52 protein-coding genes, 1 tRNA gene and 1 pseudogene (1 of these 54 only partly in view) are annotated in these 56,763 nt (G+C 63.7%); 33 read left to right on the top strand and 21 right to left on the bottom strand.

The genetic code is table 11. The annotated features are described in order from the left end of the window. The 11 genes from thrS to PCE31106_RS20725 all read left to right on the top strand — a co-directional run. Nucleotides 1-1,161, top strand: the 3' portion of a protein-coding gene (gene thrS, locus PCE31106_RS20775; protein ID WP_150564560.1) for a threonine--tRNA ligase. It extends 747 nt beyond the left edge of the window; only the last 1,161 of its 1,908 coding nucleotides appear in the window; its start codon lies off the left edge, out of view; its stop codon occupies nt 1,159-1,161. 28 nt (nt 1,162-1,189) lie between these two features. Next, nucleotides 1,190-1,732, top strand: coding sequence for a translation initiation factor IF-3 (infC, locus tag PCE31106_RS20770; RefSeq protein WP_017233321.1), 543 nt, complete (start codon nt 1,190-1,192; stop codon nt 1,730-1,732). A 176-nt stretch (nt 1,733-1,908) separates the two neighbouring features. Then, a complete protein-coding gene (gene rpmI / locus PCE31106_RS20765; protein ID WP_010806049.1) occupies nt 1,909-2,106 on the top strand; it encodes a 50S ribosomal protein L35 in 198 nt (65 codons plus the stop codon). A 25-nt stretch (nt 2,107-2,131) separates the two neighbouring features. Next, the gene (rplT, locus tag PCE31106_RS20760; protein WP_010806048.1) at nt 2,132-2,491 is read left to right on the top strand and encodes a 50S ribosomal protein L20; all 360 of its coding nucleotides are present in this window, start codon (nt 2,132-2,134) and stop codon (nt 2,489-2,491) included. Nucleotides 2,492-2,642: 151 nt separating this feature from the next. Continuing rightward, nucleotides 2,643-3,656, top strand: a complete 1,014-nt coding sequence (gene pheS / locus PCE31106_RS20755; RefSeq protein ID WP_017233323.1) for a phenylalanine--tRNA ligase subunit alpha — start codon at nt 2,643-2,645, stop codon at nt 3,654-3,656. An 86-nt stretch (nt 3,657-3,742) separates the two neighbouring features. Continuing rightward, nucleotides 3,743-6,181 carry a phenylalanine--tRNA ligase subunit beta gene (pheT, locus tag PCE31106_RS20750; RefSeq protein WP_150564559.1) on the top strand — a complete coding sequence of 813 codons (2,439 nt, stop codon included), beginning with the start codon at nt 3,743-3,745 and terminating at the stop codon, nt 6,179-6,181. A gap of 62 nt (nt 6,182-6,243) precedes the next feature. Further along, on the top strand, nt 6,244-6,636 hold the full coding sequence (locus PCE31106_RS20745) for an integration host factor subunit alpha (protein ID WP_150564558.1): 393 nt from the start codon (nt 6,244-6,246) through the stop codon (nt 6,634-6,636). 79 nt (nt 6,637-6,715) lie between these two features. Further along, on the top strand, nt 6,716-7,102 hold the full coding sequence (locus PCE31106_RS20740; protein ID WP_150564557.1) for a MerR family transcriptional regulator: 387 nt from the start codon (nt 6,716-6,718) through the stop codon (nt 7,100-7,102). A 453-nt stretch (nt 7,103-7,555) separates the two neighbouring features. Next, a complete protein-coding gene (locus tag PCE31106_RS20735; RefSeq protein ID WP_150564556.1) occupies nt 7,556-9,784 on the top strand; it encodes a bifunctional diguanylate cyclase/phosphodiesterase in 2,229 nt (742 codons plus the stop codon). Nucleotides 9,785-10,246: 462 nt separating this feature from the next. Next, on the top strand, nt 10,247-11,830 hold the full coding sequence (locus PCE31106_RS20730) for a sensor domain-containing diguanylate cyclase (RefSeq protein WP_150564555.1): 1,584 nt from the start codon (nt 10,247-10,249) through the stop codon (nt 11,828-11,830). Between the two features lie 178 nt (nt 11,831-12,008). Beyond that, the gene (locus PCE31106_RS20725; protein WP_017233329.1) at nt 12,009-12,251 is read left to right on the top strand and encodes a hypothetical protein; all 243 of its coding nucleotides are present in this window, start codon (nt 12,009-12,011) and stop codon (nt 12,249-12,251) included. Between the two features lie 31 nt (nt 12,252-12,282). Here the strand turns inward: PCE31106_RS20725 and PCE31106_RS20720 are convergent, their stop codons facing one another. From PCE31106_RS20720 to PCE31106_RS20705, 4 genes are all read right to left on the bottom strand, one after another. Then, nucleotides 12,283-12,477 carry a rubredoxin gene (locus PCE31106_RS20720; protein WP_017233330.1) on the bottom strand — a complete coding sequence of 65 codons (195 nt, stop codon included), beginning with the start codon at nt 12,475-12,477 and terminating at the stop codon, nt 12,283-12,285. A 190-nt stretch (nt 12,478-12,667) separates the two neighbouring features. Further along, nucleotides 12,668-12,979 carry a hypothetical protein gene (locus PCE31106_RS20715; RefSeq protein ID WP_017233331.1) on the bottom strand — a complete coding sequence of 104 codons (312 nt, stop codon included), beginning with the start codon at nt 12,977-12,979 and terminating at the stop codon, nt 12,668-12,670. Nucleotides 12,980-13,426: 447 nt separating this feature from the next. Then, complete coding sequence (locus PCE31106_RS20710; RefSeq protein ID WP_150564554.1) at nt 13,427-13,753, bottom strand: hypothetical protein; 327 nt, start codon at nt 13,751-13,753, stop codon at nt 13,427-13,429. Nucleotides 13,754-13,831: 78 nt separating this feature from the next. After that, entirely contained in the window at nt 13,832-14,296 is a 465-nt protein-coding gene (locus PCE31106_RS20705) for a hypothetical protein (RefSeq protein WP_150564553.1), read from the bottom strand. Nucleotides 14,297-14,623: 327 nt separating this feature from the next. Between PCE31106_RS20705 and PCE31106_RS20700 the strand changes: the two genes are divergently transcribed. Further along, on the top strand, nt 14,624-14,857 hold the full coding sequence (locus PCE31106_RS20700; RefSeq protein ID WP_017233334.1) for a DUF3717 domain-containing protein: 234 nt from the start codon (nt 14,624-14,626) through the stop codon (nt 14,855-14,857). Between the two features lie 11 nt (nt 14,858-14,868). Here the strand turns inward: PCE31106_RS20700 and PCE31106_RS20695 are convergent, their stop codons facing one another. The 4 genes from PCE31106_RS20695 to PCE31106_RS20680 form a co-directional block, all read right to left on the bottom strand. Next, nucleotides 14,869-17,499, bottom strand: a complete 2,631-nt coding sequence (locus PCE31106_RS20695) for a sensor domain-containing protein (RefSeq protein WP_150564552.1) — start codon at nt 17,497-17,499, stop codon at nt 14,869-14,871. A gap of 120 nt (nt 17,500-17,619) precedes the next feature. Beyond that, nucleotides 17,620-17,838 carry an RNA-binding S4 domain-containing protein gene (locus PCE31106_RS20690; protein WP_017233336.1) on the bottom strand — a complete coding sequence of 73 codons (219 nt, stop codon included), beginning with the start codon at nt 17,836-17,838 and terminating at the stop codon, nt 17,620-17,622. 67 nt (nt 17,839-17,905) lie between these two features. Continuing rightward, nucleotides 17,906-18,487 (bottom strand): TMEM175 family protein, encoded by a 582-nt coding sequence (locus PCE31106_RS20685; RefSeq protein WP_017233337.1) that lies wholly within the window; start codon nt 18,485-18,487, stop codon nt 17,906-17,908. A gap of 34 nt (nt 18,488-18,521) precedes the next feature. Next, the gene (locus PCE31106_RS20680) at nt 18,522-19,865 is read right to left on the bottom strand and encodes a GGDEF domain-containing protein (protein WP_254441227.1); all 1,344 of its coding nucleotides are present in this window, start codon (nt 19,863-19,865) and stop codon (nt 18,522-18,524) included. Nucleotides 19,866-20,167: 302 nt separating this feature from the next. On the opposite strand from PCE31106_RS20680, the gene PCE31106_RS20675 reads away from it, so the two are divergent. The 3 genes from PCE31106_RS20675 (at nt 20,168) to PCE31106_RS20665 (ending at nt 22,342) form a co-directional block, all read left to right on the top strand. Beyond that, nucleotides 20,168-21,175 (top strand): DUF72 domain-containing protein, encoded by a 1,008-nt coding sequence (locus PCE31106_RS20675; RefSeq protein ID WP_150564551.1) that lies wholly within the window; start codon nt 20,168-20,170, stop codon nt 21,173-21,175. Between the two features lie 130 nt (nt 21,176-21,305). Next, nucleotides 21,306-21,611: a panthothenate synthetase gene (locus tag PCE31106_RS20670; protein WP_150564550.1), complete on the top strand. Its 306-nt coding sequence runs from the start codon at nt 21,306-21,308 to the stop codon at nt 21,609-21,611. Between the two features lie 239 nt (nt 21,612-21,850). Continuing rightward, a complete protein-coding gene (locus PCE31106_RS20665) occupies nt 21,851-22,342 on the top strand; it encodes a cupin domain-containing protein (RefSeq protein WP_017233341.1) in 492 nt (163 codons plus the stop codon). 77 nt (nt 22,343-22,419) lie between these two features. On the opposite strand, the gene PCE31106_RS20660 is transcribed toward PCE31106_RS20665, so the two are convergent. Next, on the bottom strand, nt 22,420-23,547 hold the full coding sequence (locus PCE31106_RS20660; protein WP_150564549.1) for an aminotransferase class V-fold PLP-dependent enzyme: 1,128 nt from the start codon (nt 23,545-23,547) through the stop codon (nt 22,420-22,422). Between the two features lie 285 nt (nt 23,548-23,832). Between PCE31106_RS20660 and PCE31106_RS20655 the strand changes: the two genes are divergently transcribed. Further along, a complete protein-coding gene (locus tag PCE31106_RS20655) occupies nt 23,833-24,471 on the top strand; it encodes a glutathione S-transferase family protein (RefSeq protein ID WP_017233343.1) in 639 nt (212 codons plus the stop codon). Nucleotides 24,472-24,535: 64 nt separating this feature from the next. On the opposite strand, the gene PCE31106_RS20650 is transcribed toward PCE31106_RS20655, so the two are convergent. Both PCE31106_RS20650 and PCE31106_RS20645 read right to left on the bottom strand, forming a co-directional pair. After that, on the bottom strand, nt 24,536-25,012 hold the full coding sequence (locus tag PCE31106_RS20650; RefSeq protein ID WP_150564548.1) for an OsmC family protein: 477 nt from the start codon (nt 25,010-25,012) through the stop codon (nt 24,536-24,538). Nucleotides 25,013-25,041: 29 nt separating this feature from the next. Next, nucleotides 25,042-25,911, bottom strand: a complete 870-nt coding sequence (locus PCE31106_RS20645; protein ID WP_017233345.1) for an IclR family transcriptional regulator — start codon at nt 25,909-25,911, stop codon at nt 25,042-25,044. 297 nt (nt 25,912-26,208) lie between these two features. On the opposite strand from PCE31106_RS20645, the gene PCE31106_RS20640 reads away from it, so the two are divergent. The 7 genes from PCE31106_RS20640 to PCE31106_RS20610 all read left to right on the top strand — a co-directional run bounded on the left by PCE31106_RS20640 (nt 26,209) and on the right by PCE31106_RS20610 (nt 33,136). Continuing rightward, the gene (locus tag PCE31106_RS20640) at nt 26,209-27,309 is read left to right on the top strand and encodes an ABC transporter ATP-binding protein (protein WP_017233346.1); all 1,101 of its coding nucleotides are present in this window, start codon (nt 26,209-26,211) and stop codon (nt 27,307-27,309) included. Further along, a complete protein-coding gene (locus tag PCE31106_RS20635) occupies nt 27,302-28,207 on the top strand; it encodes an ABC transporter permease (protein ID WP_017233347.1) in 906 nt (301 codons plus the stop codon). The genes PCE31106_RS20640 and PCE31106_RS20635 overlap by 8 nt, the downstream gene beginning before the upstream one ends. Nucleotides 28,208-28,250: 43 nt before the next feature. Then, nucleotides 28,251-29,045 (top strand): ABC transporter permease, encoded by a 795-nt coding sequence (locus PCE31106_RS20630; RefSeq protein WP_017233348.1) that lies wholly within the window; start codon nt 28,251-28,253, stop codon nt 29,043-29,045. 23 nt (nt 29,046-29,068) lie between these two features. Further along, entirely contained in the window at nt 29,069-29,464 is a 396-nt protein-coding gene (locus PCE31106_RS20625) for a (2Fe-2S)-binding protein (RefSeq protein ID WP_017233349.1), read from the top strand. Continuing rightward, complete coding sequence (locus tag PCE31106_RS20620) at nt 29,457-30,881, top strand: FAD/NAD(P)-dependent oxidoreductase (protein ID WP_150564547.1); 1,425 nt, start codon at nt 29,457-29,459, stop codon at nt 30,879-30,881. The genes PCE31106_RS20625 and PCE31106_RS20620 overlap by 8 nt, the downstream gene beginning before the upstream one ends. Beyond that, nucleotides 30,874-32,010, top strand: a complete 1,137-nt coding sequence (locus PCE31106_RS20615; protein ID WP_150564546.1) for an NAD(P)/FAD-dependent oxidoreductase — start codon at nt 30,874-30,876, stop codon at nt 32,008-32,010. The genes PCE31106_RS20620 and PCE31106_RS20615 overlap by 8 nt, the downstream gene beginning before the upstream one ends. Before the next feature lie 79 nt (nt 32,011-32,089). Further along, complete coding sequence (locus PCE31106_RS20610; protein ID WP_026131833.1) at nt 32,090-33,136, top strand: ABC transporter substrate-binding protein; 1,047 nt, start codon at nt 32,090-32,092, stop codon at nt 33,134-33,136. A 156-nt stretch (nt 33,137-33,292) separates the two neighbouring features. Here PCE31106_RS20610 and PCE31106_RS20605 read toward each other — a convergent pair whose 3' ends face one another. Beyond that, the gene (locus PCE31106_RS20605; RefSeq protein ID WP_150564545.1) at nt 33,293-33,688 is read right to left on the bottom strand and encodes a BLUF domain-containing protein; all 396 of its coding nucleotides are present in this window, start codon (nt 33,686-33,688) and stop codon (nt 33,293-33,295) included. Between the two features lie 110 nt (nt 33,689-33,798). On the opposite strand from PCE31106_RS20605, the gene PCE31106_RS20600 reads away from it, so the two are divergent. Next, nucleotides 33,799-34,548: a YoaK family protein gene (locus PCE31106_RS20600; RefSeq protein ID WP_017233354.1), complete on the top strand. Its 750-nt coding sequence runs from the start codon at nt 33,799-33,801 to the stop codon at nt 34,546-34,548. 35 nt (nt 34,549-34,583) lie between these two features. Here the strand turns inward: PCE31106_RS20600 and PCE31106_RS20595 are convergent, their stop codons facing one another. Further along, nucleotides 34,584-34,829, bottom strand: a complete 246-nt coding sequence (locus tag PCE31106_RS20595) for a hypothetical protein (RefSeq protein ID WP_017233355.1) — start codon at nt 34,827-34,829, stop codon at nt 34,584-34,586. Between the two features lie 283 nt (nt 34,830-35,112). Between PCE31106_RS20595 and PCE31106_RS20590 the strand changes: the two genes are divergently transcribed. After that, entirely contained in the window at nt 35,113-37,119 is a 2,007-nt protein-coding gene (locus PCE31106_RS20590) for a DUF2849 domain-containing protein (RefSeq protein WP_150564544.1), read from the top strand. Then, nucleotides 37,109-37,585, top strand: coding sequence for a DUF934 domain-containing protein (locus PCE31106_RS20585; RefSeq protein ID WP_017233357.1), 477 nt, complete (start codon nt 37,109-37,111; stop codon nt 37,583-37,585). Before PCE31106_RS20590 ends, PCE31106_RS20585 begins: the two co-directional genes overlap by 11 nt. A gap of 222 nt (nt 37,586-37,807) precedes the next feature. Here the strand turns inward: PCE31106_RS20585 and PCE31106_RS20580 are convergent. Then, nucleotides 37,808-37,884: transfer RNA gene (locus PCE31106_RS20580), tRNA-Pro, on the bottom strand. Nucleotides 37,885-38,118: 234 nt separating this feature from the next. Here PCE31106_RS20580 and PCE31106_RS20575 point away from each other — a divergent pair. Next, nucleotides 38,119-39,807 (top strand): AMP-binding protein, encoded by a 1,689-nt coding sequence (locus PCE31106_RS20575; RefSeq protein WP_150564543.1) that lies wholly within the window; start codon nt 38,119-38,121, stop codon nt 39,805-39,807. 54 nt (nt 39,808-39,861) lie between these two features. Here PCE31106_RS20575 and PCE31106_RS20570 read toward each other — a convergent pair whose 3' ends face one another. Continuing rightward, nucleotides 39,862-40,635, bottom strand: a complete 774-nt coding sequence (locus tag PCE31106_RS20570) for a sulfite exporter TauE/SafE family protein (RefSeq protein ID WP_150564542.1) — start codon at nt 40,633-40,635, stop codon at nt 39,862-39,864. A gap of 260 nt (nt 40,636-40,895) precedes the next feature. Between PCE31106_RS20570 and gshA the strand changes: the two genes are divergently transcribed. Continuing rightward, a complete protein-coding gene (gene gshA / locus PCE31106_RS20565) occupies nt 40,896-42,470 on the top strand; it encodes a glutamate--cysteine ligase (protein ID WP_302476067.1) in 1,575 nt (524 codons plus the stop codon). Nucleotides 42,471-42,554: 84 nt separating this feature from the next. Here gshA and PCE31106_RS20560 read toward each other — a convergent pair whose 3' ends face one another. The 4 genes from PCE31106_RS20560 to PCE31106_RS20545 all read right to left on the bottom strand — a co-directional run bounded on the left by PCE31106_RS20560 (nt 42,555) and on the right by PCE31106_RS20545 (nt 46,876). Further along, entirely contained in the window at nt 42,555-42,878 is a 324-nt protein-coding gene (locus PCE31106_RS20560; protein WP_017233361.1) for an AzlD domain-containing protein, read from the bottom strand. Beyond that, nucleotides 42,875-43,588 carry an AzlC family ABC transporter permease gene (locus PCE31106_RS20555; protein WP_150564540.1) on the bottom strand — a complete coding sequence of 238 codons (714 nt, stop codon included), beginning with the start codon at nt 43,586-43,588 and terminating at the stop codon, nt 42,875-42,877. The genes PCE31106_RS20560 and PCE31106_RS20555 overlap by 4 nt, the downstream gene beginning before the upstream one ends. 209 nt (nt 43,589-43,797) lie before the next feature. After that, nucleotides 43,798-46,305: a penicillin-binding protein 1A gene (locus PCE31106_RS20550; protein ID WP_083902263.1), complete on the bottom strand. Its 2,508-nt coding sequence runs from the start codon at nt 46,303-46,305 to the stop codon at nt 43,798-43,800. Between the two features lie 268 nt (nt 46,306-46,573). Continuing rightward, a complete protein-coding gene (locus tag PCE31106_RS20545; RefSeq protein ID WP_017233364.1) occupies nt 46,574-46,876 on the bottom strand; it encodes a hypothetical protein in 303 nt (100 codons plus the stop codon). A 213-nt stretch (nt 46,877-47,089) separates the two neighbouring features. Here PCE31106_RS20545 and PCE31106_RS24650 point away from each other — a divergent pair. From PCE31106_RS24650 to PCE31106_RS20535, 3 genes and pseudogenes are all read left to right on the top strand, one after another. Then, nucleotides 47,090-47,623 (top strand): annotated as a pseudogene (locus PCE31106_RS24650) (Tar ligand binding domain-containing protein); the annotation flags it as partial. 9 nt (nt 47,624-47,632) lie between these two features. Then, nucleotides 47,633-48,712, top strand: a complete 1,080-nt coding sequence (locus PCE31106_RS20540; protein WP_437343838.1) for a methyl-accepting chemotaxis protein — start codon at nt 47,633-47,635, stop codon at nt 48,710-48,712. Nucleotides 48,713-48,843: 131 nt separating this feature from the next. After that, nucleotides 48,844-49,251, top strand: a complete 408-nt coding sequence (locus tag PCE31106_RS20535; RefSeq protein ID WP_130026236.1) for a hypothetical protein — start codon at nt 48,844-48,846, stop codon at nt 49,249-49,251. Between the two features lie 114 nt (nt 49,252-49,365). On the opposite strand, the gene PCE31106_RS20530 is transcribed toward PCE31106_RS20535, so the two are convergent. After that, nucleotides 49,366-51,090, bottom strand: a complete 1,725-nt coding sequence (locus PCE31106_RS20530) for an NADPH-dependent assimilatory sulfite reductase hemoprotein subunit (RefSeq protein WP_017233367.1) — start codon at nt 51,088-51,090, stop codon at nt 49,366-49,368. Nucleotides 51,091-51,179: 89 nt separating this feature from the next. Continuing rightward, nucleotides 51,180-53,021: an assimilatory sulfite reductase (NADPH) flavoprotein subunit gene (locus tag PCE31106_RS20525; protein WP_150564538.1), complete on the bottom strand. Its 1,842-nt coding sequence runs from the start codon at nt 53,019-53,021 to the stop codon at nt 51,180-51,182. A 403-nt stretch (nt 53,022-53,424) separates the two neighbouring features. Between PCE31106_RS20525 and PCE31106_RS20520 the strand changes: the two genes are divergently transcribed. Both PCE31106_RS20520 and PCE31106_RS20515 read left to right on the top strand, forming a co-directional pair. Beyond that, nucleotides 53,425-56,286, top strand: coding sequence for a 2-oxoglutarate dehydrogenase E1 component (locus PCE31106_RS20520; protein WP_150564537.1), 2,862 nt, complete (start codon nt 53,425-53,427; stop codon nt 56,284-56,286). 90 nt (nt 56,287-56,376) lie between these two features. Beyond that, nucleotides 56,377-56,763: biotin/lipoyl-containing protein (locus PCE31106_RS20515; protein ID WP_302476065.1), on the top strand; the 387-nt coding region annotated here is incomplete at its 3' end.

Raw genomic sequence — 56,763 nt, 5'->3', positions numbered from 1 at the left:
CTGGACTTCTTCCACATGCAGGAGGAGGCGCCTGGCCTCGTCTTCTGGCACCCGAAGGGCTGGACGCTCTGGCAGCAGGTCGAGCAATACATGCGCCGCGTCTATCGCAATCACGGCTATCAGGAAGTGAAGGGTCCGCAGATTCTCGATCGTGCGCTCTGGGTGAAGTCGGGCCACTGGGAGAACTACAAGGACAACATGTTCACGACGGAATCGGAAAATCGCGCGTATGCGCTCAAGCCGATGAACTGTCCGGGCCATGTGCTGATTTTCAACTCGGCGCTGCACAGCTATCGCGATTTGCCGCTGCGCTACGGCGAGTTCGGTCAATGTCACCGCAACGAGCCGTCGGGCGGCCTGCACGGGCTGATGCGCGTGCGCGGCTTCACGCAGGACGACGGTCACATTTTCTGTACGGAAGACCAGATTCTCGACGAGTGCGTGAATTACACGGCGCTGCTGCATGCCGTGTACAAGGATTTCGGCTTCACGGACATGATCTACAAGGTCGCTACGCGCCCTGAGCATCGTGTGGGTTCGGACGAGAACTGGGACAAGGCTGAATTTGCGCTGATGGAGTCGCTGCGTCGTTCGAACTGCGAATTCGTGATCGCGGAGGGCGACGGGGCGTTTTACGGCCCGAAGATCGAATACACGCTCAAGGACGCGCTTGGCCGTCAGTGGCAGTGCGGCACGATGCAGGTCGATTTCTCGATGCCGGAGCGCCTGGACGCCGAATATGTGGCGGAGGACAACAACCGCCGCCGTCCGGTCATGCTGCACCGGGCCATCCTGGGGTCGCTCGAGCGGTTTATCGGCATTTTGATCGAGCACCATGCTGGTGCAATGCCGGTCTGGCTCGCGCCGGAGCAGGTCATTGTGCTGAATGTGTCCGAAAAAACGGCCGATTATGCCCAGGCAGTGACGAAAAAGTTGAAAGAACAAGGGCTTAGGGCTCGCAGCGATTTGCGCAACGAGAAAATTAGCTATAAAATACGCGAGCATTCATTGCAGAAGGTTCCTTACCTTGTTGTCGTAGGGGACAAAGAGCAGGAAGCGAATACGGTAGCCGTGCGTGCCCGTGGCGGCGTGGATCTGGGTGTGATGCCCGTTGACGCGCTCATCGAACGTCTGGCGCAGGAATGCGCAACGTTCCAATAACGCCTGTCGGACCGCGCGGCTAAATTTTTTGTTTTTTTCGAGGATAAGCAACATCGCTACCGATAAAGCGCATCGCATCAATGGCGAAATCACTGCGCCTGAAGTGCGTCTAACCGGGGTCGACGGGGAACAGCTCGGCATCTTGAAACTCGCCGAGGCTTTCCGTCTGTCCGAAGAGGCCGACGTCGATCTGGTGGAAATCGCGCCGCAGGCGCAGCCGCCGGTGTGCCGCCTGATGGACTATGGCAAGTTCAAGTATCAGGAACAGAAGAAAGCGCACGAGAACAAGCTGAAGCAGAAGGTTGTTCAGATCAAGGAAGTCAAATTCCGGCCTGGCACCGACGACGGCGACTACAACGTCAAGTTGCGCAATTTGAAGCGGTTCCTCGAAGAAGGCGACAAGACCAAGATCACGCTGCGTTTCCGCGGCCGTGAGATGGCTCACCAGGAAATCGGCGCGCGTATGCTGGAACGTCTGAAGTCCGATCTCGAAGAGGTCGGCCAGCCGGAACAGATGCCGAAGATGGAAGGCCGTCAGATGATCATGGTCATCGCGCCGAAAAAGAAGTAACGCCGTGGCGGTATCGATCGATACCGCCGGGCTGCAAGGAATTGCCGCCGTGGCCCGCAAGGCCATGGCAGTGATGCAGGGTGCTGTCTGACCCTGAATACAAGTGGTCTCGGGTTCTACAAGGGGCGCGATTTTGGCGTCACACCTGTGATCATGTTAAAAACTCGGAGTTTTTCATGCCTAAGATGAAAACCAAGAGCGGTGCCAAGAAGCGCTTTCGCGTGCGTCCTGGCGGTACCGTTAAGCGTGGTCAGGCTTTCAAGCGTCACATTTTGACGAAGAAGACCACCAAGAATAAGCGTCACCTGCGCGGTGCCGTCGGCGTTCATGAGTCTGATCTGAACTCCGTACGCGCAATGCTGCCCTTCGCTTAAACCCCGACTTAGATAGGAGAGAAACATGCCTCGAGTCAAACGTGGGGTCACCGCACGGGCCCGCCATAAGAAAGTCATCGCTGCTGCCAAGGGTTTCCGCGGCCGCCGCAATAACGTCTTCCGCATCGCCAAGCAAGCGGTCATGCGCGCTGGGCAGTACGCCTATCGCGATCGCCGTAACAAGAAGCGCGTGTTCCGCGCCTTGTGGATTGCGCGTATCAATGCAGGTGTGCGTCAGCACGGTATGACCTACAGCGTGTTCATCGCTGGTCTGAAAAAGGCCTCGATCGAACTCGACCGCAAGGTGCTGTCCGACATGGCCATCAACGACAAGCCGGCGTTTGCCGCGATTGTCGCCCAGGTGAAAGCCGCCGTCGCAGCCTAAGCTGTAGTTAGCGTATCGCGCGCTTTACCGCGCGCCATTCGCCAGGAGGGGGCTCTCATCGGAGCCCCCTTTTGTTTTTCGCATGCCTTTTCGCTGGTTTTTTCGCTGGCATCTGCGGCCATTCCGACCGCCTAACTTGAGTCTGTAGCATATGGATCTGGAACTTATCGTCAGCGAAGCGCAGCGTGCGTTCGCCGCCGCTCCCGACGCCGCCGCGCTGGAAAACGAGAAAGCCCGCTTTCTCGGCAAGACTGGCCAACTGACCGAGTTGCTCAAGGGCCTCGGCAAGCTTGATCCCGACGCGCGCAAGCATGAAGGCGCACGGATCAACGCGGCCAAGCAACAGATCGAAGGCGCCCTGCAGGCGCGCCGCCAGGCCATGGCCGACGCGCTGCTCGACGCGCGCTTGTCGGCCGAGGCCGTCGACGTCACGCTGCCCGGCCGAGGCCTGGGCGCTGGCAGCCTGCACCCCGTGCTCACCACCTGGGAGCGCGTTGAACAGATTTTCCGTTCCATTGGTTTCGACGTGGCCGACGGCCCCGAAATCGAAACTGACTGGTTCAACTTCACGGCACTGAACAGCCCGGAGAACCACCCCGCCCGCTCGATGCAAGACACGTTCTACATCGAAGGGAACGACGACGCCGGCAAGCCGCTGCTGCTGCGCACGCACACGAGCCCGATGCAGGTGCGTTACGCGCGCATGAACAAGCCGCCGATCAAGGTGATCGCGCCGGGCCGCACGTATCGCGTGGATTCGGATGCCACGCACTCGCCGATGTTTCATCAGGTCGAGGGCCTGTGGATTGCCGAAGACATCAGCTTCGCCGACCTGAAGGGGGTGTACACCGATTTCCTGCGCAAGTTCTTCGAACGCGACGACATTCAGGTGCGTTTCCGCCCGTCGTATTTCCCGTTCACCGAGCCGTCCGCTGAAATCGACATGCAGTTCGAGACGGGCAAGAACGCCGGCAAGTGGCTGGAAATCTCGGGGTCCGGGCAAGTGCATCCGACGGTCGTGCGCAACATGGGACTCGACCCGGAGCGTTATATCGGCTTCGCGTTCGGTTCGGGTCTGGAGCGTCTGACGATGCTGCGCTACGGCGTGCAGGATCTGCGACTGTTCTACGAGAACGACCTGCGCTTCCTGCGCCAATTCATGTAATCGATGCCGACGGCCCCGGACGGGCGCGCGAAGCCGCTGCCGCCGGGCTCTCGGAAGTGAAGACTTAACTGCGAGCGAACTGATCCATGCAATTCTCTGAATCGTGGCTGCGTACCCTGGTCGACCCGGATTTGTCGACGGACGCGTTGGCGCATGCCCTGACGATGTCCGGGCTCGAAGTCGAGGAAACCGACCCGGTCGCCCCGCCGTTTACCGGTGTGGTCGTGGCCAAGGTGCTCGACGTCGCCCGGCATCCGGACGCTGACCGTCTGAACGTCTGCCAGGTCGACGCCGGTACCGGCGAGACGCTCACCATCGTGTGTGGCGCCCCCAACGTGGCGCCGGGCATCAAGGTGCCGTGCGCGACCGTGGGTGCGGCATTGCCCCCGGCCGAGGCCGGCGGCGCTCCGTTCCAGATCAAGATCGGCAAGCTGCGCGGCGTGCAGAGTTTCGGCATGCTGTGCTCGGCGCGCGAACTGAAGCTCTCGGAAGACCATGGCGGTCTGATGATCCTGCCGGACGATGCACCGGTCGGTATGAGCATTCGCGAGTATCTCGATCTCGACGACACCGTGTTCGTCGTCAAGCTCACGCCGAACAAAGCGGATTGCCTGTCGCTGCTGGGCATCGCCCGCGAAGTGGCCGCCATCACCGGCGCGCCGCTCAAGGACTTGCCGGGGCAGGGCGCTCAGCCTGCGACGATCGCCGACACGCTGCCGGTGCGTATCAGCTCGCCGGAAGGTTGCGGGCGCTTCGGCGGCCGAATCATCCGCAATGTGAACGCTGCCGCAGCGTCGCCGCGCTGGATGGTCGAGCGCCTTGAGCGCGCCGGTCAGCGCAGCATCTCCGCGCTGGTCGACATCACCAACTACGTGATGCTCGAATTGGGCCAGCCGCTGCACGTCTACGACCTGAACCGCCTGCAAGGGGGGATCGACGTGCGCTTCGGGCGGGCGGGCGAAACGCTCAAGCTGCTCAACGAACAGACCGTCACGCTCGACGAGAACGTGCTCGCCATCACCGACGCCAGCGGTCCGATCGGGCTCGCCGGCATCATGGGCGGCGACTCGACCAAGGCGGGTCTGGACACGCAAAACATCTTCCTCGAAGGCGCGTTCTTCTTTCCGCAGGCGATTCAGGGCCGGGCACGCAAGTACAACTTCACAAGCGATGCCTCGCACCGCTTCGAGCGCGGCGTCGACTTCGCCGGCAATGGGCGGGCCCTCGAGCGGGCCACGCAACTGGTGCTGGACATCTGCGGCGGCCAGGCCGGTCCGCTTGAAGACCAGATCGCACAGTTGCCCGAGCGTCGGCCCGTGACCCTGCGTGTCGCGCGTGCCATCAAGATTCTGGGCGTGCCGGTTTCCGAGGCGGAGATGAGCGCGATCTTCACGCGCCTGGGTCTGCCGTTTACCTTGCAGAATGGCGTGTTCAGCGTCACGCCGCCGTCGTATCGATTCGACATCGAAATCGAAGAAGATCTGATCGAAGAGATTGCACGTATCTACGGTTTCGATCGCATTCCGGCCAATCCGCCGGTCGCCGCAAGCGAAATGCGCCCGACGCAGGAAGGCCGCCGCTCGCAACACGCGTTGCGTCACGCCGTGGCGGCGCGCGATTATCACGAGACGGTTGGCTTCAGCTTCGTCGACGTGGAGTGGGAAGCCGATTTCGCCGGCAACGATCACCCGATCAAGCTGCTCAATCCGATCGCCAGCCACCTGGCGGTGATGCGCTCGACGCTTATCGGCAGCCTGATCGCGAGCACGCGCTACAACCTGAATCGCAAGGCGTCGCGTGTACGCGTATTCGAAATTGGCCGCACCTACCATCGCGACAATACGGTCGCCTCGGGCGAGCTGAGCGTTGGCGGTTACCGTCAGCCGCTCACGGTCGCGGCGCTGGCCTATGGCCCGGTGCTCGACGAGCAATGGGGCGCGGCAACGCGTCAGGTCGATTTCTTCGACGTGAAGGGCGATCTCGAAGCACTGTTGTCCCCGCGCACGGCACGCTTCGTGAAGGCCGAACACCCGGCGTTGCACCCGGGACGCAGCGCGGCGATCGAAGTCGATGGCAAGCGTGTCGGCATCATCGGCGAGCTGCATCCGCGCTGGCAACAGAAGTACGACCTGCCGCACGCGCCGGTGTTGTTCGAGATCGAGGCGGAAGCGCTGCTGGTGCGCGACGTCGCGAGCTACGAGGACATCTCGAAGTTCCCGCCGGTCACGCGCGACATCGCGCTGGTGGTGGATCAGGCGCAGCCGGTGCAAGGGCTGATCGACGCCATGCTGGCGGCGCGTCACGACGATCCGGCATGCAGCGTCGTGCAATCGGTTCGCCTGTTCGACGAGTTCCGTCCGAAGGCCGGTGCAGCCTCGGGCTCGCTGGGGGCTCAGGACAAAAGCGTGGCGTTTCGTGTTACTCTGCAGGACCCCTCGGGTACGTTGCAAGACGAGACGGTCCAGGGCGCCATCAACGCACTGGTACAACGGGTAGAAGGGTTCGGCGCACGTTTGCGCGCCTGAAACTCAGTCAACATCCGCTTGCGAGTTGGTTATCGCACTGTCATCGCCATCGCGTGGGACGTATGAACGAAATGAATCCTGGTGAATTTGAAGCCATGCTCGCGGCGCAGCGCATCGCGCTGGGTCGCAGCGACACGAACGACGTCTCGACCGAAGCGCCGACGCTGACCAAGGCCGAACTGGCCGAGTTGCTGTTCGAGCAAGTCGGTCTGAACAAGCGCGAAGCGAAGGATATGGTCGAGGCCTTCTTCGAATCGATCCGCGATGCGCTTGAGTCTGGCGACAGCGTCAAGCTCTCCGGCTTCGGCAATTTCCAGTTGCGCGACAAACCGCAACGACCCGGCCGCAATCCGAAAACCGGCCAGGCGATTCCGATTGCCGCGCGTCGGGTGGTGACCTTCCACGCCAGCCAGAAACTCAAGTCGATGGTGGAATCAGGCGTGCTGGGCAAGTGATTCCCGGCCGCCGCTTTCTGTGGCGGCCGTTGGTTTTTCCTCCGCTGTTTAACCGTCGTCCCATTCCGCTAACGCCGCGATGGATCACGTTGCCTTGCCGCCGATTCCCGCAAAGCGTTACTTCACCATCGGTGAGGTGAGTGAGCTGTGTGGCGTCAAGCCACATGTACTGCGCTATTGGGAGCAGGAGTTCACGCAACTGCGCCCCGTCAAGCGGCGCGGTAATCGACGGTACTACCAACACCATGAAGTCCTGTTGATCCGGCGTATCCGGGAGTTACTCTATGAGCAGGGCTTCACCATCAATGGTGCGCGTAACCGTCTCGATGCCGACACGCCACGTGGCGCCCGGGCGGCTGCGGGGCACGCGGGCGAGCCGGCAGCCTTGACCGAATCCGAGACGACCCTCGACGTGGCTGACTTGCGCCATCGCCTGGAGGCGGTCATCGATCTGCTCAAGTCCTGAACAAGGCGTACGCATCGGTGGTGGCGGTCCTAGTGCGCTTGCACTGTCTTCGCTTTTGCCGTCAATGCCTGAAGCCACGCGATTGCGAGTGCTTGTGACGCATCCCGTGGCATTCGGCTGCTGGGGCGCGCCTCGAACCGTGCCTCGAACTTCGGGATTCTCCTAGTGCGGCGGTCGCCGAAATATCCGTAATCCGACATATGGCACGCCGTGGGGTGGGGCGGTGTTCGCGCCCACCCCGTCCCCCTGCCGGAACGCGGAAACGCCAAACGACTTCCGGGGGCGCCGCGATTGCCTTACACTTGCCGGAAACCATGGCGTCCGTTGGCGACGACCGCTGGATCCTATTGACGACCGGGCCAACACCGATCTTTGCGCGTTTTGGCACAAAGGCTGAAAGGATCTCCACCTATGGCGGAACCGAGCACAACGGGAGCGCGACACGGGCGTTGGATGACGCCCCATCGCTCGATCGCCGCGATTCTGATTTTCGGTCTCCTGATTCTGATCCTCGTCTGGACGGCGGTGCTATGGCGCATCGCCATCGAGCGTCAGGCAATTCTGCGCGACGCGGCCGCCTCGGCGTCGACCGTGACGACCGCACTCGAGCAGCATACGTTGCGGGCCATCCGTCAGGTCGATCAACTGACGCGTTTCGTGAAATACGAATTCGAGCGACGTCACGGACACTTCGATCTGAAGCAAGCGCTCGCCGAAGGAACGGTCAAAGATCCCTTCATGGTGCAGGTCAGTTTGGCCGACGCGAACGGCAAGATCGTGGCCACGACGATCGCCGGCGGCGTTGGGATCAGCATCGCCGACCGCGAGCACTTCCGGGTGCATCAGGAACTCTCGAACGACAACCTGTTCATCAGTCATCCGGTGCTCGGGCGCGTGTCGCGCAAGTGGGTGCTTCAGTTCACCCGGCGGCTCAATCATCCCGATGGTAGCTTCGCCGGTGTAGTGATCGTGTCGCAGGCGCCAGACTACTTCACCACGGATTTCTACACGAACGCTGTGCTGGGCCAATACGGCGAGGTCGCCGTCATTGCCGACGACGATGCCATGCTCGCGCGCAGCACCGGCGCCGGCGTTGCCATCGCCGGCACGGGGGAACTGCCGCCGTTCTCGGCAGCGCAACGCCGTTCCGGTATCCAGCGCGATCCCATCGATGGCATCGAACGTATCGTGGCATACCGCCATCTGCGGGACTATCCGCTCGCCGTTCAGGTCGGCCTGTCGCTGGATGAAGCGCTGACCGAGCATCGGCATGTCGCGCGGGTCTATTTGACGATGGCCACCTTCGTGTCGGTTGCGCTCATCGTGTTCTTCGTGCTCATCGCCTACCTGATGCAGCGGCTGATCGGACGGGATCAGCAGCTCACGCGACTGATTTCGTTCGACGCGCTCACCGGACTTCCCAATCGCTATGCGCTCATGGAGGCGTTGCGGCGTGCGCTGTCCGTGCCCGACCAGGTCGGCAAGGTGGCGCTGCTGCACATCGACCTCGATAATTTCAAGAGCGTGAACGACACGTTGGGTCATACGCAGGGTGACGAGATCATTCGTCAGGTGGCCGAGCGCTTTGCCCCGCGCATGCCACCAGAGGCCATGCTGGCGCGCTTTGCCGGCGATGAATTCATGGTGCTGCTCACAGGCAACGGCGCAACCGACGCCGCCGAGCCGCTGGGCGAGACGCTGCTCGCCACCCTCAAGTCGCCGATGGTGGCGGACGGCACGTCGTTCGCGCTTCACGCGAGTATTGGGGTGACCTTCTGGTCCAAACCGGAGGAAACCGAAGCCGACCTCATCAAGAAGGCCGATCTCGCCATGTACTCCGCGAAGGAGGCCGGCAAGAGCGTGGTGCGCGTCTATACGCAGCAGATGACGTATCAGGCGCATCAGCTCGTCGTGTGGGAGCGCCAAATGGAGCAGGCGTTGGTCAACGGCGAGTTTTTCCTCGCCTATCAACCCATCGTCGCGCTCGAGTCCGATTGCGTGCGCGGCATGGAGGCGTTGATTCGCTGGCGTCACCCGGAACGGGGCGTGCTGAGCGCGGGCGAGTTCATTACCCTGGCGGAGACGACCGGACAGATCGTGGCCATCGGCGAGTTCGTGCTGACGCAGGCGTGCCGTCAACTGGCGGCATGGCGAGGCACGCCGATGGCGTCGCTGCGACTGGCCGTCAATGTCTCGTCGGTGCAGTTCTGGCGCGGCGACATTGGCGAGCTGGTCGAGCGTCTCATGAGGGCGTACGCCGTCGAACCGAATCGACTTGAGCTGGAAGTCACCGAGTCGGTCATGGTCAAGAATCCGGCGCTCGTGGAGATGAAGATCAAGCAGTTCAAGCGCGCCGGGGTGCGCATTGCGCTTGACGATTTCGGTACCGGATACTCGTCGTTGTCCTACTTGACACGTTTTCCTGTCGACACGCTCAAGGTCGATCGCTCGTTCGTGGAGTCGATTCCCGATTCGTCACGTTCTTGCCTGATGATTTCGAACATCGTCAACATTGCGCGTTCGCTGGGTATCGAGCTGATTGTCGAGGGCGTCGAGAATGCGCGGCAACTGGATTGGCTGCGTCATTTCGTGCCACTGTGCGCACAGGGTTACCTATTCTCCCGTCCGGTGGAAATCGAAGAGATTGATTCGGTCATCGCGCGTTTGGGGATTTGCGAATAAAGCGGACCCATTGACCAACGCGAACAAGCGACGTATTCGGCCAATTAATAGATTAAATCGGTGATCGTAATAAATTCGTGATTTGATGTTTGGCGGTACGAGTTCATCGTTGGCGTGCGATAAAATCAGTCGTAGTCGTGATGAAGTCGGGCGGCATGAGCGGGTGGCTGTGCGCCGCGCACTGCGCTGGAGAGCGGGGGCGGCTGCCGTTGTCGGGGTGGACAAGGCGGAGCAGTCGGGGTCCGGAGGCGCGTGGCGCGACACGCCATGGATCGCAAAAGGGGGAAAAGGGGGAACGAGTTCGACGCGCAGACCAGAATTGGCGGCAATTCACTGGCACTCAGGATGTCAGTCGCGGCCAGAGCTTCTGTCCGGGGAAATGACGGAAGCGCGACACGAATGCAGTGGATACGTCGCCAACGTAAGAAGTGAATAATATTAGAACGAGCGTTTGATTTTCGGATGAGGATTAGACATTGGCTTTATGCCGCCAGCGTCTCGGTTGGCGTGCTGGTCGCCTGCTGGATGGCGGCGGACAGGACTGCCACGTCGCTGGTCGGCGACAAGCTCGCTCAGAGCGTTGACGCGGGGCAAATGGTGGCCGACCGCGTCGCCGACGGCATGATTCACGCCATCAACACGGATCTGGCGATGGTGCGCGCCATCCCCGCCACGTTGGCGGAAGTCGGCTTGCTGCGTGACGTGCTGCGAACGACGGGGGGCGACGCCCCGGCGGCCGAGACCGTGGATCGTGCCAACGAATTTCTGCAAGGCGCTCAGGGATACTTCGGCGTTGACCGGGTGTGGCTGATCGACGCTCATGGCGTGTGCGTGGCCGCAAGCAATTTCCGCGATGAGCCGTCGCCGATCGGGCGGTCCGTGGCCAACATGCCCTATGTCACGAATGCCCTGTTGGGCGGACGTTTCGAGAGTTATGCCGCAGGCTGGGAGCATCAGGCGCCCGGCCTTTATTTCAGCGCCCCGGTGTATCGCAAGGGCGCGCTGATCGGCGTCGTGATGACCAAGATCGGACTCACGCGATTGCGTCATTGGGTGGGTAGCGGAGAGTCGTTCATCGTTGACGGCAATGGCGTGGTCATCATGGCGAACGACCCTCGTTTCGAGGATCGTTTCATGCTCGATGGCAAGCTGGGCAAGCTGTCCGAGGCCGAGCGCAAGGCGCTGTACCAGCACGACGACTTCGCGCGCATGCCCATCTCCCCATTCAAGCGCGCCCCCGGTCGTTCGAACGCCTGGGTGCCTCAGGAATTGCTCGACCGGATGTCGGCATTCGACGAGTCCCGGAAGCCGTTCGTGATCACGTCGCGTCCGAGTTCGAGCAATGACCTGACCGTCTACGCGGTGGAGGGTGTCGACGCCTGGGAGGCGCTCACGCGCGAGCATGGCAAGGACCTGGTGTTATGTTTCTTGCTGTATCTGGGCGGCGTCATCATCGTAACGCTCGCCGGCTGGACTTATTGGCGTGAGCGTGTGAAGCATCGCGAAGCCCGTCAGTCGAACGAGGTGCTGCGCGCGGCCAATCATCAACTGGCGTTCGAAGCCAGTTATGACGAATTGACGGGCAGCCTGACGCGACGCTACTTCTTCCATCGCTTCGAGCGGTTGCTGGAGAGCACGCAACGCAAGAACGAACCGATGAGTCTTATCGTGGCCGATCTCGATCTCTTCAAGTCCATCAACGACACTTACGGGCATGCCATCGGCGATCAGGTGCTGTGCCGATTCGTGCTGGTGTGCTCGTCGACATTGCGCGGCGACGACCTGATCGGCCGCATTGGTGGCGAGGAGTTCGCGATTCTGCTGCCGGGGGCGAGCGAGCGCGATGCACTGCGCGTGGCGGATCGCATTCGCGAGCGCTGCAAGCGCGAATCGCTGGAAGGCAGTGAGCCGCCGCTGCGTTTCTCGGCGAGTTTCGGCATCACGGAGTGGCAGGACGACGACTCGCCGATGACCATGGTCGAACGAGCCGACATGGCGTTGTATCGCGCCAAACGCGCCGGTCGCGACCGCTGCTGGGTTTTCTGATCGCACGGTTACCGATGTCACATTTGGTAACCAAAGATGATGTGCCCCATCACGCATTTCGCGGGAACATACCTGTCTAACGAGTCAAACGGGTGCTGCGAAAATCGATGAGCCGCTGACGGGCTGGCGTCGATCCGTTTCGCGCACGACTCGAACAGCTCATGCGGGAGACTTCATCGTGAAACGCTTACTTTGGCTGGCGGGCGGCGCTGCCGTCGCCCTGATGATGGCCGGTTGCGTGGCCGTGCCTTATGGCGCGCCGGCGTACGGCAACGCCTATTACGACGGTTATGGCTATGCGCCGGGCTACGCGGTTGCCCCCGCACCGGTCGTGACGTTCGGGATATCGGGCGGCTATTACGACGGTGGCTATGATCGCGGATGGCACGGCCGGGGCCGCGGATGGGGCTGGCATCACTGAGCCTGCACCGATCGGGCGGGCGCTATCGCACTCAGAACTCGGACAGCGCGAAATCCGCCTTCGCCACATCGCATTCCGGGCAACGCCAGTCGGCGGGCACGTCGGCCCAGCGCGTACCGGCCGCAAGGCCGTCGTTCGGTGCGCCTTCGGCTTCGTTGTAAATCCATCCGCAGATCAGGCAGATCCAGTTCTTGAAGTCGGTCGAGGTGTTCAGCGTGGTCGTCATGGTGTTGGGTCAACAGGAAGCGCTTAAGCGACCCGCATTGTAAGGCACACGCGGCGCAAGGTCCCTCTCACCCACCAAGGTGTCCGCACGCAACGTTAATCCAGATCAATGGATCGGCGCGGCAAGCGTGCAAATCAGGATTGAAGCGAAAGAAGGCGCATCGCGCCGGCGACGGCCGGCGCGACAAGCATCACCAGTGAATCTGGTTCAGAAAGATCGGTGCCATCTGCGCGAGCGAATTGATCAGCGAAATGGCGGTGTCGCGGTGCGACACTTCCCGCCACAAGCGGCTTTCCTTGACGACCCGATCACGGTCTTCCGCCGTTTTCACTTCAGGCGAGCGCAACTCGTTGATCAAGTCGATGACGGACGCGCGGTCGACCGTTTCCGTGACCGAGTGACGCGCGAGCAGATCGTCCAGATGGACGCGCTCCGCTTCGGTCGTGGACGCGTCGACAGGTGATGAGGCGGAGGTAACGGACGGCTTGTCGGATTGGGTCATACGAGACGTTCTCCCGGGGTTACTGGAAAGCGAAGCGGCCACTGACGTGCGGATCCGGCGAGGATCCCAAGTCATGCATGGCGAGGTATCGCGCAATTCCATCATAGGCCGATTCGCTTGTGCTGCGAACCCTTCCATGCGTGCGGGGACCCCGCTTTTCACACGAATTGCGGCGGGATTTTCCGCAGGCTTGCGTCACGTCAAAGGGTTTTGCCTGCGCACAGATGCGCGGTGAAACGTCAAGCTTAAAAAATTTATCCAATGCTGACGCTGAAACGGGCAATCCTCTTGACAGCGTGTAACGGCGGGCGTCTCGGCGGGCGAGTGCCCGGTTATCCAGTGGGTTATCCACAGAAGCTGTGGGTAACTCATCGGTCGTTGAGTGCGTAACGAGAAGGGCTCGCCGGTCATGGCTTGCAAGCCACACGAACACTTGACGAGGCGTTGTCAACGAAGCAGCGGGCGCAACATCAGCAACGCGAAGAACAGCGCGACACCGACGGGGAGCAGGCCGGTGAAGAAGGCGGGCCATGCCCTGCGTGCGCGGCGACGTGCGCCGAACGATGAGATCAGGCCGGCGCAAAGACACATCACACCGACGGCCCACGTGGGATGTGGGCTTTTGAGTACCCAGGCGGCAGCGGCCAGCAAGCCGATCCAGGCGAGCGGCAGCGCGCCCGGTGGAGGCATGCCGTCGGCGGGCGAGCGGAGGGTGCCGCGCGACTTGTCAGAAGTGTTGGGCGTGTCGGGCCTGTTGGGCGTGTTGGCGGGCATTGAGGTTCCGGAAACTCTGGGGGCGCAACGACGTGGGCGTGCGAAAGACGCAGGATAGCAAACGTCGTGCGCCGCCGCTCAGGACGCGAGACCGCGCAAGGCGTGTGTCCCGGAAGGCTTGGCGGCCGCATGCATGTCGCCTGCCGGCGCGTCCACATGCCAGGTGGAGGTCGCGTCGACATCGCGCGTCGGCGCGAACGCGGGCGGTGTTGCGCAGCGGTTGTCGAGGTCGACGTATTGCTTGCGTACCACGCGTCCTGCAGCCGGTGTCGTCGCGACGGTTCGAAGGGCAGCGACGCCGTGGCGCATACCGCGTCCTCCCGGGGCGGACGCTTCCGGCGAGGCGCGCACGGCGACACACGGTTGATGAAAGGGATCGGTGGGTGCGGCGCCGGCGGGCGGCACCGATTGCGCATGGACCCGTGGTGCGCCGGATGCGATCAGCACGCAGAGTGCGACGATGCCAAACCGTAGCAGCATCACGCGGCGCACGGCGGATGGGAAAACCGGTAGAACCTGTGGCGTAGCGTGTCTCGGCGGCATGGGTCGGCTCCGTCGGGGCGATCGTTGGGGACGCGAGCAGGGCGAGCATGGCAAGCGGCTGCACGGCGTTTTCACGAAGCTGAAGCCAATATCGTGCCGGAACTGGTAAGTAGTTGATTTTGTGAAGAATGTCGAGGTGTGCGGGAGCGTTTGTGGCGATGCCCCGGCATCAAGTGTTGCAGTTCCGAAACGCGCGCCTGAGAATCGACGCATGCGCGGACCCGAATCGATCTGGATCGATGCCGGTCATGACATGGGCAACTTACCGATTTCTTGTCCACTGTATATAATCACAGTATTCCACTTCGCGGCGAGACAGAACCTCTCATGAAAGCCAACTATTCCATCGCCGAAATCGAGCAGGCGATCAACTACTGGACGGGCCGTCAGGCCGCCGACAGCCACTGGTCGCTGTGCCAGTCGGCGCGCGCGCTGGCCAACATTTATGGCCAGATGATCTACCGCCGTGAGACGAGCATTGGCGCCGACGCGCTCGACGCCGAGCAAAGCCAGGCCATCGAGACGGCCCTGCATCAGATGGAACTCGGGCTCGCGCCGTGATTCCCGATGTTTCAGGCGGGGACGGGGTTCGGTGAGGGAGGGCGTGCCGACCATTGTTCGAGCCAGCGTTCGACGTCGACGGCCGACAGGGCGGGGGAGAACAGATACCCTTGCGCGACACGATACCCTTGCGCGAAGAGCAGCGCTCGCTGGGCTTCGTCCTCGACGCCTTCCGCCACGACCGTCAGGCGCAGATTGCGACCGATGCTGATGATGGCATTGGTCAGTGCCTGCACCGTTTCGTCGCGGGTAATGTCATGGACGAAGCTGCGGTCGAGTTTCAACTCCGAGACCGGCAGGCGGCGCAGATAACCCAGACTCGAGTAGCCGGTGCCAAAGTCGTCCATCGAAAGGCGCACGCCCATGCCGTGGACTTCGTCGATGATGCGCAGCGTGGTCGGATTGTGGTCCATCAACACGCTTTCCGTGATCTCGATGGCGAGGCACGATGGTGGCAGATCGTGATCGGCCAGCGCGTCGGCAATCGTACGCGGCAGGTTGTGATCGTGGAAGTTGGTGGGCGACAGGTTGACCGACACATTGCCGATGCCTACGCCTCGCCGGCGCCAATCCGCCAACTGGCGACACGACTCGCGCAGCGTCCAGGTGCCGAGTTCCCCGATCAGGCCGCACTCCTCGGCCAGTGAAATGAAGCGCGACGGCGACACGTCGCCGTACTGCGGATGCGTCCAGCGCGTCAGGGCCTCGGCGCCGTAGACCGAGTCGTCGGACAGATCGATCTGCGGCTGATAGAAAAGCGCGAGCTTGCCGTGCCGCAGGGCGTCGCGCAGGGCGGTCTCCAGCTCGAGCCGCTCCTGCGCGTGGATGTTCATGTCTTCGTGATAGACGCGTACGCTGCCCGGGCTGGTCATCTTCGCCTGATACATCGCCATGTCTGCACGCTGCAAAAGCATGTCGAATTCCTTGCCGTGATTCGGATACAGGCTGATGCCGAAGCTGCCCGACGGTGCGAGCGTCACGCCATCGATCTGGCATGGCGCGCGCAACGCGCTGCGCATGCGCTCGAGCGCAATATCGAGTCGCTCGGGATCGCACTCGGTGAGCATGGCCACGAACTCGTCGCCTGACAGACGCGCGACGATATCGGCGCCGCGCAGCGAGCGTCTCAAGCGCTGGGCGATCGTGCGCAGCAGGGCATCGCCTGCCTGGTGGCCGAGCGAGTCGTTGACCTGCTTGAAGCGATCCAGGTCGATGAAGATGACGGCCATGCGCGCGTTCAGCTCCGCCGCGCTGGCAATGGCTTGTGCCGCGAGCACGCCGAGCATGCTTCGATTGGGCAGGCCGGTGAGGTTGTCCGAGAACGCCAGTTGGCGGATGCGCGTGCGCGACTCGTCGCGCTCGAAGGCCAGCTTGCACAGATGCACGCAGACGTCGACGAGTCGTTCATGCAGGGCGTCGGGGCTGCGCGGCGTGCGGTAATAGAAACCGAGCACCCCGAGGACCCGCCCGTCGTTCGCGATGATGGGCATGGCCCACGACGCGGCCAATCCGAATTCGGCCGCCATGTCGCGGAAATCGGCCCAGCGCGGGTCGTTCGCAATGTCGGTCACGATCACCGGGCGCGCATGAAACGCCGCCGAGCCGCAGGTGCCTACGTTCGGTCCAATGGCCAGGCCTTCGATGTTCTTGTGATACTGCGCGGGCAGGCTTGGCCCCGCTTGCGGGCGCAACCGGCCTTCCGAATCGACCCGCACCACCGAGGCCACGACTTCGGGCGCGATCTGCTCCAGTTCGCGGCAGATGAGCGTGAGCACTTCGACGAGGGGCGCATCGCGCACCATCGCGGCGAGCGCCTTGTGTTGCAGCACTTCCTGAATCTTCGATTGCGTGATGTCGGTGAACAGCACGACGGCGTTGAGGAGTTTGCCGTTCGCGTCGAGCATCGGGTTCGTCACGACGGAGACCCACAGCGGCTGGCGTTGCAGCGTGCGCACGAGCACTTCGCTGTGGCAACTGCGGCCGTCGCGGGCGGCCACGAGGCAATGCGCAAGGGCCTCCTTGATATCGACGGCCGATGCACTGTCGGCGACGTCGCCCGTCGTGGTTTCCTCCAACGGCAGCCGGGTGGACTGGCCGACGACCTCATTCGCGGCGTAGCCGAACATGCGCGTGAACCCGGCGTTGACGTAGCACACGCAACCCTGGGCGTCGGTGATGAGCACGGCGTTGTCGGTCTCGTCGACGCCGAGCGAGAGCAGGTGCAGGCGGGCGTCGTCGGCCGCCTGGCGCTCCACGCGCGCGGTCACGTCGACGGCGAGCTTGATCACGAAGGCGAGATTACCGTCGTCGTCGATGACGGGGTTGTAAGTGGCTTCGAGCCAGATCGGGCGACCGTCGCGGCGGCGACGGCGAACTTGTCCGGTGTGCGAGCGCCGGGTGCTGGCGACGTGGGCCAGGGCATTGCCGCATGTGGGATCGCCGGGTTCGCACAGTAGTGCGTGCGGCTGGCCAAGCAGGTCGGCGCGCGCGTAACCGAACATGCCGAGCAGCTTGTCGTTGACATCGACGACGATGCCATCCGGCGTGAGCGTGAGCATGCCCAACGAGTGGTCGAGCGCCGCGAGCAGCGCCTCGCGCCCCGGCGCGGTGCCGGCGACGGACGGTGAACGGGGCACGACCATCGCAACGGCCTCCTCGGACGTCCTGTGGACATTGTCGGGTGTGACTTGGGCTGACACGCCAAAAACCGCTTTTAAGTATAGCGGCCTGCGGGGGCAGGCTCACATGGGGGAAACCGGGTATCAAGCCGCCTTGACGCGAATGCGAACACCGTCGACCGAAACGGTCTGACCGGCGCGGATCTTGCAGGTCTTGCGGGTCTCCTGCCGTCCGTCGACGCTGACCGCGCCGCTGGCTACCATCACTTTGCCCGCGCCGCCCGAATCCACGAGGCCGGCGAGCTTGAGCAAGTCGTTCAGGGCGACGAATTCGCCCGTCAGTTCAAAGGTTACGTTTTGCATGATGGACCGGATACTACGTAAAAACGCGATGCGCGTCGACTGCCACCGTGCTTGCGCGTGCGTGGCCCTATGACTCGATCACCTGTTCGATCCGGCGATCCGGGATCAGCCAGACGGCGGCGACCACGGCGTAGAGCACGAGCGAGAGTGCCGGCATCACGAATGCCAGTCCGATGGCCAGCGCGTAGGCCACGACCGACAGCTTGCCCTTGACGTCGCGCCCCACGGCGGCGGCGAGCTTTGCATTTCCTCCTGCGCCATGCACGGCGAGCAATGCTCGCGTGAGGAGGTAGTACGCCACGGCCGCCATGAACAGCACCACGCCGTAGAGCGCCGTCGGCCAGGCGGTGAAATGGTTCTCCCCGAGCCAGCGCGTGACGAACGGCACCAGCGACAGCCAGAACAGCAGATGCAGGTTGGCCCACAGTACGCTGCCCGAGACTCGCTGAACCACATGGAAAAGGTGGTGATGGTTGTTCCAGTACAGGCCGACGTAGATGTAGCTCAGGATGTAGGTGAGGAACGTTGGGGCGACCGGCAGGAGATCGGACAGCTCGCTGCCGTGCGGTGCTCTCATCTCCAGCACCATGATCGTGATGATGATGGCGATCACGCCATCGCTGAAGGCTTCCAGTCGGCTCTTGCCCATGGTGTTCGTTGTTGTTGTCGGTCGCGGGTGGGGGTCACATCACGGCCAGGCGGTTGCGCCCGGACTGTTTGGCGGCATACAGCGCGCGGTCGGCACGTTGCAGCAGGGTGCCGAATTCGGCGTCGTCCGGGGTGAGGCTGCCGATACCGATGCTGGCGGAAAAGCGGATGGATCCGCTGGCGCCGCTACTGGGTCCGGGCACGCTGGCGTTGCCGATCGCGACGAGCAGGCGTTCGGCGGCCTGCATGGCGCGTTGGGCGTCTGCCTCGGGCAGCAGCACTGCGAACTCCTCGCCGCCCAGACGGCCGATCGGCGTGCCCTTGCGCAGCGTGGCGCGCACTACCTGCGTCAACTCCACGATGACGCGATCGCCGATGGCATGGCCCCACGCGTCGTTGATCCGCTTGAAATGGTCGAGGTCGAGCATCAGCACGGATAGGCGGCGTTGCTGAGCGCGTGCGGTGGAAAACAGGCGTTCGGCCTGCATCAGGAAGGCGCGGCGGTTGAGTGCGCCGGTCAGCGCGTCGCGCATGGCCATCTCGCCAAGCACTCGATTGACGCGACGCAGCTCGAGCGCGTCGACGACGAGCGCCGACAGATCCGCGAGCAGCGCGCGCTTCTCGTCGTCGAGCATGCGGGGGCGGCGGTCCATCACGCACAGGGTGCCCAAGCGATGCCCTTCGGGCGTGCGCAGCGGCGCGCCCGCGTAGAACCGGATGTTGGGTTCTCCCGTGACCAGCGGGTTGTCGGCGAAGCGCCGGTCGGCACGGGCGTCGGTCACGACGAGCACATCGTCGCCGAGAATCGCGTGCGCGCAGAAGGCCATCGAGCGCGGGGTCTGCGGCGTGTCGATGCCCTGGCGCGCCTTGAACCACTGGCGCGACTCGTCGATCAGCGAGACGAGCGACATCGGTGCGCCGAACAAATAAGACGCAAGACGCACGACGCGATCGAACGCGGGCTCGGGGGGCGTGTCGAGAATTTCGTAACGACGCAGCGCCGCGAGGCGTTCGGCCTCGTCAACGGGCGTGTCGGGTATCGGCCCATGCCGCGGCGTGGAAGCGGGGGCATGCGATGCGTGGAGGTCGGCTTCGGATGCGGTCATGTCGCGATGGGTGGACGCCAAAGGCGACTCTCGATCGATGATGTCGGTGACGGCGTCAATTCTGCCCCGCCTGTCGTCACTTGGCAAATGCGACGACGTGGAACCCGTCGTGCCGTGTGTGCGCCAGAGCGCGTGGGCGGTCTGCGCGATCGCTTCAGTGACCTCGTCGGCGCTGCGATGGGCGCTGTCGTGCGCACTTCCCACGGGAACGGTCGGGCCGTGATTGAGCAGACGATAAGCTTTTGAGCGTTCGACGGGCAGGCGTTCGGTCATGGCGGGCACTCGGCGGGCGTAACGGGATGACAGGCGTGATGGCCATTGGCCCATGATAGCGTGGCCGAGAAACTGCCGATGGCACCGGTGGCGAAAACGGGGATCCGAAAAAGGCGACCCGCAGGGTGAGCTGCGGGCCGCATAAACGGCACGGTGCGGGGAACGCGTGCCGGATCAGATCAGCGCGCAGTATGGCAGTCGTTCGTCCCAGTCCAGTCCCCATCCCCGGCATGCGCGCTAGCCCTATACTGGCGCGACGCAACCCAACGAACGCGACGCTTGCCGCCACGGGAGGATTTGGCATGAGCCGAGTGAAATCGCACACTGCGGGGCAGGCTGATTGGCTGACGCCCGACGCCTCCAATGCCTCCGATGCCTCGACAAGCGTCGCGACGGCTGGCCAGAATGTGTACATCGGCACGGCGTCGTGGACGGACAAGTCGCTGATTGCGTGCAAGCGGTTCTATCCGCCGGGGCATGCGTCGGCCGAGGCGCGGCTTCGCTATTACGCGAGCCAGTTTCCGATGGTCGAGGTCGATAGCAGCTACTACGCCATGCCGTCGGCATCGAACGCGCAGCTTTGGGCCGAGCGCACGCCGCGCGCGTTCGTCTTCAACATCAAGGCATTCCGTCTGCTCACGGGGCACCAGACGCCCCGCATTGCGCTGCCCAGGGATTTGCAGGCCGAGCTACCGCCGGGCCCGCGCGCGAACGTGTATTACAAGGACATTCCCGACGCGCTCAGAGACGAGATCTGGCGGCGCTATCTCGAAGCGCTCGCGCCGTTGCGGCAGGCGGGCAAGCTGGGGCTGGTGCATTTTCAGTTTCCCCCCTGGCTGACGGGGAATCGTGAGAGCCGCGCGCACGTCGAGGCGTGCGCGCAACGGATGCAGGGTTACGGCGTGGCGGCAGAGTTTCGTCACCGCGGCTGGTTCGACGGGGCGCACGGCGAGGCCACACTGGCGTGGCTGCGCGAGTTGGGCTGGGTCAACACCGTGGTCGACGAGCCGCAGGGTTTCGCCAACAGCATCCCGATGGTCTGGGCGACGACCACGCCGCTCGCCGCTGTCGTGCGCCTGCACGGGCGCAATCAGGCGACATGGAATGTGCGGGATAGCACCGCCGCGTCGGACCGCTTCAACTACGATTATCGCGATGCGGAACTGGCGGCGCTGGTTGATCCGATTCGCGTCATCGCCAAGGAAGTCGCCCGCGTGTATGTCGTGTTCAACAACAATTACGAGGATCAGGGCCAGCGCAATGCGAGGTCGTTGATGAGCATCCTCGGCTCTGATGCCGTCGCGCCGTGAGGGTGTCAGTCAGAGATGGGTCATGAGCGTCCCCGATGGCGCTTTGCTTGCTTGTTGAATAACGCAGCCAATAACGCGACGAACTCCTATCCTTGAAGCGTCCTTTCGGACACATTCAAGGAGAACGACGATGCGAATGCTTCTCAACATACGAATACCTCACGAGCCATTCAACAGTTTTGTGCGCGATGGCTCCATCGGAGAATTAATAGAGAGGGTTCTCGCAGAGATGAAACCGGAAGCAGCCTACTTCACCGAGCAGAACGGTACACGCGGAGCAATTCTCGTCGTGAACCTTGAGGAGCCGTCGCAGATTCCAAAATTCGTGGAGCCATGGTTTCTTGCGTTCAATGCCGACTGTGAGTTTCGCGTGGTGATGGGGGCAGATGATCTCAAGAAAGCTGGACTCGAAACCCTTGGCTCGAAGTGGAAATAGGGCGCGCGGCACGGCGTGCAAACGACGGCCTTAACTGCAAGAGGCCAGCATCGTGGGGCGCTCAGTGTGCCCGGGCCGTGGTGTGCTAACCCGGGACAGGCACATCACGCTGGCGCACAGCAGGAGCGCCGTGAGCACGGCGTTCAAACGAAGGCGCCGATAGTCGACGTTGCCATGCCGGCGGCGGCGCGACTTCCCATAGAATGGAACGTCACCGTCCACAACGAGGCGCTACTGCAATGAGCACGTACCTGATCAAAAGCGAAGACATCGCCGGGATGGATGGCGTCACGAAAACGCATTTCCGGAACCCGAATGCAATACGTACCAACAAATCGCTGGGCGACGCGACCGGGCTTAGCGGGTTCGGATTCCACATTGTTGAAGTCGAGCCGGGCCGTGAAACGACGGAGTACCACCTCCATCATCACGAAGACGAGTGCGTTTATGTGTTGAGTGGAACGGCAACCGCCGTGATCGGGGATGAGGCATTCGCCATTGGCCCGGGGGATTTCATCGGTTACCGGAAGGGCGGTCTGGCGCATTCGATCCGAAATACCGGTTCCGAGACCTTGCGTTGCATCGTCGTCGGCGAGCGACTTCCCCACGATGTTTGCGACTACCCCCGCCAGAACAAACGGATGTTCCGCAATCCCGGTATCGGGATGCCCTCGAATCTCGTGGATCTTTCAGCGATTGAGGTGGTGGGCGGTAGCGTTGGCAAGAAATGACGCCGTCGGCCGGTCACCCCAGGTTGGAGACCGGTCGATGCGAGGGCGGCTAGCGCCCCGCATGCGCCGGAGAAACGCTACACAATACTCTGCAATGCCTTGGCGAACCGGGCCACCGCGCCGTCGATGTCGTGCAGTTTGTCCAGGCCGAACAATCCGATACGGAAGGTCTTGAAGTCGTCGGGCTCGTCGCATCGCAGCGGCACGCCGGGGGCGATCTGCAAACCGGCATCGGCGAATTTCTTGCCGGATCGAATGCCGTCGTCATCGGTGTAGCTGACCACGACCCCCGGCGCCTGAAAACCTTCGGCCGCCACGCTCTTGAATCCGTGCTCCGTCAGGAGTGCGCGAATGCGCGCACCGAGTGCAAGCTGTTCCGCTTTTACTTTGTCGAAGCCGTACGCCTCGGTCTCTTTCATGACGTCACGCAATGTCGCAAGACTGTCCGTAGGCATCGTGGCGTGATACGCGAATCCACCATTCTCATAAGCTTCCATGATCTGCAGCCATTGCCGAAGATCGCAGGCGAAACTGGTGCTCGTGGTGGTGTCGATCCGTTCGCGGGCAAGCGCACTGAGCATGACCATGGCGCAGCAGGGCGGCGCACTCCACCCCTTTTGCGGCGCGCTGATCAGCACGTCGACGCCGCACGCCTGCATGTCGACCCAGACCGTGCCGGACGCGATGCAATCCAGGACCAACATACCGCCGACGGCATGAATCGCGTCGGACACCGCGCGCAAATAGGCATCGGGCAACATCATGCCGGAGGCGGTTTCGACATGCGGGGCAAAGACCAGATCCGGCTTGTGTTCCCGGATTGCCGCGACCACCTCGTCGATCGGGGCCGGTGCGTAGGCCGCTTGCCTTCCCGGTTCGACGGGACGCGCCTTCAAGACCGTCGATTCGGACGGTATGCCGCCCATGTCGAAAATCTGCGACCGGCGGAAGCTGAACCATCCGTTACGAATGACGAGGCACTTCTTGTTCGTTGCAAACTGCCGGGCCACGGCCTCCATGCCGAACGTCCCGCTTCCCGGGACGATGACCGCCGACTTCGCGTGATAGACGTTTTTCAGCGTATCGGAAATATCGCGCATCACGCCTTGAAAGCGCCGCGACATGTGATTGATGGAACGGTCGGTATACACGACCGAATATTCGAGGAGTCCCTCGCGGTCGACATCGGGAAGTAGTCCTGGCACGTCCGCCTCCGACAATAGACGAGTATGAAAATCAAGAACAGGGGCTCACGAAAGCCACCTGCAGGTGAGCGGGAAGCCGATTTGCGTCGCTTCAGCGGTATCAAATCATAAATGCGGCTCGCCCGGGGAACAGTTTCGTTCGTTATCTTCGCACGCGGGCGCCGGACCTGTCGGCCAGCGCCCGACGCGATGCAGTAAGATTTCCCGAAATCCGACGGCGGTCGCCTGGGCCCCTTGCCGACCCGGACATGCCGCTCCCCCTGGCGCTGGACTGGAGACAAGCCCATGACGACTGACCGACGCATCACGTTCTATCACGCCCCCAACACGCGCTCGTCAGGCGTTTTGGTGCTGCTCGACGAACTGCAGGCCGAGCACGATCTTCATCTGCTGCGTTTCGCCACCGGCGAGCAACGCGGCTCGGAGTATCTGGACGTCAATCCGATGGGCAAGGTGCCGGCCATCCGTCATGGCGATGCGATCGTCACCGAACAGGCGGCGGTCTACATGTATCTCGCCGAACTGTATCCAGAGAAAGGACTCGCGCCGATGCCGGGCGATCCGCGCCGCGGCGCCTATCTGCGCTGGATGGTGTTCTACGGCTCGTGTGTCGAGCCGGCGGTAGTCGACAAGTCGCTGGGGCGCGACGGCGCCGAGCGCTCGCGCTCGCCGTATGGCGACTACGATGCCGTTATGTGGACGCTGGAGCGGCATCTGGCGCAGAACGACGGTCCGTGGTGGTTGGGCGAGTCGTTTACGGCGGCCGATGCCTTGTGGGGCAACGCCATGCACTTCCTCACGCAATTCAAGCTCGTGCCGCCGACCCCGGCCGTGATGAGCTACGTGGAACGCTTTCGCGCCCGTGACTCGTTCGTGCGCGCGCAACAGCGCGATGCCGAACTGGCGAAACAACTCGCGGCGTAATGACCGGCCAAGCCGGGGGCGGGCAACCCATCACCCCGGTCACCCGCATCACCCCATCACCCCATCACTCAGGCAACACGTCGATGCGCGGCTCGCACTCGATGGGGAAGTTGACCGAATTGGCGATGTAGCACTTCGCGTGGGCCTGATGATGCAGTTCGGCCGCCAGCGCGGCGTTACTGCCCGCCCGGAGCGTTACGTGCGGGCGCAGCACGATCCGCGCGAAACGGCCTTCCTGCGCGGTGTCGATCATCGTGCCCAGGGCGTGGTCGGTGTATCGCTCGACGATCACACCCGCTTCGGCACACAGGTGCAGATACCAGAGCTTGTGGCAGGCGCTCGCGGACGCGACCAGCAGGTCCTCGGGATTCCAGCGCGCGGCGTCGCCACGAAAGGCGGGGTCGGCGGAGCCGGGGATCGTCGGTTTGCCATCGGCGCGAATGTCGTGATTGCGCCCGTACGCGCGGTAGCCCGACGTACCGCTGCCCTGATTGCCGGTCCACTCGACGTCGACCTGATATTGATGTTCGCCTGATGCCACGAAGTATCTCCCTGGTAGGCCAGCGTGAGTTACGCCAGCGGTTCTGTCGTCAGCGCCCGTGTAAGGCCATGCATCGGGCGGCGCATTGCAACGTCGAAAGGGTTCGTCTGCGGGCCGATCAACTCGGCCTGACGTCGCAGCAATTCCACCACCATCGGCAGACGATCCTGCGACAGCCGGGCGGCGAGCGTGCCCACGCTCAGCGCGGCCACCGCGTGCCCGGTGCGGTCGAACACAGGAACCGCCACCCCGGCCATGCCGTCGAGCACGCCGCTGTTGCTGCCCGCATAGCCCAATTGACGCACACGCTCGATTTCGGTGCGCAAATAGACCTCGTCGAGCACCCCATACCCGCGCAAACGCGGCACGTTAAAACGAATGATCTCTTCGCGCTCGGCCTCCGGCAGGAAGGCGAGAATCGCCAGACTCCCCTGGCCGACGCCCAGCGCCACGCGACCGCCGATGTCGCCGGTGAACGAGCGGATCGGGAAGGGCCCTTCGCACATATCGAGGCACACGGCATCGAAGCTGCTGCGCACCAGCAGGAAGATGGTGTCGCCGAGGCTCGCGCAAAGCCGCAGCAGCGACGGACGGCACAGCGTGCGCATGCCGCTCGGGTTGCCGGCTTGCGCCGCCATCGCGAAGAAGTCGATGCTGAGCCGGTAGAGCTTGGAGGTCTCGTCCTGTTCCACGACCTGCTCGGCGATGAGCGCATGCAGAATTCGGTGCACCGTCGCCTGACTGAGGCCCACGGCCTTGGCTAGGTGGGTCACACGCTCGCCCTCGGGCTTGGCGTCGCCCAATGCGCGGATGACGGCAAAGGTGCGTTGCAGAATGCCCGCGCCAGCCGCGTCCGACGACGGCGACGTCGGCGTGCGGGGTGAATCGATGGTGTTCATTACTGTCTCGAATATTCCGTCAAATGGAATACTAGCGTAAGCCAATACCTTTTGAAAACAGGTGCGATCCACCGAAGCTGTAAAGAACATCCAATATTCGCAGTAGGTTAGGGATTGTACCGAGGTGGTGACGCGAAATGAATTCATGTGTTCATTCGTCAAATATTCCGTCAAACAAAATAATATGAATATTTATCTCATTTCACGGAATCGTTATCTTGCGGCGGGCAATTTGGCTCGCTACTGTTCGATGCAATTGCATTTCTTGCGGCGCGCAAGTGCCCGAAGGTCGTAACCATGTCTTTTCTGACTTTGACGGATGTTTCCAAGACGTTTGGCGAGCTGAACGCCGTCTCGAACGTCAACCTCTCGGTGGAGAAGGGCGAGTTCGTCTCGCTGCTGGGGCCCTCGGGCTGCGGCAAGACCACCACCTTGCAGATGATCGCGGGCTTTGTGGAAACCACCACCGGGCGCATTACCCTCGATGGGCGCGACATCACGCACATGCGTCCGAACAAGCGCGGCCTGGGCATTGTGTTCCAGAGCTACGCACTGTTCCCGCATATGACCGTGGCGGATAACGTCGGCTTCGGCCTGGAGATGCGCGGTATCGACAAGGCCGAGCGTCAGGCGCGCATTCGCGAGGCGCTGGCCCTCGTGCGCCTCGATGCGCTCGGTCATCGCTTCCCGCGCGAACTCTCCGGCGGTCAGCGCCAGCGCGTGGCAATCGCGCGCGCGGTCGTGATCGCGCCGCCCGTGCTGCTGCTCGACGAGCCCATGTCGAACCTCGACGCCAAGCTGCGCGAAGACATGCAGTTCGAGCTGCGCGCGATTCAGCGCAAGATCGGCACGACCACGATCATGGTCACGCACGATCAATCGGAAGCGCTGTCGATCAGCGACCGGGTCGTGGTGATGGAGGCCGGGCGCATCACCCAGGTCGACACGCCGTATCGTGCCTACGAGCGTCCGCAAACGCCGTTCGTCTCGAAGTTCATCGGCAAGGCCAACATGCTGGCCGGCCGTGTGGCGGCGCGCGACGACGAGCACCTGCATGTCGAGATAGGCGCGCAACTGACCCAGCGCGCGCGGCTGTCCGACCTCTCGCCGCGTGAGCGCGTGATGGCCGTGGGGGACGCAATCACGCTGTGTCTGCGTCCCGAAAAGGTTCGTCTGTGCGCACCCGCCGACGGCCGGATGGCGGCCACGGTCACGAGCCGCTTCTTCCTCGGCAGCCAATGGCTGTACCGCGTGGACAGTCCGCTGGGCGAAGTGCTCGTGTGTTGTCAGAACGAAGGCGGCGAGCCGCTCGCCGAGGGCGCGCCGGTCGGCCTCGACTGGCAGGCCGAGGCCGTGCGCTTCATTACGCCGAACGCGGGAGAGCACGCTCATGGCTGAGACATTGCAAGTGGCCAGCCCCGAGACGGCGCCGGCGACGCGTGCGCCCTGGCATGCGTATCTGCCGATGTGGTTGATGAGCGCTCCGGCCATGCTGCTGTTCGTGGCGCTGGTGCTCATTCCGCTGCTCATGACGCTCGCGCTCACGTTCTATCAGTTCGATCCGTCGAGCGGCCCGATCGCGGCGTTCCAGTTCGGTAACTACGCCGAGGTACTGTCCGACGCGTACTTCCACACGATCTTTCTGCGCACGTTCGGCATCTCGCTCACCGTCACGGCGGTGTGCGCCGTGGTGGGCACGTTCGAAGCCTATGTGCTTTCGCGCATGGGCGACCCGTGGCGTTCGCTCTTCTTGCTGGTGATTCTCTCGCCGTTGCTCGTGTCGATCGTGGTGCGGGCGTTCGGCTGGAGCATGCTGCTTGGCTCGGGCGGCCTGATCAATCAGACGTTCGGCCTCCTGGGCATGGGCCCGTACAAGCTGGAATACACCCACTTCGCGATCATCGTCGCGCTGGTACATGTGATGCTGCCGTTCATGGTGATTCCTGTGTGGACGTCGCTTCAACGGCTCGACCCTCAGACCGAGAACGCCGCGCTGTCGTTGATGGCATCACCGGCCACGACGCTGCGCCGCATTGTGTTGCCGCAACTGGTGCCGGGCATTCTGTCGGGCAGTCTGATGGTGTTCGGCCTGTCGGCGAGTGCATTCGCGATTCCGAGCCTGCTGGGCGGACGCCGCCTCAAGGTCGCCGCGACCGCCGTGTACGACCAGTTCCTGAGTTCGCTGAACTGGCCGCTGGGCGCGACCATCGCCGTGCTGCTGCTCGTAGCGAACCTGATCGTGATGCTGACGTACTACCGCCTGCTCGATCGCCGCTATTCGCGCAGCATGGGCTAAGGCCAGGACACGGTCTCCCGCAGAACAGAACCCACTCGCCATCATGCGTAAAAACAGCCCCCTGGCGCTCGCGTTCCATACGCTCGTCATTCTCTTCGTCCTCGCGCCGATGATCATCGTCGTGCTGGTCGCGTTCACGCCCGAGCAAACGCTCTCGCTGCCCACGCGCGGCGTGTCGCTGCGCTGGTTCCGCGCGATTCTCGACTACCCCGACTTCATCGCGTCGTTCTTCACGAGCCTGAAGCTGGCGTTCCTGTCGGCAACGCTCTCGCTGGCGATTGCGTTGCCCGCCGCCCTGGCCATCGGCCGCGCGCGCTTTCCGGGACGCAACTTCCTCAACGGTTTGCTGCTGTCGCCGCTGGTGATTCCGGGCCTCGTGCTCGGCATTGCGCTGCTGCGCTTCTTCGCCATGCTGGGCGTGAGCGGCTCGTTCGCGGCGCTGACCTTCGCGCACATGATCGTCGTGACGCCGTTCATCATGCGCCTCGTGCTGGCGTCGATCAGCGGACTCGACCGCAGTGTCGAGCATGCGGCAGCGTCGCTCGGCGCGGGCGCATGGACGACCTTCCGCCGTGTGACCATGCCGATGATCCTGCCGGGCATTACCGGCGGCTGGCTACTTGCCTTCATCAACAGCTTCGACGAGCTGACGATGTCCGTCTTCATCACCTCGCCGCAGACGGTCACGCTCCCCGTGCGCATGTACATGTATGCGACCGAGTCGATCGATCCGATGATGGCGTCCGTTTCCGCGCTCGTCATTGCAGTGACGCTGGGCGCGATGTTGCTGCTCGACCGTGTCTACGGCCTGAACCGCATCCTGATCGGTCAGCATTGAACGTGCGCTCCAAGAAGAATCTCATGTCTCACGCTTCCCATGCTTCCCGCGCGTCGCAAGACACCTGCGCGCCCGGACATCCGCAATTGGCGCGCCTGGTCGAGACGGCGCGCGCGCCCGTCACTTTCTATCTCGACGGCGCCCCGGTGCAGGCACTCGCGGGCGACACGCTGCTCACGGCCATCCTCATGCACCAGCGCCATGTCCGGATCAGTGAATTCGGCGGCGCACCGCGCGCCGGTTTTTGCCTGATCGGTGCATGCCAGGATTGCTGGGTGCGCTGCGAGACGGCGTCTGGCACCGGTGGCGATGCCCAACTGACGCGTCTGCGCGCCTGTTCGACACCGGTGCAAGCCGGCATGCGGATTCTCACGCGGGCGCCCGATGCCGACGAAGCGCACGGAGGCTCGCATGTTTGAGCACGCTGAGATCGTGATCGTCGGCGCCGGTCCTGCGGGCATTCGCGCTGCGCAGACGCTGGCGGCAGCGGGGCAGCGTCCAGTGGTGCTCGACGAAAACATGCGCTGGGGCGGACAGATCTACCGACAGCCGCCGGCCGGCGCGGGCTTCACACGGACCAAGCAGGCGCTGTACGGCTTCGAAGCGGCCAAGGCCGACGCCATCCACGGCGCCATGGCCGCGCTCTTGCCTCAGGTCGACTATCGACCCGAGACCCTCGTGTGGGCTTGTGATCCGGCGCGGCTCCATACGATCCACGACGGCCGGGAAAAACCCGTGCCGTTCACGCATTTGATCATTGCCAGCGGTGCGACCGATCGCGTCTTGCCGCTGCCGGGCTGGACGCTGCCGGGCGTGTACACGCTGGGCGGCGCGCAAGTCGCGCTCAAGGCACAGGGGTGTGCGATTGGCGAGCAGGTGGTGTTCGCGGGCACGGGGCCGTTGCTGTATCTCGTGGCCTACCAGTACGCGAAAGCGGGCGCGAACGTGGCCGCGGTGCTCGACACGAGCGCGTTTGCCGGTCAGGTCAAGGCCACGCCGCGGCTGCTGAATCAGCCGGCCACGCTCGCCAAGGGGCTCTATTACGTGGGATGGCTGCGCGCGCATGGGGTGCGCATCGAGCATGGCGTCGCGCTCGACGGCATTGACGGCGCCGCCGGGGTGCGCGCGATTCGCTGGCGGCGCGACGGCCGCGAACACACGTTGGCGTGTAGCGCCGTGGGGTTGGGCTTCGGCCTGCGTCCCGAGACACAACTGGCCGATTTGGCCGGGTGCCGTTTCGTCTTCGACGACCTCAATCGTTGCTGGCTACCTGAGCGCGACGCCGCCGGTCGCAGTTCGCAACCCGGCATCTATGTGGCGGGAGACGGCGCGGGTATCGCCGGCGCCGACGCGGCGGAACTCGCCGGCCGTCGTGCGGCGCTTGCTTTGCTCGAGGATCTCGGCATCGCCGCCCCGGCAATGCCCGACGCGCCCGACGCCGACGCCATCGAACGCAAGCTCGCGAGCATTGGGCGCTTTCGTGTGGGGATCGAGCAGGCGTTTGCGGCGCCCGACGATCCGTCGGCGCGTTGGCCTGACGACATGATCGTGTGTCGATGCGAGGAAGTCGATGCGCGCACGCTGCGCGACTGCGTGCGGGAGGACGGTGTGACCGACATCAATCGGCTCAAGGCGCTCACGCGTGTCGGCATGGGACGCTGCCAGGGCCGCATGTGCGGTGAGGCGGCCTGCCATCTGCTCGCGCGCGAGAGCGGCCAGACGCTGGCACAAGCGGGGCGTCTGCGGGCGCAGGCCCCGATCAAACCGATTCCGATCGCGCCGATGTTGTTCGATGAAAACGTTGCGGCCATTCCCGAGGAGGCGCGCGATGAGTGAGACCCTGCATTACGACGTTGTCGTCGCCGGTGGTGGGCTGGTCGGCGCCTCGGCGGCGCGTGCGCTGGCCGAGCGTGGTTTGCGTGTGGCGTTGTTCGAGCGGCGTTATTGCGGCGCGCAGGCCAGCGGCGTGAACTACGGCGGCGTGCGCTGCCAGGGCCGCCCGGAAGAACAACTGCCGCTCGCCATGCGCGCGCGCAAGCTATGGGATCGCCTCCCCGAATTGATCGGGATCGATGGCGAATTCGTGCGCTCGGGACACTTGCGTCTCGCTCGTCGCGAGAGCGATCTCGAACCGCTCGACGCCTGGTCGGCCATGGCCAGCCGCTACGGTCTTGCCTCGACCGTGCTGCGTGGGGCGGCGTTTCGCGAGCGTTTTCCGTGGCTGGGCGACGGCGCCGTCGGCGGCTCGCTGTGTCTGAGCGACGGCCACGCGAACCCGCGTCTCGTATCGCCCGCGTTTGCGCGCGCCGCCCGCGCGCTCGGCGCGCACGTGCGCGAACGTACGCCGATCACCTCGGTGGCGCACGATGGCGTGCGCTTCCAGCTCGCGGCAAAGCCAGTCGACGGCGAGCCATTGCACGTGAGCGCCGACTGGCTGCTCAATACCTCCGGCGCGTGGGCGAATCACATCGCGGGCACGTTCGGCGAGCGGGTGCCGATGCATGCCATCTATCCGAACATGTGGGTCACCGAACCGCTGCCGAAGTTCATTGGCCATAACCTCGGCGTGTACGGCGGCGGCGTGTATGCGCGGCAAGTCGAGCGCGGCAACTGTGTGATCGGCGGCGGACGCGGCACCGGCGACGGCGAGTACGCCCAGCCGTCGGCCGATACCACGCGCGCCGTGATGCGCGAGGCCTGTGCATTGCTGCCGGCGCTGCGCCATGCGTTGCTCATTCGCACTTGGAGCGGCGTGGAGGGCGAGACGCCCGATAACAATCCGATCATCGGCATGAGTCGCACCACGCCGCATCTGGTGCATGCCTTCGGCTTCTCGGGGGGCGGCTTTCTGCTGGCCCCTGGCGTAGGCGAAGTGCTGGCGGATCTGGTCACGCACGGCGAGACGGCGACACCGATCGAGGCGTTTGCCGTCGACCGGTTCGCGCCGGTCACGACCGACGCGTGATCGGCAAATGCATCCCGTACGTCCCGAGTTCGTCACAACACTACCTTCCTCACACCCAGGAAACACAAGGAGAACCACGATGAAGCTATCCCGAAAGGTCGTCATGTGCGCTGCGGCGCTGGCATTGGGCGCGAGCAGCGCGGCCTGGTCGCAGTCCAAAACGTTGTACGTCGGCATGAATGGCGGCTCGATGGAAAAGGCCTATACGACGCAGGTCTTCCCCGAGTTCGAAAAGGCCAACAATGTGAAGGTCGTGGTGGTGCCGGGAACGTCGTCCGACGTGCTGGCCAAGCTGCTCGCGAATCGAAACAGCCCGCAGATGCACGTGGTGTTCCTGGACGATGGCGTGATGGCGCGCGCGATCAGCATGGGGGTGTGCCAGAAGCTCGACGATTCGCCCACGCTCAAGGAGCTGTACCCGTTCGCGCGCGTGAAGGACGACATGGCCGCTGGCGTGCAGCTGGGCATGACCGGTATCGGCTACAACACCAAGATCTTCAAGGAAAAGGGCTGGGCCGCGCCGACGTCGTGGAGCGATTTCGCCGATCCCAAGTACAAGGGCAAGGTGGTGTTCCAGTCGGCGTCGAGCAGCACGTTCGGCTTGCATGGTTTCCTGGCCCTGAACCGCATCTGGGGCGGTAGCGAGACCAACGTCGAGCCGGGCTTCAGCAAGTGGGCGACCACCGTGGGCCCGAATGTCGTCGAGTACATTCCGAATTCGGCCAAGCTCTCGGAAATGATCCAGACCGGCGAAGCCGCGATCTTCCCGCTGACGCCGACGGCCGTGAGCGAGCTGCAGGACAAGGGCATTCCGGTGGCGTACGTGGCCCCCAAGGAAGGTGCCGTGCAGTTGCTGGTCGACCTGTGTGTCGTGAAGAACAGCCCGGATAACGCCATGGCGCAGAAGCTTGCGCAATTCCTGCTCTCGGCCAAGGGGCAGACGCTTGCCGCCGCGGCGGGTGCGTACATCCCGACCAATCCGCACGCCACCGTGCCGCCCGCGATGCAGAAGCGTCTGGGCAAGATCGACGAACTGGTGAAGAACATCACGACCGTGGATTGGGACGCCATCAATCAGCGTCGCGCCCAGTGGGATCAGCGCTGGAACCGTCAGATCGAGCAGTAATCTCGATGCCGTGACCCTGGCGCATGTCCAGCATGCGCCGGAAAGACGGAAAACGCCGGGCCGCTCATGAAAGGCACCCCGAAAGTTGGACGGATGTCTGACGCTTGGGGGGGGGCATCAGGGCGCCCGGCGTTTTTTGCTCGGGTGCCAGATGGGTCACATCGCGTCTGACTTGGCAGCGAGTGCGGCAAAGGCGCCGACAAGGTCGGCGTGGTCGGCGGGGATCATCAGGGCCTGCAGCGCGTGGGCGGGCTGGTCGAGCATCAGGTAGCCCAGGCTCCACGTCGGAAATGCGCCGGGCGTGTGCGGTGTGCCATCGAGCAACACCTGGACGTCACGATGGTGACGCGATGCCTCGATGCGCTGGCGTGCATCGGCAAGCGGTTCGCTCGGTCCTTCGATGTATTGATAGAACATCGTGCCATCGTAGAGCAGCACGCCGGTGATGCCGTAGGTGGCGTTGAACCCGCGTGAGTTGGCGATGATCTTGGCGAGCTCGCGCAGATCGAGATCGGGCAAGGCTCGGCTCAAGTACGCGTAACACTCGATCATGCTTCGTTGTCTCCGTCATACAGGCTGGGCGTCGGCGCGCGATATTGGCGTGGACGCTGCGTCAACGCGCATTAGAATACCGCATGTGCGAAGCCTGAGACTCACGCGTCATGCCGATCAAATTTCTACGTGGATTCACCCAGCCGGTGCGCACCGATGCCGCGAACCGGCGTCTGGGCTGCTCGCTGGCTTTCGTGGCGGGCGGCGCCAACGCGGGCGGCTTTCTTGCCGTCGGTCAGTACACGTCGCACATGTCGGGCATTGTCGCCTCGCTCTCCGACAATCTGGCGCTCGGGCAGCTCGTGCTCGTATTGGCCGGATTCAGCGCCTTGCTGGCGTTCCTGCTCGGTGCCGCAACCTCGTCCATCCTCATTCATTGGGGGCGGCGCCATCAGACGCACAGCGAATATGCGGTACCGCTCATGCTCGAAGCGTTGCTCCTGCTGGCGTTCGGCGTGATGGGGGCCAATCTTGAAAATCGGCGGCTGTTATACGTGCCGGGCACCGTCGGGTTGCTGTGTTACGTGATGGGGCTGCAGAATGCCATCATCACCAAGATCTCCCGGGCCGAGATTCGCACGACACACGTTACCGGTCTGGTCACGGACATCGGCATCGAACTGGGCAAAATGAGCTACTGGAATCGGCCCGGGGTGGCGCGTCATCTGCCGCGCGTGGCCGGGGACCACCAGAAGCTGCGTTTGCTGTGCGCGTTGCTGGGCATGTTCTTCCTGGGCGGGCTGGCCGGGGCGCTGGGTTTCAAGCACCTCGGCTTCGTCGCGACGGTTCCGCTCGCAGGGATACTGATCGTGCTGGCCATCGTGCCGCTGCTCGACGATCTCGCAAGAAGTCCCCACTGAACCCTGCACCACCGAACCCTGACGCCAGTCAGCGCTCAGTCGGCCATGGCGGGAATGGCCCCGTCCTGGAAAAGCACGCGCGGTGCATCCATCGTGCCGTCTTCTTCGTCGACCAGCACTTCGTAGGCGGCGATGCCCGCGAAACCGGAGGCCATCGATTGCGCGATGCGCACGGCGCCGAATTCGGTGCTCGCCTGGCGCAACTCGCCGGGCTGCAAGACGCCGTCTTTGTTCTTGCGATAGGGCACGACGATGAACTTGATGGATTTGGCGTCGCTCATGGTGTCACTCACGATGAAATGGCATGATCGGAAATGTAGCATGAGTACTGTATAAAAATACAGTGTATTTTTGAAGTCATTCCAGCGCCCTTGGCCCTTGGGGGCGTGCATGCCTAGGCGGGCTGTCGTCGGCCCGGTCAGGGCCGGCGGGGCGGCCGAGTCCAAACAACATCCCGTAATGTCTACATAACTAGTAAATGGTCGTATCTTCGCGCGCGTCTTGATAGCCTGCGGGTCGAATCGCGAGTTGCGACCAAATGATGACAAGCATTGAGAGCGTTGAATGAATGCAGGCAATCTGATTTCGGCAAACCGGCTGCAAGACGGCCTGGTCGTTTGGCTGGACAAGCAGCATAACTGGGTCGATGACCTGGCGCAGGCACACGTGTTCGACGCGCAGGAACTCGAGCCGGCGCAAGCGGCTGCGAAAAGCGCGCTGGCCGCCAATCTGATCGTCGATCCCATGCCGCGCCCGGCGCAACTGAGCGACGCCGGCCCGGTGCCGGAAGATTTCCGGGAACAACTGCGCTCGCGCGGGCCGTCGGTGCGTGAAGATTTGGGCAAGCAGGCCGAGCAGGGCGGTGAGCCGACGGCGCTGGCGCATGCGCCGGCATTGACCGTTGCCCCGGAGCACGCCGGCATCTATCGCTATGACCCGTCCGAGCGCGAGTTCCTCAAGGACCGCGCCAACGAGTTCGGTCAGAAGGTGGCGCGACGTCTGTCCGGCGAGCTCAGCGAAGACGATTTCAAGGTCTATCGCCTGATGAACGGCCTGTACCTGCAACTGCACGGTTACATGTTGCGCGTTGCCATTCCGTACGGAACGCTGAGCGGCATTCAGATGCGTCAGCTCGCCTATGTGGCGACCCGCTACGACAAGGGCTACGGCCACTTCACCACGCGCCAGAACCTTCAGTTCAACTGGCCGACGCTCTCCGACTCGCCCGAAATCCTGTCGGCGTTGGCCGACGTGGACCTGCACGCCATCCAGACGAGCGGCAACTGCATTCGCAACGTGACGACCGACCAGTTCGCCGGCGCCGCGAAGGACGAAGTCCTCGACCCGCGCGTGTATGCCGAGATCTTGCGTCAATGGTCGACCGACCATCCGGAATTCACCTATCTGCCGCGCAAGTTCAAGATCGCGATCACGGGTGGCCAGGCCGACCGTGCCGCCGTGCGCTTTCACGACATTGGCATTCTGGCGCGTACCAACGATCGTGGCGAAGTGGGATTCCAGATCTACGCGGGCGGTGGCTTGGGACGCACGCCGATCGTCGGCACGCTTGTGCGCGAGTGGTTGCCCGAAGCGGATCTGTTGCGTTTCGTCGAGGCGATCCTGCGGGTGTACAACGCGCTGGGTCGACGTGACAACATCTATAAGGCGCGCATCAAGATCCTCATCAAGGAAATGCAGCCCGCGAAGTTCATCGAGATGATCGAGGAAGAGTTCGCGCGCATTGCGCTCACGCATCGGCCGTTGGGCGATGCCGTCGTCGAGGGGATTCGCGAGCGTTTCATTGTGCCCGAGTTCGAGACGCTGCCGAGCGAGTCGACGGCGTTTGCGCAATCGTACGAGCGCGATATCGCGTTCCGTCACTGGGTCGATACCTGCACGCACGAGCACAAGGTGCCCGGCTATATCAGTGCGGTCGTCTCGCTCAAGCCGGCCGGCGGTATTCCGGGTGACGCCAGTGCGCAGGAGATGCTGGTGCTGGCCGATCTGGCGGAGCAATATTCGTTCAACGAGCTGCGCGTCACGCACGAACAGAACCTGGTGCTGCCGCACGTCAAGCGTGACGAACTGTATGCGCTGTGGTCGCGCCTGAAGGCGGCCGGTCTGGCGACGGCCAACATCGGGCTGATTTCGGATGCGATCGCTTGCCCGGGCCTGGATTACTGCGCGCTCGCCAATGCGCGTTCGGTACCGGTGGCGCAACGCATTGCGCTGCGGTTCTCCGAAGCGCAGCAACGCGATATCGGGCCGGTGACGCTCAATGTGTCCGGCTGCATCAACGCCTGCGCGCATCACCACGTCGCGCACATCGGCATTCTCGGTGTCGACAAGGCGGGCAAGGAGAACTATCAGATCACGCTGGGCGGCTCGGCCGACGAGAATGCCGCGGTCGGCAAGATTCTCGGCCCGGGCGTCAGCTATGAGGACGTGCCGCAGGTGATCGAGAACATTCTCGGACGATATCTCTCGTTGCGAAACGAGGGCGAGCGCTTCATCGATACGCTCGGACGCGTTGGGGCAGAAGAATTCAAGGGAGCTTTGAATGTTGATTGATCGAAACGGACTGCCGGCGGCAGACGTCTGGACTTATCACGGCGCCGACGCGTCGGCCACGGCGGCGCTGCCGGGCAACAAGGACGTGTTGCCGCTCGACGCCTGGCTTGCCGCGAACGAGAAGGGCGTGGCGCCGGCCGGTGTGCGCGTGCAGGGGCACGACGATGCGGCACGTATTGCGCCGCTGTTGCCGCAACTCGACCTGATCGTGATCGAATTCCCGAAGACGCGCGACGGGCGGGGATTCACGCTGGCGAAACTGCTGCGGGACAAGTGGCAATTCGAAGGGGCGATTCGCGCAGCGGGTCCGTTGCTGCCGGATCAACTGGCGATGTTGTGGGCATGCGGCTTCGATAGCCTGCTGTCGCCGTCGGACGTGCCGACGGCACGCTGGCATGAGGCCGCCCAGGCGGCAGTGGGTCGCGCCTCGCGTCCCCGCACGCTGCTCGAGCGTCTGTCGGCCTGAAGGCCACTCTCTGAAGTTCCTGCGGCCGGCACCGTCCGGCCGCGGTCCTTGATGGCGGACGTGCGCCGCCGTCGAACACCGCAAAATTCACCCCTGCGTAGGACTCCTACGAGACACGCCAAGTCAGATATTGGGCGTCGTCGACTGTCCGGGTGTGCTACACCATCATCGGGTGTCCAAACGACAAAACCCGCACAGTCAATGACTGTGCGGGTTTTAATCTGGTCGGGGCGAGAGGATTTGAACCTCCGACCACCTGCACCCCATGCAGGTACGCTACCAGGCTGCGCTACGCCCCGTGAGAAATGCGTCGTCTAGATGCATTGCTCGAAAGAAGGCGAGTATAGCAGAGCTTCGCTCGGGAAAGAAAGAGGACGTGCGTGTCGTACGCATATTTTTTTGCATCCGGCGCGCGCAACGCGACGTCTACCGTTGGCGAAACCCCATGATGGTTATCCCGAATGTTGCATTCGGAGGGCCACACGATAATGGAATTCTGCCTAATCCTGCCCTTGGGGGCTCGGAGACAAGCGATGCCGCAAATCCTGGGATTCGAGGCCGCGCGCGACCTGCTGCTCGCTCAGCGCGCCCACTACGACGTGGCGTACCGTGATTTCCGTTGGCCCGTCCTCTCGCATTTCAATTGGGCGCTGGATTTCTTCGACCCCCAAGCCCAGGGCAACGACCGTCCGGCCCTCTGGGTCGTCGAAGAAGACGGACGCGAGGCACGGCTGTCATTTACCGAAATGTCGCGGCGCTCCAATCGCGTCGCCAATTTCCTGCGAGCGCAAGGCGTGTCGCGCGGTGACCGCGTGTTGCTCATGCTCCCCAATCAGGTCGAACTCTGGGACCTCATGCTCGCCTGCATGAAACTCGGCGCCGTCATGATTCCCGCGACAACGCTGCTCGCCGCCGGCGACCTTGCCGACCGGCTCGAACGGGGCCGTGTGCGCCACGTCGTCACCACCGCACGCGATGCCGTCAAGTTCGCCGCCTTGCCCGGCGACTACCGGCGCATCGCCGTCGGCGACAACCCGCCCGAAGGATGGACGCCCCTTGCGCCCGCCTATCAAGCCTCAGACCGCTTCACCCCCGACGGTGCCACGCTCGCGACCGATCCATTGCTGCTCTACTTCACGTCCGGGACCACGTCGCGCCCGAAGCTCGTGCTTCACACGCACCAGAGCTATCCGGTCGGCCATCTCGCCACGATGTACTGGCTTGGCCTGCAACCCGGCGATATCCACTGGAACATCAGCTCGCCAGGCTGGGCGAAACACGCGTGGAGCTGCTTTTTCGCGCCGTGGAACGCGGGCGCCACCATCTTCGTCTACAACTTCTCGCGCTTCGATGCGCGTGCCGCGCTGGAGACGGCCACGCGTTGCGGCGTCACGACGTTGTGCGCGCCGCCCACCGTCTGGCGCATGATGATTCAGGAAGATCTCACTCGCCATGCGGTGAAATTCCGTGAACTGATCGGCGCGGGCGAGCCGCTCAATCCCGAAGTGATCGACCAGGTCAAACGCGCCTGGCACATCACGATTCGCGACGGCTATGGTCAGACCGAAACCTGTTGCCAGATCGGCAACTCGCCGGGGCAGCCCGTCAAGGCGGGGTCGATGGGGCGCCCCATGCCAGGCTATCGCGTCGTACTGCTCGATCACGACGGCGCCGAAGCCGACGAAGGCGAAATCGCGCTCGTGTTGTCGTCACGCCCGACGGGTTTGATGCAAGGCTACGAGGACGACAGCGAGAAGACCGCCGACGCCATGCGCGAGGGCTACTACCACACGGGCGACGTGGCGATGCGCGACGAGCACGGCTACTTCACGTACATCGGACGCGCGGACGATGTCTTCAAGGCGTCCGACTATCGCATCAGCCCGTTCGAGCTCGAAAGCGAACTCATCAAGCACCCGGCCGTCGCCGAAGCCGGCGTGGTGCCGAGTCCCGATCCGGTGCGGCTTGCCGTGCCGAAGGCCTTTATCACGCTGCGCACCGGTTTTCACGCCGACGAAAAGCTCGCCCTCGACATCCTGCGCTTCTGCCGCGATCACCTCGCCCCCTACAAACGCATCCGACGCATCGAGTTCTGCGATCTGCCGAAGACCATTTCCGGAAAGATTCGCCGCGTCGAATTGCGGCGTACGGAAGCGGGGCGCAATCTGGAAAGCCGCCGCGAGATGGAGTTCTGGGACGTCGATTTCAACGATCTCAAGTGATGCCGCGTGGCCCCGGCCTGCATGACCCCGCGAGGGCCCCGCCGAGCGTTGCGCTCAGCGCAGGTGCTGAATCACCAGTTCGGCACCGAGCATGGCGAGACCCACGAAGAAGCACCGGCGGAAGACGGGCGCACTGACGCGCCCTCGCACCCACTGCCCGAAGTACATGCCGCCCAGTGCGGGCGCCAACGCCAGCAGCGACACGCCGATCGCATGGCCGTGGAAGATGCCGTCGCGCGCCAGCCCGGCGGCGAGCGCCACGGTCGACACGGTAAACGACAGGCCGAGCGCCTGCACGAGATCGTCGCGCTCGAGATCAAGCGCCTGGAGGAACGGCACAGCGGGAATGACGAACACCCCGGTCGCCGCCGTGACCAGTCCGGTCACCACACCCATGCCCGCGCCGAGCGCGCTCACGCGCGCGGCTGACCAACGCTTGGGCACATGCAGCCGCACCGCCGCCAGCCCCAATGCCGCATAAACGAGAAGCGCGATGCCCAGCGCCATGCCCGCAACGTTGCCGCCGTTGGCCAGCCATCCGCCACCGGCCCATGTGCCGACGCAGATGCCGACCAGCATCGGCCACAGACGCCCGGCCAGCGCGGCAAAGCGCGGCCCCGCCAGCAATTGCCAGACATTCGTCACGAGCGACGGCACGATCAGGAGCGCCGCGGCCTGCGCCGTCGGCATCGCCAATCCGAGCAGCCCCACGGCCACCGTGGGCAGGCCCAGCCCGATCACGCCTTTGACGAAGCCCGCGAGCACAAAGGTGGCAAGCCCCAGGAGGAGTAGGGGGATGAGGTCGGTGAGGTGTTGAGTATTCATCATGGCGTCAGTATCGATGTGCCATGCTGGAACGCCAATGCGGCATTCGCGCAGGCGGGCTCAGGCAGGCGCTGAGGCTGCGATGTCGGGCCGAGGTGGCGTCCGGCGCGCTTTGGCGTTTTCAGTTATGCTCAGGCCAAATTCACGCCGTGCCAAAGCATCGCGCCAGTCCAGAGGGATGGAAGTTGGAAAAACAGAATCGTCAACACGAACACACCGCACACACCGGGCCGCATGCCGCTCACGCGCCGCTTGATCGGCGCCTGGCGCTCATCATGCAGCCCGATCATCTCGCGCTGCTCGGCGAAGGTCTGTCGGGCATCGAAAGGGAAACCCTGCGCGTCGAAGACAACGGCGCGCTCGCGCTGACGCCGCATCCGCGTGCGCTCGGCTCGGCACTGACCAACGAAGAGATCACCACCGATTATTCGGAATCGCTGCTCGAGTTCATCACGCCGCCGCAGCGCGATGCGGCCGACGTCATCGCCCGCCTGGACGAAATTCATCAGTTCGCCTACCGCAAGCTCGGCACGGAATTGCTATGGAGCGATTCGATGCCGCCCGCGCTGCCGCCGGAAGCAGTGATTCCGATCGCCGACTACGGCACGTCGCACATCGGCAAGCTCAAGCATGTCTATCGCCGCGGCCTCGCGCTGCGCTATGGCAAGCCGATGCAGTGCATCGCAGGCATTCACTACAATTTTTCGCTGGCTGAACCGTTGTGGACATTGTTGCGCGAGCACGAGGGCGCAACGCAGTCCGCACGCGATTATCAGTCGGCGCGCTATGTCGCGCTCATCCGCAATTTCCGTCGCTACAGCTGGCTGCTGATGTACCTGTTCGGTGCGTCGCCGGTGCTGCACGCCGAATTCCTGCGCGGACGCGAGCACGGCCTCGATGCCTTCGACGAAGGCACGCTCGGTCTGCCCTACGCGACCAGCTTGCGCATGAGCGATCTGGGCTACCAGAACAGCGCGCAGTCCGAAGTCTCGCCCTGTTACGACTGCCTGCCCAGCTATATCGACGCGCTTACGCAAGCCGTCAGCCAGCCGCATCCCGCCTACGAGGCGCTCGGCACGCAGCGCGATGGCGAATGGATTCAGCTCTCGACCAATCTCCTGCAAATCGAGAACGAGTTCTACGCCACGATTCGCCCGAAGCGGGTGACGTATAGCGGCGAGCGGCCGGTGCAGGCCCTCTCGCGTCGCGGCGTGCAATACGTGGAAGTCCGTTGTATTGACATCGATCCCTTCCAGCCGGTCGGTATCGACGTCGACACGGCGCGCTTCATCGACGCCTTCCTGCTGTTCTGCGCGCTGGAAGACAGCCCGTCGTGTTCGGACGCCGAGAACCGCGAGAATCGCGACAACTTCGCTCACGTGGTCAAGGAAGGCCGGAAACCGGGGCTCGTGCTGCATCGCGGTGGCGAAGCGATCACGCTGTTCGATTGGGCCGAGACATTGCTCGATCGCATCGACCGGACGGCGGCCGCATTCGACCTGCAGCGTGGCGGAGCGCATTACGCGCATACGATGGCGCTGCAACGTGCCAAGGTGCAGGATGTGTCGCTTACGCCGTCCGCCCGTGTGATGGTCGCGCTCGAACCACTGCGCGGCACGACGGGGGGCGCGTTCCAGGCGTTCGCGCTCGCGCAGAGCCAGCGTCATGCGCAGACGCTGCGCGACATGCCGCTCGATGCGCGCGTTGTCGAGCACTTCGAAGCACTGGCCCGGAAGTCGCTCGACGCCCAAGCCGAACTGGAGCGCACGCAGGTCGGCGACTTCGATGCATTCGTCGCCGATTACCTGGCAGGCACGCTAGGGGCTGCTACCGCTTGAACGACAGTCCGCAGGTACACGAAAAAGCGCCTCATGCGAGGCGCTTTTTTTCATGGACGACGCGAATGACGCGAGCGGTGCCTGTCAGCCCAATACCCCGAGCTGCCACGTAAAAAAGACGGCCAGCCCGACGCCGATGGTGAGCAACTGGTGACGCGTCGCGGCGCAGACGGCGATGGCCACGAGGGCCGCGACGAGTTGCGGATTACGCCACGTCAGCTCGAGACCGTTACCATGCGGCGCCAGCGTCATCGGCACAATGATTGCCGTGAGTACCGTCACAGGGACGAACGACAACGCCTCGCGCAGCCACTCGGGAAACCGCACGCGGTCGCCCAGCAGGAAGATCCCGGCCTTGACGGCAAACGTGACGGCGGCCATGCCGCCAATCGCCACGACATAATTCATTGGGCACCCCCGCGACGCTTCGCGTGCAGCGCCAGCATGCCCGACGCAATGCCGAGCGCCACTGCCACGAGCAAACCGAGCTTGTATGGCAAACCGTGACACAGGTACGCGGCCACCCCGGCGACGATCGTCGCAATAGCCCACGGCATGCGGGCCATCTGCGGCACGATGATCGCGATGAACGTAGCGACCATCGCGAAGTCGAGGCCCAGCGTTTGTAGACGCGGAAACGCGGCGCCGAACAGCAACCCGGCAAGCGTCCACACTTGCCAATTCATGTACATCGACAGACCTGAGCCCAGGAAGTACCAGTGGCCCATCGGATCGTCGGGGTGGCGATGGAAATGGCTACTGGTCACCGCGAACGTCTCGTCCGTCAGCAGGAATCCCAGCAGGGCACGCCACTGCAAATTCAGATGCCCCACATGCGGCAACAGGTTGGCCGCATACAGCATGTGTCGCAGATTCACGATCAACGTCGTTGCCCACAGCACGAGATAGCCCACGCCCGTCGCGAAAAGGCCGGCGGCGATGAACTGACTGGATCCGGCGAAAACGGTGAGCGACATGAGCTGGCCGTGCCACGTCGCCAGCGGTGTGGTCGCCACCAGGGCACCGAAGATCAGGCCGAACGGGGCCGCGCCGACGATCATCGGCAGGGTGTCACGGGCACCTGCGGCAAAACTAGCCGCACGGGTCGGAGCCAGCATGGAGGCGCTTTCCTGAAGGTAAAGAGTTGAAGACGGGAACAGGCGAAGGCGTGAGCATAGCCGCTATATCGGGCCGCACGCTTGTACGTTCTTGCGCTTTGGGCCTGAAGGCGGCTCGACAGTGAAAAACGGCCACCCGTTGGGTGGCCGCGCATTGTGGCGGTGCGGGCCCACGTCAGCCGCTTGCGCGGGCTGACGTGGACCAAGCGTCATGGGTGCTTGAACATGTCGAGAATGCGCGCTTTCTCGCGAGCGTCGACACCGCCCGGTGACGGGGGCTGACCCTCGGCGGGCGGCGGGGCGGCAGGCGAGGGCGAATTGCTCCCGAAGAACGGCAACGAGAATCCGCTGCTGCTGTCGTCGATCCCGATGCTCGCGACAAACCCGTTGCCCGGCATTTTGCTGGACTCATAAAGCTCGCCGTTCACAACGCTGACCCCTTCGGGCATCGCCATTTGTTGCTCAGGCACGCCGTTGAGCGCCACGCCCATGTACTTGGTCCACACCGGCAACGCCAATTGCGCGCCGAATTCACGGCTACCGAGCGTCTTGGGTTGGTCAAAGCCGAGCCATGCCACGGCAACGAGCGAGTGCTGGTAACCGGCGAACCAGCCGTCGAGGGCATCGTTGGTCGTGCCGGTCTTGCCAGCCAGATCGGTGCGCTTGAGCACGTTCGTGCCCGCGCCGGTGCCGCGTTGCGCCACCGATTGCAGCAGGCTGTTCATGATGTACGCGTTCGGCGCGGAAATCGCGCGGGCGGCGTTTACCCCGGCGACCACCGGCGTGGCCTTGTTGAGCAAGTTGCCGCGCGCGTCGCGAATCTCGCTGATCAGGTACGGGGCGACGCGATACCCGCCGTTCGCGAACACCGCGTAGGCGCCGGCCAGTTGCAGCGGTGTGGTCTGCCCGGCGCCCAGCGCCATCGGCAGATACGGCGGCACCTTGTCGGCGTCGAAGCCGAAGCGCGTGGCGTAATCCTGGGTGTACTGCGTGCCGGCAAACTGCAGCAGACGAATCGCCACAAGGTTCTTCGAGCGTTGCAGCCCTTCGCGCACCGTCATTGGGCCGCTGAAAGCGTCGTCGTCATGCGGATCCCACGCCTGCCCGCCGGTCTGCGCGGGCGGCAGGTTGAGCGGGCCGTCCATCACCATCGTCGCCGGGCTCACGCCTTTCTCGATGGCTGCCGAGTACACCACCGGCTTGAACGTCGAGCCCGGCTGACGCCATGCCTGCGTTGCCCGGTTGAACTTGCTCTGATTGAAGTCGAAGCCGCCGACCAGCGCGCGGATGGCGCCGTCGTCCGGCGAGAGCGAGACGAGCGAGCCTTGCACTTCCGGCAACTGCGTGATGCGCCACTTGCCGCGTGCATCTTTCATCACACGGATGATCGCGCCCGGACGGATGCGGATCTTTTCGCTGGCCTTCGCCGAGAGTGCCGACGCGGCAAAGCCGATACCGTCGCCGTTGACGACCACCGTATCGCCCGAGAGCGGCACGGCCGTGACCTGAGACGTGCTGGCGGCCACCACCACGGCGGCGACCAGATCGCCGTTGTCGGGATGTTCGAGCAGCGTGTCTTCGATCGCCTGCTGACGATCGGGCATCGCGGCGGGCAGTTCCACGAAACCCTCGGGACCCCGATACGCATGACGCCGCTCGTAGTCGAGCACGCCCATGCGCACGGCTTCGTACGCGGCCTGCTGCTTCTTCGAGTCGAGCGTCGTGATGACGGTCAGGCCGCGGGTGTAGGTGTCTTCCTTGTATTCGTCGTACACGGCCTGACGCACCATTTCGGCGACGTACTCGGCATGCACGTTGTACTCGTTGCCGGACGTGCGCGTGCGGATCGACTCGTGCAGGGCGTCTTCGTACTGACTGCGCGAAATGTAGCCCAGATCGAGCATGCGCTTGAGAATGTATTCTTGACGAATCTTCGCGCGTTTCGGATTGACGATCGGGTTGTAGGCCGAAGGCGCCTTGGGCAGGCCAGCCAGCATGGCCGCCTCGCCGAGCGTGATGTCCTTCAGATCCTTGCCGAAATAAATGCGTGCAGCGCTCGCGAAGCCGTAGGCGCGTTGCCCCAGATAGATCTGGTTCATGTACAGCTCGAGAATCTTGTCCTTGGACAACGCCGACTCGATCTTGTACGCCAGCAGCATTTCGTAGATCTTGCGCGTGGCCGTCTTCTCGCGCGAGAGGAAGAAGTTGCGCGCGACCTGCATCGTGATCGTACTGGCGCCCTGCGCGGCTCCGCCGTGCAGTACGTCTGAAACACCAGCACGCAGAATGCCGATAAAGTCGACGCCGCCGTGATCGTAGAACCGATAGTCCTCGATCGCGAGCACGGCCTTCTTCATGACGTCCGGAATCTGATCGATGGTGACCAGGCTGCGGCGCTCTTCGCCGAATTCGCCGATCAGCACGTTATCGGACGTATAGACCCGCAGCGGTACCTTCGGCCGGTAATCGGTGATGACGTCCAGCGGCGGCAGGTTCGGGCGCATGACGATCAGCGCATAGCCAACGAGCAGCGCGCCCACGAGCGCCAAGCCTACCAAAGTGGTAAAGATGACGGCGAGCGTGCCGAAACCGCGTTGACGACCTGGGGCGAGCTGCGAGGCGGCGTGTGCAGACGGCGCCTGGGGCGTGACGACGGGGGACTTGGGAGGCGCCGAATGAGACGGCGCACGAGGCGGCAAACAATGCTTCAAGGACATACCCAACGAAAATTGCAGGATGGGAACAGGCCGGCCGGCCTAGCGCTGCGTGGATCCCCGCCGCGCGGCGAAATCGGAGCAGTATGCCACGCCCGGCGCGAACACGCGCGTTTCGGGCGCTCACCCACTCGCCAACGACAATCACGGTGCGCTTCGGCGATCCTGTGCGGGGTCGGCGCACCCAGCGCACCGCTCACCCGCCAGGCCGCACCATACCACGCTAACCGGGGACTCGCCCGATGTGTGACATCGGGCGGGCGATACAACGTCAACCCAAGCGTTTGAGAAAGACCGTCATTTCCTTTTCCGCCTGACGGTCCCCGTGCGCCTGTGCGGCGGCAATCCCACGCGTCCACGCGTCGCGGGCACCCTCGCGATCGCCCGCGCCGTGTCGCGCTTTCCCCAACAGCTTCCACGCGGCCGTGTAGGCCGGATCGAACGCCACGCAACGGGTCAGGTGATCGGCCGCGACCGGGAAGTTCTGCGCATCCAGATAGGCCTTGCCGAGCCCGAAACGCAACAGCGCGTTGTCTTTGCCGGCCGCCAACAGCTTTTCGAGTCCCTCGATCATAATTCGAATATATCGGATGAATATATAAAAAATGTCATAAGATCATGCCCGGTTCCCACGCCATCGGCTTGGCGCGCGAAAGGCTCGGAAAGAGGCTCGTATACCCGCAGGACGCTCAAGTCGGGTGCTTGCCACGCCGATGACATAAATAATACCGGCCCGACAGAGGTCGTACAGGGACCCGAACCCACGACACAAGACGGAGACGACAGTATGTTGCGTAGCTTTTCCATCAAGGCGCGCCTCGGGATGACGATGGCGCTGTTGGCGGCGTTACTGATTCTGTTGGGCGCGCTCGGCATTGCGGGTATGACGCGCACGGGCAACGCGCTTCGCGAGACGTACGCCAATCACCTCACCGCCACGGTGGCGCTCGGCAAGGACAACGCCACGCTGGCGCGCACCCGCGCCATTCTCGATCGCGTGGTGCTGCATCCGGAATCGCCGGATGGGGACAAGATTGCCACACGTGCACGCGGCATGATCAAGGACGCGAATGCGGCATGGGCCGCCTATCAGGCGTTGCCGCGCGGCCCCGAAGAACAGCGGATGGCCGACGAGGTCGCCGCCCGGCGCGCCACCTTCTTCGAGCAGGGCATGAATCCGATGCTCACCGCCATCGACGCGCGCGATCGTACGGCCATGGACGAGATCACGATGAACGTGCTGCCCAAGCGTTACGCCGAGCTTACGAAGGCCAGCGACGCGCTGGCCGCGTACAAGCTGAAGCTCGGGCACGACACGTACGAAGCGTCGATGGCGGAGCTGGCGGCATTCCGCTGGCTGAGCATCGGCGCAACGGCGCTGGGCGTGCTCATGGCCATCGCCTGCTACTTCTCGCTGCGCGGCGCGATCATGCGGCCGCTTGGCGAAGCACTGGCACATTTCGAGCACATATCGGCAGGACAACTCGACAATCCGGTGCACGCGCGCGGCAAGGACGAAATGTCGATGCTCATGCGCGGTCTCGAGGCGATGCAGTCGCGTCTCGCGGACACGATTCGCGGCGTGCGCCGCAGTTGCGATGCGATGGCGACCGCCACGGCCGAAATCTCGGCGGGCAATACCGACCTGTCGGCGCGCACCGAAGAGCAGGCCGCCTCGCTGGAGGAGACGGCCTCGTCGATGGAGCAACTGACGGCCACGGTCAAGCAGAACGCCGACAACGCACGTCAGGCGAGCCAACTGGCGGTCAATGCGTCGGATATCGCATCGCGCGGCGGCCAGGTGGTGGCGCGGGTGGTCGACACGATGCAGGGCATCTCGACCAGTTCGTCGCAAGTGGTGGACATCATCGGCGTGATCGACGGGATTGCATTCCAGACCAACATCCTCGCGCTCAACGCTGCCGTGGAAGCGGCCCGTGCCGGCGAGCAGGGCCGCGGGTTCGCCGTGGTGGCGGGCGAGGTGCGCACGCTGGCACAGCGCAGTGCCACGGCCGCGCGCGAGATCAAGGCACTCATCGAAACGTCGGCGCAGAAGGTGGCCGACGGCTCGACGCTGGTGGCCGAAGCGGGGCGCACGATGAACGACATCCTGCAAGCCGTGCAGCGCGTGACGGACATCATGGGGGAGATCTCGGCGGCGTCCGACGAGCAGAGCAGCGGCATCGAGCAGGTGAATCGGGCAGTCACGCAAATGGATGCCGTCACGCAGCAGAATGCCGCGCTGGTGGAGCAAGCGGCGGCGGCGGCCGCGTCGCTGGAAGATCAGACACATACGCTTCGCGAGGAAATGGCGCGATTCCGATTGGGCGACGAAAGTCAGGTGAGCGGCGCGGCAAGACGTCCGGCCTTGCATGCCGTGGAAACATCGCCCCTTTCCCTGGCGGCCTGAGCGGTGTGGCCGGTCACCGCCCGTTAGCTCGATGGGGGCGTGGCGTGGGCATGGAATGGGTGTGTTCGTGGCGGCCGTGGGCCGAACCGGGTAACATTGCCCATCTTTTGCTCAGTTGAGGGTGGCGAAGTATGAAGCGAGTGGCGCTGATGGCAGCGGTGGCCGTGCTGGCCGGGGGAGTGGCAGGGTGTGGCCCGGTCAACCAGATGAGCGTGCCTGATCCGGCCGCGGGACGACTGCTCGATCAGGGGACGGGGGCCGATCGCTTCATGGTGCTCAACTGTATCTATCATGGCTGGAGCGAGCTGTCGCCAAACGTCGAATCGACGTCGTACGCCCGTCAGGGGGCCGACCGTGTGCGTGTCTATCGCGGTCAGGGCGCCGACGGAAAAGCCGTCTACAACCCGTACGTCGACGTCATGCAAGGCGGCTTCGGTGCGCGCTTGCAATACTTCGAAATTCCCGGCAGCCACCTGCCGCGCGACTACGAAAAGACGGTCAGGCGCTGCATGGTGCCGTATTCGGGCAGCAACGACTGACGTTCGGCCGCCTGACGAGGATCGCTCGAGCGCGATCATGAAAAACGCCACGGGAGACCGTGGCGTTTTCGTTGGTGCCGGCGAGTGCCTGCAACGGGGCCGCAATGACGGCGCTCAGCCGTGGAAGTCCTCGCGCGCTTCGACGACTGCCTTGACCACACCCCGACGCACGAGGAAATCACCGAATTTCTCACCGGCATCGCGCATCTTCGCGTATTGCGCGAAGAGCGGCGTGAGTTCGGCCACGATCTGATCTTCGTTGAGCGATTCCTTGTACAGCTTGTTCAAACGCTGCCCGTGGAAACCCGCGCCGAGGTACAGGTTGTACTTGCCGGCCGATTTGCCAACCAGGCCGATCTCGGCGATGTAGGGACGGGCGCAGCCGTTCGGGCAGCCGGTCGTGCGAATGGTGATCGGTTCGCCTGCAAGCCCCGCATCGTCGAGCACCTTCTCGAGTCGCGTGACCAGGCCGGGCAGGGCGCGCTCGCTCTCGGCCAGCGCGAGACCACACGTCGGGAAGCCGACGCAGGCCATCGAGTGGATGCGCAGCGCACTTTGATGCTTGCCGTCGAGCAGGCCGTATTCCTTCACGAGGGCGTCGATCTGCGGCTTGGCGGCGTCGCTCACGCGCCCAATGATCAGGTTCTGGTTGCCGGTGATGCGGTAATCGCCCTGATGCACCTTCGCGATTTCGCGCAGCCCGGTCATCAGGCGGTAGTCGTCCCAATCCTTCACGCGACCGTTCTGGATGAAGAGCGTGAGATGCCAAAGATCGTCCGCGCCCTTGAGCCAGCCATACTGATCGCCGTTGGTCGTGAACGCGAACGCGCGCTCGGGCGCCAGATCCCAACCGAGATACCGGTTGAGGGTTTCCTTGAACCACGCCACGCCGCGGTCGTCGAGGGTGTATTTCAGGCGCGCATGCTTGCGATTGCCGCGGTCGCCGAAGTCGCGTTGCACGAGCAGCACCTTCTCGGCGACGTCGACGATGCGATCGGCCGGCGTATAGCCGATGACGGTCGCCGTGCGCGGGTACGTTGCGGCGTCGCCGTGCGTCATGCCCATGCCGCCACCGACCGTCACGTTGAAGCCTTCGAGCTTGCCGTCGTCGCCCACGATGGCGATAAAGCCCAGGTCGTTGGCGTAGAGGTCGACGTCGTTGTTCGGCGGTATCGCGATGGCGATCTTGAACTTGCGCGGCAGATAGTGCTTGCCGTAGATCGGCTCGTGATCCTCCTTGCCCGCGCCCAGACGCTTGTCGCCCAGCCAGATCTCGCGATACGCCGTGGTCTGCGGCAACAGGTGCCGATCGATCTTCAGGCACCAGTCGAGCGCCTCGGCATGGGCGGGCGAATGGTGCGGATTGTTCGAGACGAGCGTGTTGCGATTGACGTCGCCGCACGCGGCAATGCTCGTCATCGCAACTTCATCGATGCCCTTGATGAGGGGGCGCAACTGGTGCTTGAGCACGTTGTGATACTGCACCGTCTGCCGCGTGGTCAGGCGAATCGTGTTGCCGCCGTACTTCTGGGCGAGATCGTCGAGCTTGAGCCATTGCTCGGGCGTGCACACGCCGCCCGGCATGCGCAGCCGGATCATGAACTGGTAGGCCGGTTCGAGTTTCTGCTTCTGCCGTTCGCTGCGCAGGTCACGGTCATCCTGCATGTAGGAGCCGTGAAACTTCAGCAACTGGGCGTCCTTCTCGAAGATCGCGCCGGTGAGCGGGTCGGCCAGACCTTCGGCGATGGTGCCGCGCAGGTAGTTGCTGGCGTCCTTGATCTTCTCGACTTCGGAGCGCGGCGCCGTCGAGGCGTCGCCGGCTTGCGTGGGTTGCGTCATGGGCTCGGCTCTATCGGTCAGCGCGGGATGCCGCGCGGGTTTTGTCGGGGTGGACGGCGAAACGCGGTCGGAATCCGCGGCATCCGCGATCAGTACACATCGCGCTGATAACGCTTTTCGCGCTGCAACGTCTTCACATACTCGGCGGCGGCGTCCGGCGTCAGCCCCCCGTGTTGCGTCACGATGTCGATGAGCGCGGTGTTCACGTCGCGCGCCATTGCGTCGGCATCGCCACATACGTACAGGTGCGCACCTTCCTGCAACCAGGCATACAGTTCCTTGCCTTGTTCGCGCATGCGGTGCTGTACGTAGACCTTGTCTTGCGTGTCGCGCGAGAACGCGAGGTCGATTTTGGTGAGCGCGCCGTCCTTCACATAGCGTTGCCATTCTCGCTGATAAAGGAAGTCGGTGCGGAAGTTCCGGTCGCCGAAGAAGAGCCAGTTCTTGCCGGGGGCGTCGAGCGCCTGACGTTCCTCGACGAACGCCCGGAATGGGGCAATGCCGGTCCCGGGACCGATCATGATGACCGGCGCGTGGCTATCCTGCGGCAGCTTGAAGTTACGGTTCGCTTCGATATAGATCGGCACCGTCTGTCCTTCGCGGGCGATGTCGGCAAGGTAAGTCGACGCCACGCCGCGACGCGCGCGGCCGTGGCTGTCGTAGCGAACCGCGCCCACGGTGATGTGCACCGCGCCCGGATTGGCGGCCAGACTCGACGCAATCGAGTACAGACGCGGCTGAAGCGTGCGCAGCGTGCCGACGAACTCGGCCGCCTTCACCTTGCGGGCCGGGAACTGGCGCACGACGTCGATCACGTCGCGGCCATGGAGATAGTCGCGCAGTGCCGTTTCGTTGCCCGCGCCAAGCAGCGCCTTCAGTTCGCTGGATTCCGCCAGCGCCGCGTATTTTTCGAGGAACGCGCGCGAGAGCGTTGTGATGTCGTAGGCGCGCAGGAAGGCGTCGCGCAGCGACAGTGTGCGGTCCTGCGTCGTCGTGGTGGCCTGCGGGTCGAGCGCTAACGTGTCGATCAGCGTGTCGACGAGCGCCGCGTCGTTCTGCGCGACCACGCCCAGCGCGTCGCCCGGCTCGTACGTGAGGCCCGAGCCTTCCAGCGAGAGTTCGACGTGATGGACTTCCTTGGAGGAGCCGCGTCCGGAGAGCGTGACGTTCTCGATCACGGCGGCGTCGAATGGATGCTTGCGGCTGTATTGGCTCGATGCGGCGGCCGGTGCGATACCGCTCGCGAGCGCGGCGAGGCTGAAACCTTCCGTCACGCCGGCGCTCTTGCCCGTGGCGGCCGGGGCCGCCACCCGCGACAGCGCTTCGACGGCCTCTTCGATCCAGCGCTCGGCCGGCGCGTCGTAGTCGACGTCGCTGTCGACGCGGGGCACGAGCCGTTGCGCACCCAGCGCGGCCAGCCGTGCGTCGAAGTCCTTGCCGGCCTGGCAGAACTTCTCATAGCTCGAATCGCCCAGGCCGAGGACCGCGAAGCGGGTGCCTTCGAGTTGGGGCGCCTTCGCGCCGTGCAGGAATTCATAGAAGTCGCGCGCATCGTCGGGCGGCTCGCCTTCGCCTTGTGTCGACACGGCAACGAGCAGCAACTTGTCGTTCTTCAGGCGCGAGGCCTTGTAATCCCCCATCGCGAACAGATCGACCTTGAAGCCTGCGGCGACGGCGCGCGCCTTGGCGTGCTCGGCGACTTCCTGGGCGTGCCCGGTCTGCGAGCCATACAGAATCGTCACCGACGGGGCGGCAGGCCCGGCCATTGCCGCGACCGGCGCCGGCGCACCGGCGTGTCGCACAGAGTGATTGATGCCCGCGAGAAACCCTCGCACCCAGGCGAGCTGCTCGCCGGAAAGGCCCTCGACCAGTTGGCTGAGCATCTGGGCTTGCTGAGCGGAAAGCGGTGTCGTCTCTTGCATGTCGTTCATGACTCCAGGGGCCGGACCTGGACGGACGCCTTGGCGGGGCCTACCCGTCGGGCGCCCCCAGACAGACCGGCAAGGGGATACTCACCACGATATCGGCTGGTTATTAGAAATTAAAATAATAAAATTTAATTTTTATATATCCAATTCGCATATGGGCATAAGGCGCAGGCGGGCTGGCGCAGCGCGAACCTGCGACGCATGCTGCGGTTACGCCGCAAGTCCCCGTGCGACGGCTTTCCGGGTCGGTGGGCGCTGGGAAAACGTGCTATGCTCCTCGCCGTGATTTATCAGGTCCTTCCAAGCACCACTTGATTCTCGCAATCCGCTAATCGGTCAGGCCGTGTCGCGGAAGGTTTCGTAACCCGCTATTTCTCGAGACACTCGTAGAAAAGGTGAGCGCAAAATGAGTTTGATGGAACAATTCCAAACGAACTCGTACCTCTTCGGCGGCAATGCCCCCTACGTTGAAGAACTGTACGAATCGTATCTAGACAATCCGGCTTCCGTGCCGGACAACTGGCGCCAGTATTTCGACGCGCTGCAAAACGTTCCCGCTGTTGATGGTTCCAACGCCAACGACGTGGCTCACGCCCCGATCGTGGAGTCGTTCGCCCAGCGCGCCAAGGCCAATGCCTTCGTGCCGCACGCCGGCGCCTCCGACCTGGCCGTGGCCCGCAAGCAGGTGCACGTGCAGTCGCTCGTCGCCGCCTACCGCTTCCTGGGCGCCCGCTGGGCCAATCTGGACCCGCTCAAGCGTCAGGAACGTCCGGCCATTCCGGAACTGGAACCCGCGTTCTACGACCTGACCGAAGCGGATATGGACAGCGTGTACTCGGCCGAGAACACGTACTTCGGTTTCGAACAGGCCAGCCTGCGCGACCTGCTCAAGTCGCTGCGCGACACGTACTGCGGCTCGATCGGCGCCGAGTACATGTACATCAGCGACCCGGTGCAAAAGCGCTGGTGGCAAGAGCGTCTGGAGAAGGTGCGTGCCACGCCCAACTTCACCGCTGAAAAGAAGAAGCACATCCTCGAACGCCTGACCGCCGCTGAAGGCCTCGAGCGTTACCTGCACACCAAGTTCGTCGGCCAGAAGCGCTTCTCGCTCGAAGGCGGCGAATCGTTCATCGTGGCGATGGACGAACTCGTCCACCACGCCGGTGCCAAGGGCGTGCAGGAAATCGTGATCGGTATGGCCCACCGCGGCCGTCTGAACGTGCTGGTCAACACCCTGGGCAAAATGCCGTCGGACCTGTTCGCCGAATTCGAAGGCAAGCACGTCGACGATCTGCCGGCCGGTGACGTGAAGTACCACAAGGGCTTCTCGAGCGACGTTTCGACGGGCGGTGGCCCGGTCCACCTGTCGCTGGCGTTCAACCCGTCGCACCTGGAAATCGTGAACCCGGTGGTCGAAGGCTCGGCCAAGGCACGTATGGACCGTCGTGGCGAAGCCGACGCGGCCAGCGTGCTGCCGGTGCAAGTTCACGGCGACGCCGCATTCGCGGGGCAGGGCGTTGTGATGGAAACGCTGAACCTCGCGCAGACGCGCGGTTATGGCACGCACGGCACGGTGCACATCGTCATCAACAACCAGATCGGCTTCACCACGTCGGATCCGCGTGACGCCCGTTCGACGACATACTGCTCGGACGTGGTCAAGATGATCGAAGCGCCGGTGCTGCACGTGAACGGCGACGATCCGGAAGCGGTCGTGCTGGCCATGCAACTGGCCCTGGACTTCCGTCAGGAGTTCAAGAAAGACGCCGTCGTGGACATCGTTTGCTACCGCAAGCTGGGCCACAACGAGCAGGACACGCCGGCGGTCACGCAGCCGCTGATGTACAAGAAGATTGCCCAACACCCGGGCACGCGCGCGCTGTACGTCGAGAAGCTGGTCACGCAAGGCGTGATTACGGCCGAAGAGGGCAATGCCTTCGTCGCGGCCTACCGCAAGGCCATGGACGACGGCCACCACACCGTCGACCCGGTGCTCTCGAACTACAAGAGCAAGTACGCGGTCGACTGGGTGCCGTTCCTGAACAAGAAGTGGACCGATGCCGGCGATACGGCCGTGCCGCTGAACGAACTCAAGCGTCTGGCCGAGCGCATCACCACGATCCCGGCGAACTTCAAGGTTCACCCGCTCGTCGAGAAGGTCATCAACGACCGTCGCAAGATGGGCGCGGGCGAGCAGCCGCTCGACTGGGGCATGGGCGAGCATCTGGCCTTCGCCTCGCTGGTCTCGTCGGGCTTCGCTGTGCGCCTGACCGGTCAGGATTCGGGCCGCGGCACGTTCACGCACCGCCACTCGGTGCTGCATGACCAGAACCGCGAGCGTTGGAACGACGGCACCTACGTGCCGCTGCAACACGTGGCCGACGGTCAGGCCACCTTCACGGTGATCGACTCGGTGCTCTCCGAAGAAGCCGTGGTGGGCTTTGAGTACGGTTACTCGACGGCCGAGCCGAACACGATGGTGCTGTGGGAAGGCCAGTTCGGCGACTTCGCCAACGGTGCGCAGGTCGTGATCGACCAGTTCATCTCGAGCGGCGAAGTGAAGTGGGGCCGCGTGTCGGGCCTGACGATGCTGCTGCCGCATGGCTACGAAGGCCAGGGTCCGGAGCACTCGTCGGCGCGTATCGAACGCTACCTGCAACTGTGCGCCGACACGAACATGCAAGTGGTCCAGCCGACCACGCCGGCACAGATCTTCCACCTGCTGCGTCGTCAGATGATCCGCCAGCTGCGCAAGCCGCTGATCGTGTTCACGCCGAAGTCGCTGCTGCGCCACAAGGAAGCCGTGAGCGACCTGTCGGAACTCGCCAAGGGCGGCTTCCAGACGGTGATCGGCGAAACCGATGCTTCGATCGACGCCAAGAAGGTCAAGCGTGTCGTCGCCTGCTCGGGCCGCCTGTACTACGACCTGATCGCTCGCCGTCGTGAAGACAAGTCGACCGACGTTGCGATCGTGCGTGTGGAACAGCTCTACCCGTTCCCGCACAAGGCGTTCGAGAACGAACTGAAGAAATACGAAAACCTTACCGAAGTGGTGTGGGCCCAGGACGAGCCGCAAAATCAAGGTCCGTGGTTCTACATCGAACACCACCTGATCGAAAGCATGAGCGCCGGTCAGAAGCTGGCTTACGCGGGTCGCGCGGCTTCGGCCTCGCCTGCCGCGGGCTACTACGCCAAGCACTACGAACAGCTCAAGCAGCTGCTCGATACGGCTTTCGGTCGCCTCAAGGGCGCGACCGTGGTGCAGTAACCGGTTAGGTCTTACAGCGGTCGTCCTCCCCCTGGGGACGGCCGCTGCCGTATTTCCGAATTGAACGTTTATCGAATCCAGGATCCAGAAATGGCCATTGTTGAAATCAAAGTCCCCCAATTCTCCGAGTCGGTTTCTGAAGGCACGCTGCTCGACTGGAAGAAGAAAGTCGGCGAAGCCATCGCCCAAGATGAAACCGTGATCGAAGTCGAAACCGACAAGGTCGTGCTGGAAGTGCCGGCGCCCGCCGCCGGCGTGCTCGTCGAAGTGAGCGCCGCCGCCGGCGACACCGTGACGTCCGAGCAAATCATCGCGAAGATCGACACGGACGCCAAGGCAGGCGCCGCCGCACCGGTCGCTGCCAAGCCGGCAGAAGCCGCCGCGCCGGCCGCTGCCGCCTCGAGCGCGGCGCCCGCCGCCGGTGGCGCATCGGGTGGCATCGCCAGCCCGGCCGCTGCCAAGGTGCTGGCTGAGAAG

It is taken from the genome of Pandoraea cepalis (assembly GCF_902459665.1).
In the GTDB taxonomy this organism is placed as follows: domain Bacteria; phylum Pseudomonadota; class Gammaproteobacteria; order Burkholderiales; family Burkholderiaceae; genus Pandoraea; species Pandoraea cepalis.
Note: the sequence above shows the minus strand (reverse complement) of the source record. Positions and strands in the feature narration are given on the sequence as shown.

Bases quoted from the DNA above. Each gene is read 5' to 3' on its own strand.
- rpmI (WP_010806049.1), top strand. From the start codon at position 1,909: ATGCCTAAGATGAAAACCAAGAGCGGTGCCAAGAAGCGCTTTCGCGTG.
- rplT (WP_010806048.1), top strand. From the start codon at position 2,132: ATGCCTCGAGTCAAACGTGGGGTCACCGCACGGGCCCGCCATAAGAAA.
- pheS (WP_017233323.1), top strand. From the start codon at position 2,643: ATGGATCTGGAACTTATCGTCAGCGAAGCGCAGCGTGCGTTCGCCGCC.
- pheT (WP_150564559.1), top strand. From the start codon at position 3,743: ATGCAATTCTCTGAATCGTGGCTGCGTACCCTGGTCGACCCGGATTTG.
- PCE31106_RS20745 (WP_150564558.1), top strand. From the start codon at position 6,244: ATGAACGAAATGAATCCTGGTGAATTTGAAGCCATGCTCGCGGCGCAG.
- PCE31106_RS20740 (WP_150564557.1), top strand. From the start codon at position 6,716: ATGGATCACGTTGCCTTGCCGCCGATTCCCGCAAAGCGTTACTTCACC.
- PCE31106_RS20735 (WP_150564556.1), top strand. From the start codon at position 7,556: ATGACGCCCCATCGCTCGATCGCCGCGATTCTGATTTTCGGTCTCCTG.
- PCE31106_RS20730 (WP_150564555.1), top strand. From the start codon at position 10,247: ATGAGGATTAGACATTGGCTTTATGCCGCCAGCGTCTCGGTTGGCGTG.
- PCE31106_RS20720 (WP_017233330.1), bottom strand. From the start codon at position 12,477: ATGACGACCACGCTGAACACCTCGACCGACTTCAAGAACTGGATCTGC.
- PCE31106_RS20715 (WP_017233331.1), bottom strand. From the start codon at position 12,979: ATGACCCAATCCGACAAGCCGTCCGTTACCTCCGCCTCATCACCTGTC.
- PCE31106_RS20710 (WP_150564554.1), bottom strand. From the start codon at position 13,753: ATGCCCGCCAACACGCCCAACAGGCCCGACACGCCCAACACTTCTGAC.
- PCE31106_RS20705 (WP_150564553.1), bottom strand. From the start codon at position 14,296: ATGCCGCCGAGACACGCTACGCCACAGGTTCTACCGGTTTTCCCATCC.
- PCE31106_RS20700 (WP_017233334.1), top strand. From the start codon at position 14,624: ATGAAAGCCAACTATTCCATCGCCGAAATCGAGCAGGCGATCAACTAC.
- PCE31106_RS20695 (WP_150564552.1), bottom strand. From the start codon at position 17,499: ATGGTCGTGCCCCGTTCACCGTCCGTCGCCGGCACCGCGCCGGGGCGC.
- PCE31106_RS20690 (WP_017233336.1), bottom strand. From the start codon at position 17,838: ATGCAAAACGTAACCTTTGAACTGACGGGCGAATTCGTCGCCCTGAAC.
- PCE31106_RS20685 (WP_017233337.1), bottom strand. From the start codon at position 18,487: ATGGGCAAGAGCCGACTGGAAGCCTTCAGCGATGGCGTGATCGCCATC.
- PCE31106_RS20680 (WP_254441227.1), bottom strand. From the start codon at position 19,865: ATGACCGAACGCCTGCCCGTCGAACGCTCAAAAGCTTATCGTCTGCTC.
- PCE31106_RS20675 (WP_150564551.1), top strand. From the start codon at position 20,168: ATGAGCCGAGTGAAATCGCACACTGCGGGGCAGGCTGATTGGCTGACG.
- PCE31106_RS20670 (WP_150564550.1), top strand. From the start codon at position 21,306: ATGCGAATGCTTCTCAACATACGAATACCTCACGAGCCATTCAACAGT.
- PCE31106_RS20665 (WP_017233341.1), top strand. From the start codon at position 21,851: ATGAGCACGTACCTGATCAAAAGCGAAGACATCGCCGGGATGGATGGC.
- PCE31106_RS20655 (WP_017233343.1), top strand. From the start codon at position 23,833: ATGACGACTGACCGACGCATCACGTTCTATCACGCCCCCAACACGCGC.
- PCE31106_RS20645 (WP_017233345.1), bottom strand. From the start codon at position 25,911: ATGAACACCATCGATTCACCCCGCACGCCGACGTCGCCGTCGTCGGAC.
- PCE31106_RS20640 (WP_017233346.1), top strand. From the start codon at position 26,209: ATGTCTTTTCTGACTTTGACGGATGTTTCCAAGACGTTTGGCGAGCTG.
- PCE31106_RS20635 (WP_017233347.1), top strand. From the start codon at position 27,302: ATGGCTGAGACATTGCAAGTGGCCAGCCCCGAGACGGCGCCGGCGACG.
- PCE31106_RS20630 (WP_017233348.1), top strand. From the start codon at position 28,251: ATGCGTAAAAACAGCCCCCTGGCGCTCGCGTTCCATACGCTCGTCATT.
- PCE31106_RS20625 (WP_017233349.1), top strand. From the start codon at position 29,069: ATGTCTCACGCTTCCCATGCTTCCCGCGCGTCGCAAGACACCTGCGCG.
- PCE31106_RS20620 (WP_150564547.1), top strand. From the start codon at position 29,457: ATGTTTGAGCACGCTGAGATCGTGATCGTCGGCGCCGGTCCTGCGGGC.
- PCE31106_RS20615 (WP_150564546.1), top strand. From the start codon at position 30,874: ATGAGTGAGACCCTGCATTACGACGTTGTCGTCGCCGGTGGTGGGCTG.
- PCE31106_RS20610 (WP_026131833.1), top strand. From the start codon at position 32,090: ATGAAGCTATCCCGAAAGGTCGTCATGTGCGCTGCGGCGCTGGCATTG.
- PCE31106_RS20605 (WP_150564545.1), bottom strand. From the start codon at position 33,688: ATGATCGAGTGTTACGCGTACTTGAGCCGAGCCTTGCCCGATCTCGAT.
- PCE31106_RS20600 (WP_017233354.1), top strand. From the start codon at position 33,799: ATGCCGATCAAATTTCTACGTGGATTCACCCAGCCGGTGCGCACCGAT.
- PCE31106_RS20595 (WP_017233355.1), bottom strand. From the start codon at position 34,829: ATGAGCGACGCCAAATCCATCAAGTTCATCGTCGTGCCCTATCGCAAG.
- PCE31106_RS20590 (WP_150564544.1), top strand. From the start codon at position 35,113: ATGAATGCAGGCAATCTGATTTCGGCAAACCGGCTGCAAGACGGCCTG.
- PCE31106_RS20585 (WP_017233357.1), top strand. From the start codon at position 37,109: ATGTTGATTGATCGAAACGGACTGCCGGCGGCAGACGTCTGGACTTAT.
- PCE31106_RS20575 (WP_150564543.1), top strand. From the start codon at position 38,119: ATGCCGCAAATCCTGGGATTCGAGGCCGCGCGCGACCTGCTGCTCGCT.
- PCE31106_RS20570 (WP_150564542.1), bottom strand. From the start codon at position 40,635: ATGATGAATACTCAACACCTCACCGACCTCATCCCCCTACTCCTCCTG.
- PCE31106_RS20560 (WP_017233361.1), bottom strand. From the start codon at position 42,878: ATGAATTATGTCGTGGCGATTGGCGGCATGGCCGCCGTCACGTTTGCC.
- PCE31106_RS20555 (WP_150564540.1), bottom strand. From the start codon at position 43,588: ATGCTGGCTCCGACCCGTGCGGCTAGTTTTGCCGCAGGTGCCCGTGAC.
- PCE31106_RS20550 (WP_083902263.1), bottom strand. From the start codon at position 46,305: ATGTCCTTGAAGCATTGTTTGCCGCCTCGTGCGCCGTCTCATTCGGCG.
- PCE31106_RS20545 (WP_017233364.1), bottom strand. From the start codon at position 46,876: ATGATCGAGGGACTCGAAAAGCTGTTGGCGGCCGGCAAAGACAACGCG.
- PCE31106_RS20540 (WP_437343838.1), top strand. From the start codon at position 47,633: ATGGCGGAGCTGGCGGCATTCCGCTGGCTGAGCATCGGCGCAACGGCG.
- PCE31106_RS20535 (WP_130026236.1), top strand. From the start codon at position 48,844: ATGAAGCGAGTGGCGCTGATGGCAGCGGTGGCCGTGCTGGCCGGGGGA.
- PCE31106_RS20530 (WP_017233367.1), bottom strand. From the start codon at position 51,090: ATGACGCAACCCACGCAAGCCGGCGACGCCTCGACGGCGCCGCGCTCC.
- PCE31106_RS20525 (WP_150564538.1), bottom strand. From the start codon at position 53,021: ATGAACGACATGCAAGAGACGACACCGCTTTCCGCTCAGCAAGCCCAG.
- PCE31106_RS20520 (WP_150564537.1), top strand. From the start codon at position 53,425: ATGAGTTTGATGGAACAATTCCAAACGAACTCGTACCTCTTCGGCGGC.